The organism is Mucilaginibacter sp. (assembly GCF_039925265.1).
Lineage (GTDB): Bacteria > Bacteroidota > Bacteroidia > Sphingobacteriales > Sphingobacteriaceae > Mucilaginibacter.
Window position 1 is genome coordinate 1 of the sequence record NZ_JBDSZG010000017.1, and the last position, 57,671, is coordinate 57,671.

Consider the following 57,671-nt stretch of genomic DNA (forward strand, 5'->3'; position numbering starts at 1 on the left):
CCCGAGCGAAGCTGCTCCAGGGCTTTCTTTTTCATTTGCTCGTACTCGAGCGACTCTTCTTGTTTCATCTTAAACTATGTTAAAGGTAATTAATTACACTTTGACACAGTTTATTTTACACCCTCAAGTCTCTTGCGGATTGTAATTCCGGCACGGTTACTATATCTTTTGCTAACACTTCATTCACCCACTTTGGTCCATGAACTCCACCAATGGTTTTATCAAATGCTTCTATTTCACCAACATCTAGAATGTGTATACCTTTTAACTTTAGAAATTTTTGTGCTTTTTCGAATGAGGTGGTGGGATCACCCGAAGATAAATAAGCACGACCCGATGATTTCGCTTGCCCCCATGGCGAGGATTTTTTTAATTCTTTTTCAATTTTCTTTATTATAGCTTCAGGCATAATCCTTTCTGTTACCCCAGCGAATAAGTTATCAATAGATTGCTTTAAATCAGTCGTTTCCAATTCGGGTCTTTTTTGGTCCACAGATTGTTTCACAATTTTAACATCGGTTTTAATATCATTCCATTCGCCACCCATTTCTTCGTAAATCGTCTTAAGGGGTTCCTCGTTGTTGTACAAATCAAAATCACCAATTATAATAAGAGGAACTTCTAATTTGTTCAAAGCTTTTATAACAACTGGGAATCTGTGCTTTCCGCCGGATTGAACAAACAGAATATCCTTTGCAGACAAGTTTTCTTTCTCTACAATGCTCGCTGCTATAGCCGAAAAGAATCTATTATCAGAGTCGCTTTCACATAAAACAACTTTATTGTGGAATAGTCCATCTAGTATATTGGAATGCCTTAACAAAGAATCGCTCCAAATAGATTGTATTTCTGTGTTATTTAATACATTAATTTTATTTGATGTACCATCGCGCTGAATCCTTACGATCACCAACCGATCACCCGCATGGTCTAATAAACCTTTAAGAAAGTGTTCACTATGCGTTGCGATGAATATCTGTTTGTCATTTTCAAGATTTTTCGCAATCATTTGACCGAGTAGTGACGCTTGAGGAGGATGGAGGAATGCCTCTGGTTCGTCTATTAAGTTAATTGAATTATCTTCGATAAATAGTCCAAGAAACACACCTGCAAAGCTCTTCATTCCATCTCCTTGTTCGTGTAACATTCCTAATGTCGCGAGTTCCTGTTGATATTTCATTGATACACGATCATGTTCGACTGTATAAGAAGGCTTATGTCCAACATGAAGAGTAACAATCGAGCCGGCAAGACGATTGGCAATTACATCTTCGCCGAACGCACGTTTAAAATTATCAGAGAATAGGGTTTCTTTATTATCATTGATTGCGAGTTGATGAATGGGATGCTTTGGAAATTCGGTCAAATAATTTATACTTTTGGGTGGATTAACTAGTGATAGCCTTTCATTCGTCGTCAAATAGTTTACAAGATATCGATTGATTCTTGCCCTACTCCCAGGAGATTGTGGGGAGTCAAAGTTAGCCCAATATTGCCTAAGACTCTGTTCCGAGTCGGAGGATACGCTATATTCGTTTTCTATGAAATGGTAGGCGTCGTTTTTTCTATGAACTTCAATCCTTGCCAAGAACTCATCTTCGGTTCCTTGTCGAATAAAAGTTAATCCATTTACTATTAGACAATTTCTCTGGTTTGGTACTTTAGCGATGTCATTTATTTCTCTCAATGTTTGGCTTTTACCAGCATTATTCGACCCAACAAATACCACAATGGCATTTGAGGCTAATGGCAATCTCTTACCATTTTTGAATTCAATTTCTTTAACATATACTTCTGCTTTCATATAATTAGGTGTTATGAAGGTAATCTACATAATTATACGTCATTAACAATTTCTTTTATTGCTTAGAAGTTGCATTGATAAACTCTTATGGCTTCTCCACCGTTGTTGGTGTTGTCACCAACAATTACCGGATTTGCTCAATTTAATGAAAACCCGCTACCCCGGTTAGCGCATATTTACAACTATTGCATTTGTTGGATAAACGCATTATCTACAATCATCGTGGTTCGTTGGTGTCAATACCAACGAAAGCAAAAAATATTATTACCAAAAAGTACTCTTCAATTATGTAGATTGTGCTTCTGCTTAAGACGGCAAATTGGATGAGGATGAGATCAGCATAACAACCAACAAATTATGACAAAAGAAATCAGGATCAGGTACATGCACTCTGATGAGGACTATCAACATAAAGTTGATCATGCCATCGCCTTTCTCAAAAAGAAGGAACAGGTTAAGATAATTGTAGTGCTCAAAGGGAAGGAAATCACCCACCCGGAGATTGGCGAAAAACTGTTGCTTCGTATCGCCAAAAGTTTGGAGGACGAAGGCAACGCCGTATTCCCTTCGGTTATAGACTACAGAGAAGTATATTTGCTTTTTACGCCAAAAATTGCCGGGTAACAGGGCGGGGATCTTCAGCCAAGTTATATAAATAAAAAGCCTCAAACGTTTTGTTTGAAGCTTGGTGATCCCATTGGGTTATTTTCGAATCAGATTGTGCGCTTAAATAAACCCCGCAGGCTTGCCGGGGCAAGGCGCTGCGGGGTGGTAACCGCTACGTTACAGTTCTTTATCCTCAAACATTTTTGCGTCGCGGGTATTTTTTTGTACGGCAATGGCCGAGAACATACTCAGGCAGAATGCCATGGCGTAAAAACCTTTTTCACTTCGGGCGAGATCGGCATTCCACAAGCCGATGGTTAATAATACCATTGCCGCAATAGTGGCAAACCAACTAATGCCGTAGTAAAGATCAGTCACGGCAAGTCCTTCAGACCTGTCCCTTACGCTTTTTTGTACGGAGATCACCGCGAATAAGCCAAATAATAAGATGGTGAAATAATAGCCTTTTTCGTTCAGATCCATAGTTGCATTCCATAAGCCAATGAGGTACCCTGTTACCCCTGTTAACAGGCCAGCCAGGAGGCGCCGATAAATGCACCTGTAGGTTTAAATGGGTTTCTAACGTTCTCGCCATATTTTACGGCGGTTCAATTTCCTTCTGTTCTGTTTTGTAGCGGTTCCATGTTGTTTTGTTTTAGTTGTTAATATGGAAGCAAATGTGCGGTGTAAAGCAGGCCTAAAAAAGTTAGAATGCGAAAAATACTGACGATATATTTCAAAAATTATAGTATCTTTAAGTACAATAATATATCCAAATGGACCCAATTCAGGAGTTACTCCACCTGCTTAACACTACCGATAAAAAGCTATTTAGGCAGTTTTTACAGCGGAAAAACAAACGGGGCGATGTAAAAAATTTACAATTACTCGATTTGATAGAAACTGACGATATAAGCGGATTAAGTCAGCTCTACGATTCGAAGAAAAATAATGATGCATACCATGCTTTACGTAAGCGGCTGCAGGATAACTTACTGTTATTCCTATCGCAAAAAACCTTTGAGAGTAACCATTCCGACACTTACGATGCATTGCGCCTGCTGGTGGCGGGCCGTTTTCTGTTAGAAAACGACGTGGCTAAAATAGCATTCAAATGCCTGGATAAGGCTGAACGACTGGCCGAACATTTGGAACAGTTTAATTTATTGAATGAGCTTTTGCTGCTAAAGCTACAGTATGCCCATCTGCCGGGAGCTGAAGACCTGGAAGCTTTGACCGCGCGCTTCCTGCAGAACCAGGCGGATATGCAACGCGAGGCCAGGCTAAATATGGCCTACGCCTTTTTGAGACAGGAACTACAGCAGATACACCTGGAAGGAAAGATCGTTAATCTGACGACCCTGATGTTGACAACGATACGGAAATACAAAATTTCCGAAGAAGACCTGATGTCCTATAAATCCATTTACCAAATTCTTTTCATAGCGAATGAATACGCTGCTATACAGCAGAATTATGGGTTGATAGAGCGTTATATCAGCAGAACGAATGAATTTATAAACCAGGCGGATAAAAGATCATCATACCTTTTTTACCATATATCCATCCTGTATTTCCTGGCAAACTTTCACCTGAGGCAAAAGGATTTTGCAAGAAGTGCATCATATCTGAAGCAAATGATGGATCTGATGCTGACCGATACCCCTTATTATACGCTGTTTTATTTGCGCTATCAGTTACTCTCCGCGCTCAACCTATTCTACACGGGTTTTGCCGACGATGCTATCGCTTTATTGCAGCAATCGCTATCCAATACAAAACATCGGTCTAAACCGGAAGATATCGAGGATGTGCGAATATGCCTGACCATGTTTCTGGCGCTGTGCAATAATCGCGGAAGTTTGAAACAACTGACTTTACTAACTCGTTCCGATGCCTGGTATGAAAAGAAAATGGGCATGTTATGGACCATCAGAAAATACCTGATGGAAATTTTGGTACATGCACAGTTCTCTAACGTCGAGCTTGCCATGTCCCGGCTAACCAGCTTCAGGCGGCGATATAAGAAGTACCTGCTGAAAACTTCGGAAGAGCGCGTGTTATTGTTTTTGAAGCTGGTTGAAAAGCACCTGTTAAAACCCGATGTGACCTTTGAAATATCATATAGAAAGGAGGTTTTGAACCTGGTTGAGAGCGAAGAAAATAACGATATCTTCACGTTGAGCTTTATTGCCTGGCTGATAGCACGCTGGGAGAAAAAGACCGCTTACCAAGTGGTGCTGACATTGATACAGAATGACAACCAAGCGTAAACTATTTTTTCGCCGTTGTTGGTGTTGTCACCAACAATTCTACGCCCTGTATTCAATTACTCAGCTTCCATTGCGCTATTGCAATTTTCGCTTAAACTGTCGACATTGTTCCAATGGCTGACATCAATTTCGACTACCATGCCCAATTTTTTACTGCAACTATTTTGGAATGGAAACCCTTACTCCGTGATGATGCTTATAAGGACATCATTATCAGGAGTCTTCAATTCTTATCAAAAGAAAAGAGCATTGTGGTTTATGGGTTCGTGATAATGCCGAACCATATCCATTTGATATGGCAAATACAAGACGGACATAAACAATCTGCCGTTCAACAACGGTTCATGAAATTTACCGCGCAACAGATGAAATTCAAGCTGCTGGATAATAAGGATAGCCGCCTGGCTCAATTTATAGTGAACGCAAAAGACAGGCAATACCAGTTTTGGGAACGAAACCCGTTAAGTATCGACCTATGGAGTCCGGACGTTTTTATGCAAAAGCTGGATTATATCCATAACAATCCATTACAAGACAACTGGCGTTTAGTTGAGTTTCCGGAGGATTATAAATATTCCTCCGGAAGTTACTACGAAACGGGAATAGATATATTCGGTTTCTTAAAGCACTATAGCGATTAGCAAATTATCTACAAGCATGGCGGGTTGTTGGTGACAACACCAACAACGGCAAAAAAGCGTAACAGCAAAAAGCCTTTAATTTCTCAACTAAAGGCTTTTTACAAACAATATTTTAGGCCATTACAGCATACCGTTTTGTTTAAATGTCGGAAACTAAAAAGCTTGCAGCAACTGATGCCGGGAATTGGGTGCTGACACTCACATCTTCGTCAGATACCAGCGGATTTGTAAAATCAACTTGTTGACCAAAGTTGTCTTTTCCTTGAAAGACCACAACCCACTGGCGATTTCCGGTAACCGTGTAGGTGCTTTTAAGCTGCCACCACATAAAAGACGCCCGAACAACCTCTGTTTTGGCATTGAAGATCTTCTTTTTAGTAACGGCTGCTGCAAGCGATACCTCAGCAGAGAGTGACAGGCTTAATTTTGCACCTATATCAATAAACGATCCCACCTTTAACCCAAGCGAGGCGGAAAATTCCTCACGGAGCCCAACACTCATCGCCACGCCGATAGTTACCGAATCTTCCTGTGTAAATGGCGTATCAGGCGTAATGGTGCAACTGTTTACACGCACCCATTGTTGCTTGAATTCTAATTGCTGATTGGTAATCCGTTTTTCAAGTCTAACATTCATTGGATATTCCTTTTCAATAATGGTTTGATTGGGCAGGGGTATCGTTAGTATTACCTTTGCCGGTGGCGGAAATGGGAAATCGTTAATGCCGTTAGGAGCTGGTGGATCTGGTAGTAATTTAATTGCTGGTATTGTCATAATAAGAGTTTAAAGTTTCTGCAAGGTAGCCTCATGTCGTCTCAACCTATAGGGTGAATAGCGCTTTATTAGGACAGAAGAATAGGTTGTAAAAAGGTGCTGTACAACCTGCGGCATGTAAATAAACGTTTCTGTCTTTGGTCAGTTGACACCGCCACGCCGGTAGCACTCCTAAAAGCACGATACATAAAGCTCTCCTCTACGGGGTAAAGTTTACAACTTCCGCCTAAAAAACATTCAGTTTTCAGCAGAAATCCCCAATTACAATACAACCCCTTGAATGTTATTTTAATTAAGAACCTCATTCAATTACCCCCGGGAACCGCGTAAAAGTAAAAAGCCTTTAATTTTTCAACTAAAGGCTTTCCATTTTTTGCAAATGCTATCGTACGCATAACCAACTTGCAATTTCCCGTAACCGCGCAGCTGCTTTTGAGCTGCCACCGCAGCAATATTTCTTTAAGTTTAACCGGCAGTATCTTTAACCCGCCTCATTTCACTTTACTTGTTGATTTATATATTTTAGTTAGCATTTCCCGGCGGGTGGTTATACCCGGGTTAAATTTTGTTTTTAAACCTGATAACTTACACCATAATGCTGCCTGTTGGTTATCAACCGGGGCATCTAAACGCGCTTCCCAATCGGGCAGGTAACCTTTTAAACCCATCAATTGCACCATTTTAAAATCTGGACTGGATGGGTCGATATCTTTGTAGTATATTAAAGTTGCTTTTTGATCGATCAATGTATTCTGTAACAGATCATTGTTTACACTTTTTATACTGCTATGGTTATCAATTGCTAACGATGCGGCTATCCCGGCGGCCTGCCCAAGGGCCATCCAGCAGGGCTCCATCCGGATAGTAGAAAACCCTATATGACTGCCTGATACCGGCACCGGGAGAATTAAATTATCTACCTGTTTTGGAACCATTACGCCCAGTGGTACCGTGTAAACTGATGTGGGATAGCTAATGAACCCATCAAGATGAATTTTGCCCGGTTCGCGTTTCCTTACGGCGTGCGAATCCAGCGCGTAATGGCTTGCGGTTACGCTGGAAGGATGCACAGGCGGCCGTTTACCGGGCGATACCGCTATCGCGTCTTTTGCCGTAAAAAAATACGTTGCTTCAAAGCGGCGCCCTTCGCGGATATAAACCTGTCGAGGGAAATTGCCGTTATCGGTATACTCATCCTTAGCCAGGCCCCATTCCTTTGTTGCTTTGCGAAAACTCTCCGGGAGTTCTTTATCATTTTGGGCAAAATAAATAAGGCCGAGGGTGTATTCTTTTAAGCGTTGTGCGAAAGTATCGCGCCAAGCCCAGTCGGACGTGGGCCAGGGCCAGTTTTCTTCCGGCAGATCGGTAGATATAAAGGCCATATGCTGGTTATTGCCGTCGGTTTTATGGTTGGGAAGGGGCACCATATTGGTGATCTTGCCTATCCCCCACCTATCGCCCGGTATTTTTGTTATGCCTCCACCAGCAAGTGTTTTACGGTTATCTTCCATCATTGCGGCGCTAACCTCCTGCATTTGCACGCCGGTGTTTTTACCTGTCCAAACATCTTCAATCATAGACACATATTCGTCCCGGTTGTATTTAGCGGGCTTTTCAACAGCTATGCTATTGGATGCATCATTGGTGAGGCAGATCCTGTAATTATAAGATTGTACCGCATTATCTGCCTGGTTGGTGGTACCCGGCCCTTCGGCCCCTCCCCAATATTTATAAACACGACCAGCGCCCGGCTCATTAAATTCATCTTTGCCCTCGCGGCCAACCCTAAACGGTATTTTGGCAGCCGCCCCAAGGTCTCCTTCATACGTGGCATCTATAAAAACAGAACCGGCAAATGCTTCCATTTCCTTCGTCTCCCGGTTCAGTACGGTTACGCGGGTTATTTTGCCGCTTATCAGCTCAATGCTTTGAGGTTCAGCATCAAACTGGCGCATTTTAAGCACGGTTATTTTACCGCTGCCTTCTTTTAACATCGCCCCAAATATTTGTTCGGCAACCGATGGTTCAAAATGATAACCGTCGCTGCAGGCTTTTACCTGTTCGGATGCCGCGCCATACTTATCCGTATAATACCTTTTTACACGGGCAACAAACTCCGTGAACAAACCCGTGGTTGCGCCACGTGTAGCTATGTCGGTTGCTCCCAGTCCGTTAGCAGGCAAACCACCAACATGCGCGGTGCGCTCCAAAATAACGGATGTTTTGCCCAGCCTTGCAGCTGCAATAGCAGCCATGATCCCTGCCGGCGTCCCTCCTACAATTACGAGGTCGTACTTTTGAACTTTTAGGCCCGATGCGGCTGGCTGTGCATGAGCCGCCAGGGTAAACCACATACAGATAGCCAACAGCAGTTTTATTTTAAATTGAGTTTTGTGCATAGCGGCTAATGTTATAAAGTAGCTTTTTTAACAGGGATAAACAGAACAGCGTCGGCGATGATGGCCCCATCCGAGCTTTGATTGGAAACCTGCACATAAGCTTTATTCCCGCTCGAAAGATCATACTCGCCCAGCGACACCCATTCGCCGGATGTTTGGCCCTGCACCTGTATATCCGACTGGTTTATTGTTTTTTCGGTAGCCTTTCGCCCGTCATAAACAACGATGGTAGTTTTCGCCGCGGCGTTTTTCACTTTGGGAAAATAGGAATACACATGGTATACGCCATCTTTAACCACTGCCGGCATAAACCGGACAGAAGCAAACGACGACGCTTTGGAAGTATCTGACAAAAATGACGGACCATAACCGCCACTTTTTTCCATTTTCCAGTTGCCTGTTATTTGTACATGAGTACTGTCGCTATTATCAACCAACAATTCCGGTATACTTTTATCTGCAAGCGGATCGGCCCTTAACGCCATTTGTACTGCCGCCACATTTACCCGCTGAACGGAGATCTTTTTGTCGATAGCCTGGCAGGCGGCTACGGCTGCAGACTGGCCCAAAACCATAAATACCGGTTCCATTCTGATAGAGCCATAGGCAATATGGGTGGCCGATAAACATACCGGTACAAATAAATTATCAGCCTCTTTTTCTTTTGGGATTATTGCACGGTAGGAAATTGGGTAAGGCCCAAAACCACCAACTTCCACATTACCCTCGTTTTTTACCTGCCCGTTTACAACAAGGCGGTCGCAATTATGCGAATCCATGGTATAAGCGGCCATTCCAACCCCGTCGGTAACTACTTCCTTTCCCTGGCAATGATGCTGGGTCATCACCAGTTCGCCAATCATGCGGCGCGCTTCGCGGATATAGAGCTGCGGTGTCCAGTTATGGCTGTCGGTAAACTCATCTTTTGGGTATCCCCATTTCTTCATTTCCTCCCTAATATTATCGGGTATGCGGGGGTCGTTTCCAACAAAATATAAAAGGCCCTTTGTGTAATCTTCATGTGCTTTCCACAGCACTGCCCTTTTGCTGTAATCGGCATCCGGGTATTCCCAGTTCATCCCGATCATATCGGTAGAAAAACCACCTTTATTATTGATATCTGTTTTACCGTTTGGCATCAAGCTCCATATAAACACATCGCTCAGCGCTTTCCATGGCTTCTTCTCCTTCAGGCGGATCAACAATTCATATTTCTTAGGGTCGTAATTTTCGGGTTTGGTAATGGTAATGCGATTTTCGGGAACGTTGGTTAGCGTGATGCGGAAGTTATAAGCCTGTACCTTTTTATCCCCGGCCCCTGTAGCCAGCAGCTGCTGGCCGCCAACACCCCATAAAAGTCCACTTTGGGGCTGTCCGGGCACAATATACGGATCGATGCCTCCGGGGAACTGGTGCCCTTCCATCAGTTCAACACCGTTAATGGTCTCGTTATAGGCACTGTTAGCCTCCCTTCCAACGCTGTAGGCAACGCCGGCCATGGCCATCAGGTCACCTTCGTAGGTACAATCGATAAATACCTTTGCCCTGATTGAACTGTGGTTAGCTTTAGCCAGCGGGGCGGTGTTTTCCACTACAATCTCCTGCAGCTTATTCCCTGCTTTATTTACCTTGATAATGCGATTATTGTACATTACGCTAAAACTCGCCCGTTTTACATAATCGTTAAATATGCCCTCGGCAACTTTGGGTTCAAACACCCATTGCTCAAATTTTTTATAATGATCGCCAACGCGGCGGTAAAAATCGCGGGCGAGGCCGGTAACAACGTACTTATTACCAATATCAGTGTAGCCCAAACCGCCTGACGTCATCCCGCCTAAATGTTTACCGGGCTCTATCAGCAGAACGGTTTTACCCATTTTTTTTGCTGTATACGCCGCAATTACGCCTGCGGATGTGCCGCCATATATGCACACGTCTACCGCTATTTTATTTCCTTTTTGAGCCCGCGCATCTGCTGCAATAAAAAAGCTTAGTGCAAGCATGAGCAGGGCTATGTTACTTTGACGTTTTTTCATCACTAATTGTTTGTTATAGGGATAACATGAAATTTATTCTGAAAGATGGCCCGCTGCTGTAAACAGCAGGCCCTTTAAAATTCATTAAACAATACCGCCGGCTTAGTAGCCAGGGTTTTGTACCAGCTTTGGATTGGTAACGATCTCGATATTTGGAATAGGCCAAAGGTAATCGCGACTTGCATTGAACAGCCGGGTTTCTATTACACGCATATCTCCCTTATTGGGTACACTTGCATAATTTGCTATCCCGTTTGCATCTATAACCGGGGCAGTGGCTAATAACCCTTTAGGGATACGGCCATAAAAAGGCCCCGCCATTACCTGTTCGGCTATTTTCCATCGCCTTATGTCGAATAAGCGCAGCCCCTCCATCGCAAATTCGTACATCCGTTCTTTGTGTACTATAGACCGGAGTTCAGTCGCCGATAAGCCTGATGGAATTGCCGGCATGTTTACGCCCGGCCTTTGCCTCACACTGTTAATAGCAGCGTAAACGCTCGCATCTATCGAACCGCTTTCTATTTTAGCCTCGGCATAGGTTAGCAATACTTCTGCATACCTTACCAAAATAATGTTCATCTCCGAATTGGCCACATCTACCTTATCCGTCAGGTCCACGTATTTGCGCCAGCAATATCCGGTAAACGTAGCAAAAGCGTTTAGAGCATCCTGGTTGTCTATTCTTGTAGCCGGGCTGGTATTATAATTCCAGCACTTCAAGCTGTCCTTATGCGTTTCAAATTGAAAATTGAAATAAGTAGAACCCGGTAAAGCCACTGTAAAGCCAAGCCTTGGGTCGCGGTTTAAAAATGGTTTTGCGGGGTTGTACAGCGGCGATTGATCAATTGTCAATCCATCGGTACATTCGTAGGAATCCACAAGTGATTGTGAAGGTACTTTGTTAGATGTGCCCTGTCCGTTCCTGGATAACAGGTTGCGGGGTACCGAGTGTGTTTTCTTGGCAGTTTTTAAATACTGCAGAGAAAAAATGATCTCTTTTGAGTTTTGACCGTTATAAGTGAACAGGTCGCTAAAACTGGAATTCAGGGTATAAGTATTTAAATCCATCACCGCTTTAGCTGCCGTGGCGGCAATATCCCATTTACCATTAAACAACGCCGCACGGGCCTTTAAAGCAAGTGCAGCACCTTTGGTTGCGCGGCCTACATCAGCTGCGCCGTAAGTTACCGGCAAATCTTTTGACGCTTCTTCCAACTCGGTAAGCACAAAAGTCAATACTTCGTCCTTAGTATTTCTGGGTACCTGGGCCTCGCTTAAAGCCAGCACTTTTGTTACCAGCGGAACGCCACCGTAAAGCTCTATCAGGTTCTGGTAAGCGTAAGCTCTTCCAAAACGGGCTTCGGCAACAGACCGGGCAAAAATAGCCGGCGTAACTACACTTTTTACTTTCTCTGCATTATCCAATATAAAATTGCAACGTGCAATAAGCTTGTAAAACGAACTCCAAAGGTTCAACGCATAGTCGCTATTGCTATCCTGGATCCCTTTGCCTATAGCCTGCAGGCCGCTGGTGTTACGGTCCCAATTAATATCGGTTGCGGCATCTATGGTGGTATTGTAAGGCATATTATCGCTCGGGCTGATGGCCATTGAACTGTATATGCCATTCACAGCCAGCACCAGTTCGTCCTGGCTGGTGAAGAATGATTGGTTTGAGGGGCCGGATAAGGGCACTTTGTCCAGGTAATCTTTTTTACAAGCAGTGCTTGCAAACACCAGTATCGTGATCAATAAAAAATATTTTATATTCTTTTTCATCTTTAAAAAATTAAAAATTAGCGCTTAAACCAAAACTGTAAACTTTAACCTGCGGATAAACGCTTACCGTTCCAACAGGAGATTCTACATCAAAACCATCCCAGAACTTGTCAATGGTGAACAGGTTTGATCCGTTTACATACAGCCGCAGTTTTTTGATCCCGGCCAAACCGGATATGGAGGCAGGAAAAGTGTACCCTAACTGGACATTTTTAAGCCTCATGTAAGAGGCATCCTTCATCCAAAAACTTGAGTTTTGCTCGTTATTGGATTCACCGAACGCAAGCCTTGGATATTTGGCGTTAGGTGTGGCAGGTGTCCACCTGTCTTTGTTGGGTTCCAGTATGGTACCGCCTAAATTACCTACGCTAAATGGCATAATGCCGGGCCCATACAGGTACGAATTCCCCTTACCCACTCCCTGCAAAAGGAAGCTCAGGTCGACCCCTTTGTACGAACCGTTGAAGTTAACCCCGAAGGTATAACGCGGAATAGTGCTGCCTAAAACTACCTTATCATTATCGTTAATAATGCCGTCGTTGTTCTGATCTTTATACTTAAGATCGCCCGGAGCAACCGTGCCGAATTGTTTTGCGTGGCCTGCTACATCCTGTGCGTCTTTAAAGAAACCTTCTGCCTGTAGGCCATATACAGAGTTATACGCGTATCCTTCCCTGCTAACCAACAGGCCGGTTTGGTTTATTCCGCGCAGATCAACTACTTTATTAATAACATCCGAAAGGTTAACGTTTATATTATACTTAAAGTCGCTTACGTTCCCCCTATAACCTATACCAACTTCCCAACCTTTGTTACTTACTACCCCTGCGTTTTGAGCCGGAGCATTTAAGCCAATAATTAATGGAATATTCAGATTTAACAATATGTCTTTTGTTTTCCTGACGTAGTAGTCGGCTGTAATGGTTAAGTTGGAGAATAAAACCGCTTCGATACCGATATCAGACATTTCCGTGGTTTCCCAGCTGATATCCCCGTTAGCCAGATTATTCAACGCAGCTACGCCTACAACTTGTTTTCCCAGCACACCCGACCCCAGATCCACCGATGTGGTAGATGGATAATTACCTATATTTTGGTTACCTAAGCGCCCCCATGATGCCCTTAACTTTAATTCATCAACTACCCTTTTTAGAGGCTCCATGAACTTTTCCTGCGATATCCGCCATCCTGCGGATGCCGAAGGAAAAAAAGCGTATTTTTTTCCTGATAAAAAACGGGAAGAGCCATCATAACGTCCACTCACTTCTAATAAGTATTTTTGCTTGTAATCATAGTTTATCCGGCCGAAAAACGATCTTAACGCCCATTCTTCGGAGGAGCCTGATGTCTGCTGGTTTACGGCTGAACCTGCATTGATCACCGGATAATTCGGCAAGATATAGGTATCGCGGAACGCGCTTATAAAATCATTATGGTAATCTTCCTGCGAAGCACCCAAAAGCATTTTAAACGTATGGAAACCAACACCTTTATCCGCTGTTAGCGTGGCTCTGAAATTATTGTAAATAGAGCGGCTGTTACTCTCGGTTAGGGAGGTTAACGCAGGCGACTTATAACCTATGGAACCATCGGGATAATAGGTTTGGATCGACTTGTTGAAATTTTTTCCTATCGCCTCGCCCAGTTTTGGCGCGATGGTGAACTCCGCTGTTAACCATTCTACCGGGCGGTAATTTAGGGAAGCATTAATAATTCCGGATGGGCTGGTGGTTTGGTTTGTACCACCATCTATACTGGCAGCAACGGGGTTTAACCCGTTCCAGCCTATGCCCCAGGTGCCGTTAGAATTTCGGTCTAACTGGTTGGCGGGGATCCCATCCATATAGTTAAATACATTGCCTGTACCTATGGCCGGCTCTTTGGTGATGCCGTTAACAAACTGCAGATCGAACTTCATGCTTAACTTTTTCGAAAAAGTAATATCTGTATTGTTACGCACCGTGTAACGGCGGTAGCTCGAATTCTCAATAATACCTTTCTGATCAAAATAGCCCACTGAGGTAAACACCCTGATGTTCTCCGTACCCCCATCGATGGTTAAAAAATGACTTTGCTGAAAGCCGGAACCCGTTAATACCTTTTTCTGCCAGTCGGTATTTGGGTATTTATCTGAACTCACGCCGTTTTGCGCGCGGTATTGCTCTATCAGGTCATTGGGATACAACTGGGTTCTGCCTACATTGGTGTATGCCTCATTCAGCAGCAGCATATGGTCAAGTCCGCTTACCACATCGGGCATATTAGTTGGCCTTTGCCAGCCTGCATAACTATTATAAGTAATGCCATTTACACCCGCTTTTTTGCCTGATCCACGCTTGGTGGTAATTAAAATAACGCCGTTTGCCGCACGCGAACCATAAATTGACGCCGATGCAGCATCTTTTAAAATGGATATAGATTCAATGATATTAGCGTCAATGTTATTCATGGTGCCCTCTATCCCGTCAATCAGTACCAAAGGGTCAGAATTGCCGGTTGTCCCTACCCCACGTACCCGAATGATTGCCGCGTCGCCGCCGGGCCTGCCCGAGTTTTGAATAACGGTTACACCGGGCGCAATACCCGCTAAAGCGGCCGATGTTTGGCCAACCGGGCGGGTGGCGAGGTCCTTGCCGGGTATTACCGAAACGGAACCCGTTAAATTCACTTTCTTTTGCGTGCCGTAACCTACAACAACTACCTCATTTAGTGCCGATGACCGTTCTTTAAGCCGCACGTTGATGGTGCTTTTGCCATTCACTTGTATTTCCTGTGTGGTAAACCCCAAATAGCTAAAGATCAGGATGCCGTTACTCTCCGGAATAGTTAATGAATACTGCCCATCGTTACCCGTAGTTGTACCTAAGGTGGAGCCTTTAAGCTTTACGTTAACACCCGGGAGCGATCTCCCAAGCGTATCGGTTACGCTGCCGTTAATTAAAAGCGGTGGCAACGGTACCTCCAAAACCTGCCCTGTAGATTTAGGCAGGCGCCGGATGACAACCGTTTGCTGGCTGATGGAATACGTTAATGGCTGACCGGAAAAGCTATATGTAAGGGCCTCCTCAAGCGATGCATCCTTAAATTGTACATCCACCTTCCTGGTACCCTTCATCATCTCATCGGTGTACAAAAAGTTGTAATTGGTTTGCTTTCGAATCTCTTTTAAAACATCCTCCAGCGAGGCATTTTCTTTTTTTAATGTTACTTTTTGTGCATCCGCAGCAAGGCTCAGCTGCAGAAGAATGGTAATCAAAAAAGCAAATGTTAAATTTATTCGCATAATGATCTTTCTTTTATTTGCAGAATTGCAGCTAAAGAGCTTCAAATTTGCAACGTTAGGCATTTTGTAAAGGCCATAAGCAGAGAGCTTATACCCGGTTTGAGTAAAAAAATTCATACATTTGAATGTTTGGTTTTAATTGGTTAATAGGTTGTTAGTCGACGATTTATATGCTAATTCCAGACACTTTGAGGTTCCGCCGGCCAGCGGAACCTTCATATTTTCCAGAGTGCATTGCTGTGTTGTTTATGGCATAATTATTATCCTCTTCTTCCCGGCCACTCCCGGGTCATTTTCGGTTTTAAAGTGTACAGATCCTGTTAATTGCAGCATGTCCAATACCTGTGCTACATCTTTAAATTTGGATATGGTTCCCACAAATCCTTCCTGTGTAACCTCCCCTTCGTATTGGATATTGACATCGTACCAGCGCGATACCTGGCGCATAATACTTCCGATATTTTCATGAGAGAAATTGAAATAGCCATTCTTCCACGCTATTGCTTCCGAGGCATCCACGTTTAAAACGCGGATATTGTCGCGCAGCTTTGCTTGTTGGCCCGGTTTTAAAAGTTGTGAGTTATTGGTTTCGGCCTGGATCACTTTTACACTACCTTCCAATAAGGTAGTGTTGATGGTTGATTCATCAGCATAGGCGTTGATATTAAAGTGAGTACCCAACACTTCAACGGTTTGGCGGGCCGTAATTACTCTGAATGGAATGCGGCCGCCACTATGCCCGGCAATTGAAGGACCGGCAAGCTTTGCCACTTCAAAATAAGCCTCACCTGTTAGTTCCACTACGCGCTCGTTAGCTGAAAATACCGCCGGGAATTTTAACGACGAAGCCGCATTAAGCCAAACTTTAGTACCATCAGATAGCGTGACCTGGTATTGCCCGCCGCGCGGGGTAGTAATAGTATTATATAATACAGGCGCACCGGGCTTTAAGGTGTTTGAAGCATCGTATATAATATTACCTGCTGTAGCTTTACGGATATCAATATTAGCCTGCTTGGCCAATACACCGTTAGGTGCCGATCCAAGTAAGATGCTCGAGCCATCGGCAAGGGTGAGCATGGCCTTGTTGCCGCCGGGAAGCACTTTATGATTTACAGGCTTAGTTTTAACAACAAGTGGTTTTTCCTGATTTGGTGAAGTGAGGAAATAGATGAGGGCGAAAGCGCATAAGATAACAACAGCGGCAACTGATGCTATCTTTTTAACAGACGTCCATAATTTTATAACGCGCCCGCTTTGCTGAACCTCATTATGCAATCCGTCTATACTTTCTTCTATCCGGCGGGACAGATCTGCGTACTGGCCCGGTTCAGGTTCCTGCCTTTTTTGAGTAGCAGCCTGATATTTTTCAATCATCGGCTGTACTTCTTTTAATGGCGCGGCATTAAGCCACTCCATAAATAATTCATGCTCCTGCTCGGTATGCTGGTTAGCTAAATACTTTTCCAGGAACTCATTGCGCGATTTTTCGTCCATCATTATTGTAGAGACGAACGAACCCGGCAAAAGAACCCCCCGGAAAAAATATTTTTTTTTCCGGGATACGCTGTTTTAAAATGGAAACTATTTTTTGAGCAATGAATTGATGCTACAGATCAAAAGAGGCGAGAAACAAGGCCAGGAACAAGGTAAATTCCGCATGTTTTTGCAGGTGGGCTTTTATAAAGTGCAGGCCACTATACAGCTGTTTTTTAACAACAAACTTAGATATATGTAATTTTTGAGCGATCTCATCCAAACTAAGATCTTCTTTGGTGCGCATTTCTACTATCAATTTCCTTCTTTCGGGCAAAAGATTTATAGCATCCTGGGCTATTTGGTAATACTCCCCGTAAATAATATTTGCTTCCAGCTCCTCCCCTGTTTTTTCGTCAGTATCTGTGATCAATAACAGTACTCTCTCCCTGGTTTGATTCCTCCGTATCTCATCAAGCAGCAGGTTTTTAGCGCAATGGTACAGGTAAGCCTTAAAACAATTTATACTGTTTAACGATGCACGATGCTCCCAAATTTTTATAAAGACGTTGTGCACGATATCCTCGCTTGTTTCCTTTGATTTGGTAAACAAGTACACATACCGGTAAAGCATAGGCAAATACCGGGAATAAAGGGCACTAAAGGCCGAGCGGTCACCTTCAATAATACGTAGTATTAGTGCCCGTTCATCGTCATGTTCGGTCATTAAAAATTCAGGTTTTATAATAATTGGTAAACAAATGTAATAATAAATATCACGTACTTATTTTAAAATTAAAATATCCAATTAATAAAAAGCCGGGTTATAAGGCCGTATTGCGCGGGTTAAAAAGGAGCGTTGATTTTCACTATTCTTGCAATAATGGTTTGCCGAAAGGAAGTGTGAACGCGGGCGGCTGACACGCTGCCATCAGCTTTGCCGGCATCCTCATCCTATTTTTCCACAACCGTTGCACAAAAAAATACCATTGGTTATGTTTGAGGGCGTCATTTAATTTCTATGCCCCACAACCTGAACCTCGTTGAGATCGCCTCTGAACATATTCTGCTCCGGGCGAGCCGAAAAGCGCTGAAAGGCCGCTGTCCGTTCCACCACGATGAAACAACTTCCCTCATGGTAAACCCGCAAAACAATGTATTTAAATGTTTTGGTTGCGGCGCGGAAGGTGGCCCGGTGGAATTTCTGATGCGGATCAAAGGCCAGAGCCGCAACCAGGTCATCAGCCAGCTGGCTAACCACAACTTCCCGGAAGAAGAGCGTTCCATAGCCTAAGCGGCATAGTTTCATTTAAACTGACAGCTTAGTGCCCCCGTTATTTGATAGAAACCAGTTTAAAATTTCTGAAGTACCCGAAGCCGGGTCGGGGGCCATAGGTACATTGGTACAAGCCAACCTGTACGGCCTTTTTGTTCATATCTGCGCGTAAAACCGGGCTCCCGGGAAGATCGGTCCAGTTAGTATTATCTTTACTGGTACGCAGATAAAATAGGTCTCCGCTGCGCTGGATCTGCACGTAACGGTCAAAGTTCCACGAGGATTGGTTATTGGTTTGCCGGCGGTCACCGTCAACCAGGTTAGTAAGCATATTGCCTACGCTCCAGGCCGGGAAAACACCATTCTGTAAAAGCTGCTCGTGTTGATTGTCACCAACTCCCTCCCCCGCTAACCGCACCATCAGCCCCGCCTCATGATTTCCTACTACTTTCTTTTCCTCAAGGCCGGTTACATCACTTATCTCCACCTCTGCCACAAAATCTCCTTCAACTTTTTTATATAAAAAGGGGCCGTATGGCAGGTTACCATCCCAATTGGTGCCAACAGAGCTCATTCGCAGCGTGTGGTCGTTTGCTATTGCCTCTACCTTGGTAATGGCTGCGCCTTTACCCATCATCGCGTCCCATATTGTACCAGTTACATCGCCGTTAGTAAAGTCTTTATTGGTCGAAAAGGCATCGGCGGCTATCGCAAACTGCGATAGATCGGTGCTTGTTGTAGCCAAAGCGGAAGGGCCGGCAACATTGCCAAAGTAATCCTTTACCTTGTATGTATACTCGTAAGTTTTATCCGGAGAAAGCCCGTAATTGATATAATAGGGGTTATCGGTCCAGTTACGGGGAGTAGACTCTTCCCCACCCGAAAAATAGTATTGCAAGTCGGCAGACTGATCAGCCGAACCCGCCTCCAAGGCTATCATTTTGGGTGATAAGGCATGGGGGAGTTTTTTATATACCAGGGTGGCCCCTGCCGGCGGGTGCATATTTTGACGCCAGGTAGCAACCAGGGCACCTATCTCTGTACCCGTGAGCGCGTGTTTATAAACCCCAAGGCTGGCTACCGACCCGGTAAAACCATATAGGTCTTCGGCCCCCAGGGTAAACGCACCCTTTGTTTGTGCGGTTACCGCTTGCCGTTTTGTCCCTGTCAAACGGCCGTCCAGGTAATCACTCACCACGTTACCTTTAAACGTTTTAATAAGCAGGTGCCATTTTCCTGCACCGGCATTAAATTTTAAACCATCGCTATTCTTTATTTGGGTGGGTTTAAAGCCACTCACAAACACATCCTGCTGAGCTGTACTGCTGTATACCATTGCTGCTACGCTGTAGTTGTTCCCAATGGAGAAGCGTTTATCCAATACCAGGGAATGTTTAGGATCTATAAAAACGGCGATCCTTCCGGCTGCGTCCTTCACCTCGGGTGGAGTACCGGTTGGCACAAAACGGGTCTTTTCGTCGCCGTCATTATCCCAGCTTTTCAATTGGCCGTACGGCAATTTAGCGGCATCAAAATAAATGGCAACGTCTGGTTGTGCGGCACGGTTAAAAATCGCTTTTATCCCGGCGTGCGATAAAGCCCTGTCATAAACCTGCAGAGAAGCTATCGCTCCGGAAAAACGGGCAGGGCCCTCGTGCTGACCACCGATCAGAAATTTAGCCGCCGGTTTTACAAAAAGCATTTTATTCTCCTGGTTATTTAACCTGCCATCAATATATACGTTCTCAAAAGTGCCATCGAAACTGATCGCCACGTAATGCCACTTGCCGGCAAGGTCAGCATCTTTTTTATATGGAAGGTCGGCCCATCCCCTATGCAAAGCAGCCCCCATATCGGGGTTGCTCCCATAACCAAAAGCAGCACCTGATAGGTCATCGCCTCCTCCGCCCCAGTCGAGCACCGGGTTTTCTTTTTTCACCTCGCCTGTGTAAGCCCAAAAGCAAACGGTGTAGCTGTTGTTACCGGCCAGCGAGGGTGGCACCTTAAAGTTGGAACTCAAAGTTTGTCCGGCTTTAAAAATGACTGTTTTTTTGCCCGCAACAAAGTCTACATAGGGCGACTTGCCGTCCGTTTTAAAAGAACCGCCGAGGCTGCCTTTATTGGCCCATTGCTTTATTATGGTTCCCGGCTGCAGGCTCTCCGCATCAACATCAACAACCAAACCCTGCTGGGTAAATTTAGGCCGCTCTGCCGGCGGATTTATATTAGCCGGAACAACCTCATGATCTCCGCCGCCGAACACTTTTAAATTCCAAACCGCTTTATACAAGCCGGGATACCCGGTCCCGGTTATGGTAAGCCTGATGTACCTTGCCTTTACCTCCTTTTCGTCGATCGCGGGGCTACCATGCCAGCGGCTATTCCTTTTATCAGCAAAAATTTGCCAATCCTTTCCATTGATGGAGTATTCAATAAAATATTGGTAATACCAGGTGGCGTATTCAAACTGCGTAAGCACTTTCTTTACAGTAGTTACAGCGCCAAGGTCAACCTGCAACCATGCCGGTGCGGTACTGTTATTTTTAGGTTTCCACAAAGTGCCGTTGTTATCATCTGCCGCGAACTGCGGTTTATAATCGTCGTTATAAAAAGAAGAAGCGGTTACCTTTTTTTGGTACGCCAGGTTTGGATAAGGGTTGGTGGTTTTAGCCAGCAGGCCTATCCCGGTATGCGTTGGGATCACCTTTTCAATATTGCCATCGGCATCAAAAACCAGCTTATCTGCACTGATCTGCCGGTGATACCCACCACCCGAATGCGGGTTATTATGGCGGTGATATACAATGTAATAATCATCCCCAACCCGTAATACTGAGTTGTGGCCGGGCCCGTGAACCGTTCCATCGGCATTAGTGGTGAGTATCGGGCTGTTCTTTCCATACACATAGCCGTCCATCGGGCCGGTTTTACTTGTGGCATACTGCACGCGGTAGGTTTCATTTTCGCAAAAACCGGATGAATACATCAGGTAATAAATACCTTTCCGCTTAAACATGAAAGCGCCTTCAAAAAAATCTTTTGCATCGGTATTGGGGATCTTCGCCGTTTTAGCAAACGTTTTCATATCGGGGTTTAAAAGCCCCACCCCGCAACCGTAGCCAGGGTATATACCCCAGGTACCCCATACCATGTAAAATTTACCGTCGTCGTCCCTAAAAGTTTGCCCATCCAGCGTTATTACGCCCGGTACGTATAAATTGGTTAGCACGGGTTTATTATCGGCATACAAAGGCGTCCAGGGCCCAATTGGCGTTGAAGCCGATGCACCATATATTTCAACGGTTGGCTGGCAATAATACAGGTAATACTTCCCGTCGTTACCCAGCGTTGCATCCGGTGCCCAATAGTTATGGGTGGTGGGCCAGTTCATGTCCTGCATGGTCCAGTTCACAAAATCTTTAGAGGTCCATACCTGCGATGGCCCCAGGCCTCCACCGTTACCATCGGTTGTTGCATACAGGTAAAAGGTATCTCCAAACTTCTTTATCGTTGGGTCGGCAAAATAGCCGGGAATTATTGGATTGCCATTACCGGCCGCTAAGGCCTGGTTTTGCCCGGAAGCCTTTATGGCGATAAAGAATGTAAAAAGAATTACAGGCAGTAAAACACAACGTTGTAAACTCATGCAGGAAAGTATAAGTAACCCTTTTTTTATCATTTCTATTGCGCCAAAGAGGCCGCGTGCAATTGCATTACGGCCGTCTTTGGTTCAACTAAATTAACAAGGATCAAACTATTATATTATTTATTTTTTTGTAATAGTGGGCAGGGTAATGGTAAGCGTATAGGTACCCGGAGAAAACACTTTAAACGCATCGAACGCCAGGTTAATATTTTTGTTTAATGTGTTGAAAGCTCCCGGTATGCGATAATAACACAATGTACCGTTAGCGCCCTGCTTAATGGGAAAACCGTTTGGTAAAACAGGGAAACCCCACTCCATGCCGGTAGCTGTTTTCACAACCGGGTAGTAGGGATTCATTTGGGCGTAATTACCCCTGTCGCCACGGTTGATCACCTGGCCCGCCGAAGGATCAAACTCCACCCCGTTACGGTCTACCACTTTAATGATCACTTTATTAGGCCCGGATGCAACACGGGTAACAGTTGTTAAGGGGTTGGGCAATGATATAAAGTTGGTTTCTGCCCCAACATCTGAATAAGAAGAAAATGTGCCGCCGATAGAGGAGTTTATTTTGGCAACCAGCTGTATCTGGCAAGCGTTAATTAATGTTTTAGTACCGCGTTGATTACTTACCTCCACATCGATATCATAAAACCCAGAATCGACATTGATCGTTGCCGTGCTAAATTCGAGCCGGCCACCCAAAGGGTTTATATTAAACGGTGGCTTCAGGCTTTTGCTGATCTTTGCATTTAATAATGCCAGTGTAGAATCGGCATCCGTTATTTGCCCGGAGAATGTGGTTATCGTATCTAATTTTAGCATATCAGTCGCTTCTTTACCGGTAAGCCGATTCCTTATCGACAGTAATTTTACGGTTAAAGGCTGTGTGGACTGATCAGAATTAATAGCGTTGGAATACATGGTAATACCTTGCGGTACTATCAGCAATTGCGGGCTATAGTTGAGGTTATTGCTTATATAACCAACCTCCGGCTTTTTACATCCCCAAAATGCGGCTAAAAGTATAAAAGCGAAATATGATAAATATATAAAGTTCTTTTTCATCATGTTATAGGTTAAAAGGTCACAAAAGTATGGGTGTTGGATAACACATGCAGAACTCCACCGGACGATGTTTCGATACCCTGTGTTTGGCAGGAAACGGTTACATCGACCGGGTTTGCCGGTGTAGGCAATTGCCCGGGCACATCAACTGCCCCATTTATTTTTACGTAATACAAAAAGTAAACCGGCGCGGATGAATACTGATAGTAAGCACCATCCGTACTCTTGATCCTTCGGATACCGCAGGATATTTTAGCCAGGTTGACATTTTCGTGTATCAGTTCGTCGGTAAAATCGGTGAGCTTTATTTGCTTTGTAAACAGGTATTGCCTGAGCGAATCGGGCGTGAGCCGGGCGTACAGGCTATCCATAGTAAATTTGGCATTTTCATCAATCATTTGCACCCGCCTGTTTTGTAAAGACAAATACCGGTTGATGGAATAATCGGTAGCCGCGAAAAAAGTACCGGCTTTGTTTACCTCATCCTGCATGTTATAATGCTTAATGATAGTGGTGAGCGTATCAAAAATATGATAAGGGTGATTTTGAAGGTAATCAAACGTGCTTAATGATGTTTTGGCACTATGAACGCCTTCGTCGGTAATGTATGTTTTTTTACAGCCTGTGCTTATGGCTAATATGGCCAGCGCGAGCGTAAAAATGCAATATGTTAGTTTGATAGTTTTCATGTTATTACAATTTTGATGACCAGTAAGGTGTTTGTTTTAAACTGTTATCAAGTGTTATCAGGATAGGGTCTATTGGCCAATAATATTTGCCTCTCGTAAATTCAGACAGGCTCATTTTCGCATCGCCAAACTGTACTATACTTCTTTGGCGCGCCAAACGTACCAGGTCGTAAAACCGATGTCCTTCTAAAAACAATTCCCTGCCACGTTCATCTATTATGGCTTCAAACAGCTCTCCGTCGCTCAGGGTGTAAGGTTCTATCCCGGCAGCTGTACGGATCTGGTTTAGCAGGCCAATGGCTACAGTAGCCTGGCCTGTTGCCGCCAAAGCTTCGGCCCGTAGTAAAATGATATCTGAAAGGCGGAAGACGATGAGGTTGTTATAAGCTACAGCTATTTGGTTGGTGTTTTGCTGGGTATACTGAAAGTTGGAATATTTGATACAAATAGGATCAGTAGTGCCCCGGAAAGCGAATGCATGTTGTAGCCTCAAATCGGCAGTATCTGCAAAAAGGTTATCCAGGTGATCGGAGTTGATGGTAAATACCGAATTACCGTTAATGAGCGTATTGTAAGGCGCTTTTGTTGTAAAAAACGGGATGCCCGAAGTAGAACCCTCGTTTGCGGCATTTTGGCTTATTTCAAAGATGCCCTCTGTAGACTGGCCTTTAAAAATACTTAAATAACCCACGCTGCCCCTGTCAACCAATTGGTAGTTACCCTTGGTGATGACCGAATCTGCCGCCTCGGCACACTTCTGATAATCTTGCTGCCACGCGTAAATATGGGCAAGCAAGGCAAATGCGCTGCCGCGGTTTGCCCGTATGGCCCGGTTATTTGAATTTACATAACCATACTGCATCAACGGTATAGCCGTTTTTAAATCACTGATGCATTGCGCTAAAACAGTTGCCTGCGGTGCCCTGGCGGTACTAACGGCATCGCCGGCGTTTACGCTTTTAATAACCAGCGGCACATCGCCCCAAACCCGCGACATATAGAAGTAGGTAAAGGCCCGCATAAAATAAGCCTCGCCCAGCAAGTTGTTTTTGGTAACAACCGGATCATTGCCTGAATTATCGGTTGAAAAGTCAATTGTTGGGATATTTTGTATACACAAGTTGGCGTTATCAACCACCCTGTAAAAATTATCCCACCTGCGCAGGTTGATCATGGTGCGATAATCAGCTGTAGCCGGCACCGGTAATGACCAGTTCACATTGCCAACGTCTGTCATATCTTCAACTCCGCCAAAGGCGCTATATTCATCTGAGGGGATATCGCCATAGGCATAAAAGGTTACCGTCTTATTGTTCAGTGCATTACGCAGCAGCGAATAACAACCTGCAACGGCGCTGTTTGCCTCATTGGCCGTTTTAAAAAAATCGTTAGTGATGGGCGTGCTTATCGGCTTCAGGTCAAGAAATTTCTTGCAGGAAAAAGTTAATATGCTTATACTAAAAAGTATCGCTATGCTATATATCCTTTTCATTTTTTTAGTTTTTTAGTAATTTAATTTGTAAAAATGTTCGGTCCGCTACCGGTTAAAATACAAGGTCGAGCCCCAGGGTTATCTTTTTGGGTTGCGGATAAGAGGTACCATTAGCATAGCCATCCACACCTACCAGTTCAGGATCGGGTATGTTGGCATATTTTTTAAGGTAAATGTTATCGATAATTGAATAAACCCGGATGGATTGCAGCTTGTAACGGCTGGCCAGTTTAGCCGGCAGCGAATAGCTTAACCTGGCGCTTCTTACCCGGATAAAACTCCCGTTTTGCACATAGGTTGACTGTGCTATATTCCATTTATCTACCCTATTCCCTATCAAACCCGGGAACGTGGCTACATCGCCCGGCTTTTGCCAAAACGTTTGCCCATTGTTCAACTTTAATGCGACGGCCGCATTTGTACCATACAAATTATAGGGATCGTTAGGGCCTGCAACCTGGAGCAGATCTGACAGGTAACCGTTCCTTATCTCTCTGCCGAACATAAAAGTGGTGAGGATGCTTAACGAAAAGTTTTTATAGCTGAACGTATTGGTAAAGCCGCCGGTAAATTTGGGGTTAGGGCTACCATTTTCAACCCGGTCCTTGTCATCAATAATGTAGTCACCGTTTACGTCCTTCCTGATAGGATCTCCGGCGGAGTAAAAAGGGCCGTTGCTACCATCATGGCGAAGGCGAAGGCCTGTAAGCGGATCTACCGGCACATCTGCATCTGTTTTGTATACACCGGTCACTATCCATGAATTGTAATAGAACAGTGGTTTACCAACAGTTAGGTTCTCTGATAAATACGGAGGGCCGTAGGTGATATCCCTGTTGCCGTTTGGCAATTTGGTTACGTAATTTTGGTTATGGGCAATATTGAAATTGGTTGACCATTGAAAAGCTGATTTGCTGCTCATATTACGGGTGTTGAGACTAAGCTCCACACCCGTATTACGGGTACCAACAAAATTGCTGCTGATAGAAGTATAACCTGTTACAATGGGTACCGGGATAGAAAACACCTGGTTGTTGGTGTTCCTGATATAATAATCAGCGGTAAAATTTATCCTGTCGTTAAAAAAGTTGATATCCGCGCCGATGTTAAACTGCGGGCTGCTCTCCCATTTAATGGTGGGCGATGCCGCCGGGATATAATAATTTGGATAGGCTACCTGCGTGCCGCCATACGTAGGGATGTTGGCCAGGCCTCTGTCTCCCCCTGCACCGTTCGCCAGTGCCGATCCATCATACGAAGCATCAGATATCAGCGTAGTATATTGCGCGTAATAATTGGATGGGTCCTGCCCGGTGATACCAAAGCTTCCCCGGATTTTAAAGAAGGACATGATATTGCTTAGCGGCTTGAAAAACGGCTCATCAGAAACAATCCAGCCGGCAGAGACCGACGGAAAGTTACCCCAGCGGTTGTCATTGCTATACTTGGAGGAAGCATCCCGCCGGTAATTAGCCTGGAAGAGGTACTTGCCTTTATAATCGTAACTAAAGCGGGCAAAGTAGGACAATTTCCTGTTTTGCTCCGAATAGGAGTTACCTATTAAATTAGCGCCGGGCGCAACCCCCTGTACGGTTTTTACGCCATTTATGGCCAGGTTCAATCCCCTTAAAAAAGAATTGTCGCGCGTGAGGTCATAAGCCCCCTGCCCTATCAGGGCCGAAAAGGTGTGGTTTTCCTTTACTTTCCAGTCATACGACAAATAGTTATTTATCTCCCAGATGCGTTCTTGTAAAACGGTAGTTGAGGCACTGCTTACGCCGTTATTCAGTTCGGCAGGTAAAAAATAATTCCTTGTATTGTTATCCGCGTTAAACGAAAAGCTGCTGTTAAATACCAAGCCCTTGGTTAATGTGGCAATCAACTGAGAATTTGCCAGGAGCGACGTTTTGCGGTCATCATCCCTTAAGTCATCATATCGCCCCTGGTATAAAGCCTGCTCGGCCGGCCTTACCTGGAAAAAGGAGGACGGGAAGCTTTGAATATTAAAAGGATAAGTGGCATAAGGGTCCCCGGAACCTATACCATGTTTTGATTTGGTAGTACCGTAAATTACATTGGTACTAAACTGAATGGCCTTTGTGGGGTTAACCTGGAAAAATAAGCTTGGGGTTAAGCGGTTAAAGTCATATCCCCTCAATACCCCCTGCTCATAATATTTATTCATGGAGAATTTGTAGGAATATTTCTCTTCGGCACCGCTGATGCTGGCATCAATGCTGGATAATGTTGCAGCTTGCGTCAGCAAGCCCTGCCAGTCGGTATTATTATTGAAAGCAACATTTAAACTATCTGTTAACGCGGGGCTTATCCCGTTTTGGATCCCTGTATAGGTTCCCTGGTTATATAATATCCCTAACTTTAGACGCCGCTCTGCCGCGCCGGTCACAACCGGGATAAGGGACGGCTTATCAGACAAGCCGTAATAAGTGGAAACCCTGATTTGCGGGATGCCCAACTTTGGCCGTTTGGTTTTAACGATGATAACGCCGTTTGAACCCCGCGACCCGTATATAGCGGCTGAGGAGGCATCCTTTAATACGTCGATGGATTCAATGTCATTTGGATTGATAATAGCCAGGGGGTTGCTGCCATAGCTGGATTGTTTATCATTTACATCATAAATTATATTATCAATTACATATAAAGGTGCGCTACTAACGCCCTGGTTAATATTGCTGCTTCCCCGAATGTTTACCAGGGTACTTGCACCAGGTTCGCCGGAGGTGCTTAATACAGACAAGCCCGCCACCCGGCCCTGCAAGGCCTGGTCGAAGGATGCATAAGGCGTATTTTCTATATCCTTTCCTTTTACGGTGGCTATTGCACCCGTGGTTTTTCGGCGCTGAACTCCCTGATAGCCTATCAGTACAACCTCCTGTAAAGATTTCAGGTCGTCTTCCAGCAATACCCGTAATTTAGTTCGCGACCCAACCGGGTACTCATTGGTTTTAAACCCCACCATGCGAAACAGCAACACTGCGTTTTGCCCTTTAACGGCGATGGTAAAATTACCATCCTTATCCGTGATCGTTCCGTTGGTTGTGCCTTTCTGAATAACACTTACGCCGGGTAACCCAACGTTTGTTTTATCAAATACAATACCGCCAATCGTTTTTTGCCCCTCATTTTGCGCCATGGCGCTCCAGGGTATCAGCAGGCAAAAAAAGGCAAAGACATTTAAAAATTTTCGGTAGTAAGTAAAGGTTCTTGTCATAAACAGGTGTATTAAATCTATAGGTTAATAAATATTTAATTATGTTAAATTTAAGTGTTTAGCTAAGGGGTTTAACTGGTTATATTAACACATAACAGCTGAATATTACCCTGTTTTAATAATTCAATCAACTGATTAACAAATAGATATGTAAAATACGTTCAAAAAAAATACGGACATACAAATACAGGCGCGATAAGGGATATCGCGCCTGTATGATCATAGTATTTTAATAAGGCTACTTGCTGGTTTAAACATCCGGGAAGCTCCTCCGGGATAGTTTAAAAATTCCTATTCCGTTGGCGTTGCCATACTTAGTTCGTCAACATTTCGAGCCGGAGGTTCGGCGTTTAGCAAATGCTTCACAAAAAAATCGCGTTTCTTTTTGCGACCGTAGGGGCCGCCATCACTATGCCCCATTCCGGGTACCACCAGCAAATCGAACATCTTGTTGCTTTTGATCAGTGCATCCGCAAAACGGAAAGTAGATTCGGGCGGAACGTTGTTATCGGCCTCGCCTACTATCAGTAACAAATCGCCTTTCAGCTTCCCCGCGTTGGTTATGTTTGATTGTTGGTCGTAGTGCAAACCAACCGGGTAACCCATCCATTGTTCGTTCCACCATTGTTTGTCAATCCGGTTATCATGGCAGCCGCAGGCAGATACCGCCGTTTTATAAAATTCGGGGTGAAATAATAATGCACCCGCAGAATTTTGCCCACCTGCAGAGGTGCCGTAAGCGCCTACCCGGCTAATATCAGCCTGCGGGTATTTAGCAGCCAGGGCCTGCATCCACAAAATCCGATCGGCAAAACCGGCATCGGCCAGGTTATGCCAGCACACATCATGAAATGCTTTTGAACGATTAGCTGTACCCATGCCATCAATCTGCACTACAATAAAACCCAGTTGGGCTATACTCTGCATTTCGCTAACAACAGAAAAGCTTTTAGGTACAAATGAATCCTGCGGGCCGGCATAAATGTTCTCAATCACAGGGTAGCTTTTGTTAGGATCCATGTTAGCGGGGCGATAAATAACTCCCCATATATCTGTTTTACCATCGCGTGCCCTGGCAACAAATACTTCGGGTAACTTAACGCCGGTGGCTAAAAGGGTGGTCAGATCAGCATGCTCCAGTTCCATTACCGTTTTTAGGTCGGCAGCGGTTTTAAGCACCACTTTTGGCGCAGTATTAACTTCCGAATAAGTGTCGATATAATATTTTCTGTCGGGCGAGAACGTTACGCTGTGATTGCCTTTTTCGGGTGTAAGGTCGGTTAGGTTTTTACCATCAAAACCTATGCGGTAGTAGTGCATAAAGTATGGGTCTTCCCCGGCATTTTTACCGCTCCCTTTAAACCAGATCTGCCTTTTTTTTACATCTACGCTGTCGATATCGCGCACCACCCATTCGCCTTTGGATACCCGTTTTTCTTTACCGGTAAGTTCATCAACCAGGTAAATATGGCGCCATCCGTCTTTTTCGGTAACCCAAACTATCTCGTGAGTTTTTGGGCAATAGTAGGTGTAGATCCTTTGCTCGTAAATGAAAGTGTTTGTTTTTTCGTCGATGATGTTGCGGGTTTTGCCGTTGGTGACATCCACCTCAATAACCCTGAAACGCTGGTGACCGCGGTCGGCCTTTTCATACGTAAAATACCGGCTGTCGCCATCGCGCCAGTGCAGTTGAGGGGCACCAAAAAAGTCTATCTTTTCGGCATCGGTTTTTATAGCGCTTTTATCAGTAATGTTAAATATAAACTGCTGGTACGAGGTAAACTCATCGCCGGGCTGGTCATACTCATGCGATTTTAGTACGGCACGGGTGGTGCCGGGTACCGAGCTGAGGAGATAATAAACTTCCTTTGTTTTCTTAGGGTCTATACGGTAACCAACCAGGTGCTTACTATCCGGCGACCAGGTAAGTTCGCCGTAAGGCTTATCTAAATTACCATCGGTGGTTAATATGATCTCTGTTGAGTTTTTTAACGATTTCACAACAATGTTGCCCCCTTTAATGATGGCTGCCCATTGCTTATCCGGCGATACGGAATCGGTGTTTATGCCCTCCCAACGATAATGACGCGCTTGCAATGGTTTATCGGCATCATAACGCTGATGTAAGGTATCGGTGGTTTTGCTGCATTCAAGCGTAGCCAGGTTACACTTAAACCAGGTGTTGCCTGTTTTAAAAGTGGCCTGTTTTTTATCGGTACTCAAAAACATATCTTCAATTTTGAAGCTACCCTCTTTTACCGGTTTGCCTGTTGCTTTGCTTACTTCAACAGCCAGTTGGCTGCTTTCAAAGATCGTTTTCTTAACCCCCTTTTCAGGGTCGACCATAATATAGGCTGTTTGATTATTGTCTGCCTTTTTACCATACCAGAATTGATTGCTGCCCGGTTGCCAGTTGGGTTTAACATTGGTAACAACCGGGATCTTTTTCAACGCTGAATCAAGTGCATCGGCCGTTTTATAGGTTTGCAGCACCTGGGCATGCGAAGGATAATAAGGAGCAGCTTTAGCCTGTTGGGCATCGGCTGAGTGGCCTGCGGTTGCTAAAAAAACCGTTAACAGTAAATATTGGTGGTACCTTGCCATAAGTTATAGTGTTGGGTAAAGTTACCTAACACGCCCCAATTTATGTTTCCATAAATTAACACATCATAGCACGCATTTAGCATATACCTTTGGTTTTAACCAAAGGTATATGAATAACCTCCGGCAGGGTGGTTTACAAAGCACGATGTCCTACGCTCTTAAATCTTCAATTTCCTGGCGTGTTTTGGGCAGGTATTTGCCTAATACCTGGCTGCCTGTATCTGAAATTAAAAAGTTATCCTCAATGCGGATTCCGCCAAAGTTGCGGTAAGTATTCAGCACATCGTAGTTGATGAACTCGGCGAATTTTTTTTCAGCCTGCCAGCGGTCTATCAGTTCGGGGATGATGTAGATGCCCGGCTCTACGGTAAGTACATACCCGGCTTCCAGTTCGCGGCCCAGTCTTAACGATTTTAAGCCAAAAACAGTTTCTTTTTTCAGGGTATCGGTATAGCCTACGTATTGCTCACCCAGGTCTTCCATGTCATGAGTATCCATACCCAGCATATGGCCCAAACCACATTGAAAGAACATGGCGTGCGCGCCAGCCGCAACGGCTTCGGCAGGATCACCTTTCATCAGGTTTACTTGTTTAAGGCCTTCGGCCAGTTTCTGGCAGGCTTGTATATGTATGTCTTTATACCTCACCCCCGGTTTCAGCATGCTGATGGCGTGATCCATGGAGCTAAGCACCACATCATAAAGTTCGCGTTGGCGGGTAGTGAATTGTTTGCCTACCGGGAAGGTACGGGTAAGGTCGCCGCCATAATGCATGGCATTTTCTGCACCGATATCGCTCAGTACCATATCTCCATCCTCCAGCACATTGCCGTAATAATGGGTATGCAGGGTTTGCCCATGTTTGGTGATGATGGCCGGGTAACCTAAGCGCGCGTCATTCGCTATGGCCACCTCATGCGCTTTGGCAACCAGTTCATATTCCCTGATGCCGGGGCGGGCGTATTTCATTACAGCCAGTTCCATATCAACGCTAATGGATACGGCTTTTTCTATTCCGGCAACCTCCAGCGGCGTTTTGATCACCCTTTGGGCAATAACCGCTTTTACCAACTGCAGCGAAACATGATCTGCCACATCTGCTAAAGTAGTGTTTAACCAACCGGCAAGTTTGATCTTGTTTTCGGGGCGATAAGGTGGCAGAATATGCACCGGGCGACCGCCCGTAACCGCCTTGTGGATAAAATGCTTCACATCGGCATAGGGCCGGGTTTGCGTAACGCCAACCAGCGCGGCCATTTCACCAACGGATGGTAGCGTGCCTGTCCAGATGATGTCATCGATGGTCAGATCGTTACCAAAGATCAATCCCTCTCCCGTATCCGTATCAATGATAGCAGCCAGGCCGGCCACGTCCAGCCCGAAGTAATATAAAAAGCTGCTATCCTGCCTAAACAGGTAGGTATTGTCTTTATAGTTCATGCTGCTCTCCTCGTTCCCCAATAAAACGATGATCCCATTAGCGCCTATGTTTTGCTTTAAAACGTTCCGGCGCTCTATGTAAACCTGCCGATCAAAAAGTTGAAGTTTCATAACGTAAAATTAAACATGCCGGCACCTTTAGGCTGCCGGCATGTGCAAGTATAATTTAAATTTGACTTTCCGTTGATTTTTTAACGCGTTGTTATTTCTTCCATTCGCCATCAAACAAACGCCAGATGCCGGTTGGGTTAGCCTGTTGTAAAGCCAGTGGCAATATGCTATCCGGGCAGTTTTGGAAACAAACCGGGCGCACCCATCTTTTAGCCGCGTTTATGCCCACAGCTGTAAAACGGCTATCGGTGGTGGCCGGGAACGGGCCGCCGTGCACCATACTGGCACAAACTTCAACCCCGGTTGGTGCGCCGTTAAACAACACCCTGCCCGCTATTGACGGCAGCAGTTGCAGCAGATCAGCGTGACCTGCAAAATCGTCATCGGTACCCATTACCGATGTAGTAAGCTGGCCGGATACTGATTTTAATACTTTTATCATTTCCTGCTCGTCGTTACAGCTTACCATTAACGAATACGGGCCAAAAACCTCTTCGTGTAATAAGTGATTTTTAAGGAAGGTTTCTGCACTTACCAGCGCGATGGTTGGCTGGCCTTCAATATCAACAGCCTCCGTAGCTGATTTTTTCACTTCCTTAATACCGTCCTGTTCTAAAGCGGCACAGCTCTTTTTTTCATAAGCGGAATGGATACCAGCATGCAGCATTTTTGCAGGTTTTGCGGTTTCAATACCGTTACCCAGCAGCTTAAAAAAGTTATCCAGCCCTTTGCCCTTAATAGCAATCAACAGGCCGGGATTTGTACAAAACTGCCCCACCCCTAAGGTGATGGAAGCCGTGTACTGCGCGGCCAGTTCGGCGGCGTTTTTGTTTAAGGTATCCGGTAAAAATACAACCGGGTTTATACTGCCCATTTCCGAAAACACAGGGATGGGCTTTTTGCGTTTGGATGAATAATCTAACAAAGCCAAACCACCTACGGTTGAACCTGTAAAGCCAACAGCAGCAGTATCATCGGCCTGTACCAAAGCTTTACCGCTTTCAAACGATGTACCGTGCACATGTTGAAAAACATGCTCAGGCATATTGCTGCTAACTATCGCTTTTTTTATGGCCTGGTAAACCATTTCAGAAGTTTCGGCATGGGCGGGGTGTGCTTTTACCACTACCGAACAGCCCGCACCAAGCGCGCTTGCCGTATCGCCACCTGCGGTTGAATAGGCAAATGGGAAATTACTTGCACCAAAAACCACAACAGGGCCAAGAGGGACCAGCATTTTGCGCAGATCGGGGCGGGGCAGCGGGCTTCTGTTTGGCAAAGCCGTATCAATGGAGGCTTCCACCCAGCTTCCCTCGCGCAGCATCCCGGCAAACATGCGCAGCTGGCCTGTAGTACGGGCGCGCTCGCCGTTTAGGCGTGGTAACGGAAGGTTAGTTTCTTCGGATGCTTTTTGCACCAGGGCATCGCCCAGTGCTTCTATTTCATCAGCAATAGCTTCTAAAAACAGTGCTTTTTGTTCGGCAGTTGTTTTTTGATAAGCCTCAAACGCGGTTTGCGATTGCTGCATGATGATATTTATTTCTTCAACGCTTGCGTCTTTAAAGTTGTTGGCCATGGTAGATATTTTAATGAAAAACGAACGGCTTACGCCGTTAATATGCGAGAGCAAATATATTTAACCTTTAGGATATGAGCTGAAGATTCCTAACCAGTTACAGCAGGATATTATCTTATTTCAAAGCCAAAGCCTGAAAATAGATTAAAAAACGGTTAACCCGATCAATTATCAATAACCAAACAATCAACCGTTTACATTAATTTATAAAGCCTCACCCCATGCGGTGGGATATTACAGGAAATAGCTGTAACATTTTTGGCGAGATCTTTCTGTTGCCAAACATCCCTCACCACTTTCGCCTTGCCCATTTTTATACTGTTAAAACGAAGGTCGTACTTCGTATATTTTTCACCAAGATTGAAGATGCCTACCGCTTTGCTCCCATCGGCCAGTTGTTTAACCCAAACTTGTATGTGTTTGTCGTTAATTAATCTAACGGCCTGGTGGCCTGCAACATCCTGATCCATGGCTATTACCTCGCTGTTTTTCAGCAGGTTGAGGGTAAATCCATCCAGCTTATCCATATCGCAGCCAATAAGCAACGGGGCCGATAAAAGGCTCCATAAACTCATGTGCGTATACTGCTCATAAGGCGTCAGATTGGTTTGATGCAGATTTTCACCCCAGCCTACCCGGCCCAAAATGAGCATATCCGGATCATTCCAGCCACCCGGACCAGCATAGGCCGCGTTATTGGTTTGGCTAAAGCCGATGCCATAAAGGCTTTCCCAGGTATCGGTAATATCTTCGGTAGTGCGCCAAAGGTTGCCATTCATTTTGGCGCCCCATTTCCAAACATCTTTTATACCGTACTGGCAAATACTGTAAACAATATCGCGCTGTTGTTTTGCCAGCGCATCGCGCATCCCCATGTAGGGTTTTTGCTGGGCCAATAGCGTGGTATCGCCTGCTGTTTGGTCCGTATAACTGCAGAGGTCATATTTTAAATAATCAACCCCCCAGTTAAAATAGGTGCCTGCATCCTGCTGCTCATGACCAAGCGAGCCCAGATATCCGCCACAGGTTTTAGCACCCGGCGATGAATAAATTCCAAACTTTAATCCCTGCTTATGCAAGTGCGTTCCCAACGCTTTCATATCCGGAAACTTTTCGTTGGGTGCTATTTCGCCATCTTTTTTCCTTTGGGCTGCCTGCCAGCCATCATCAACGTTGATATAATTCCATCCGTAATCACTCAGGCCCTTCTCAACCATAGCCCTGGCCGAAAGCCTTACCTTTTCATCGCTTACGTTTAATCCCCAGCAGTTCCAGCTATTCCAACCCATGGGCGGGGTAAGCGCCAGCAAACTGCCCGACTTAATAGTAAACATCTTTCCATCTTTCCCTAAGGCATTAACCACGGAAATTAATACGCGGTAATCCCCTGCTTTAGGTGCAGTCCCGGTTATAATACCCGTTTTAGGATTTACAACTAAGCCTGCCGGCAGATTTTTAAGCACATATTTTAGAGGCTTTTGCCCGCTTACCGGGATCTTGTAAAGCACCTGCGAACCCGGATGCACACCTAAAACATCTGCCCCGTTAATCAGTGGTTTTGCAGATGCTTTTGGGGTAAGCAGGTAAGGTGCAACCTCGGCAAATGTTTTCACCTTGCCCGATGCGTTTTCGGTAAAATCATAAAACAGCTTAATGCCTTCGCGGTGAGGAAAGGTAATCGTATAAGTTTTCTTTCCGAAGGGCACCAAGTTTGAATTAACCGTTTTCTCGGCAATAATTTTTTGGGTAACCTCGTCAATGATGCGGTAATGAAACTTACCCGTAATATTGGTTTTAAAGCTATTACCTAATGTTAATTTACGCGCTGCTTGTGCGTTGGGTAAAAAGTTGATAGCGGTTTGGGTGAAAACGATGCCGTCGAATTTTTCCAGCATATCAATATAGGGCGCGCCCATAAATATCCCCCCGGAGCCACCGCCATCGTAAACTTTAATAGCTATGATATTTTCGTCATCCCATTTAATAATGGGGTTGTTAGCCGCAACGCAATAGTTGCGCACAGCTGGCCATTTACTTACGTAACCGCCTTTATCGCCAGGGAATGCCCCTGTTTTGCCAATGAGTTCGCCGTTAAAATAAGTTTCATCAGCATCGTTAACATGGGCAAGAAACACGCGGAGGCTATCGCCCCAAACTGATCGTTTTTTTAATAACGAGGGGATATGCACATGAATGCGGTACCAGGCAAAACCATGATAATCCGGGTAGCCCAGCTCCTGCCATACCTCTCCCACTTTAATGTTTTTCCACTTGGTGTCATTAAAGCCGGCCTCTTTCCAGGCCGCATCATTCCCCGTAGAAAACTGAGCAGTGCTTAACTTAATAAAACCGCTGTTTTGCGCATGCGCCGCCACAAACAGGCAGATAAACCACAGCAGCGATATTATCTTTTTCATGAATTGATATATGGGATATTCCTCATCTACAAACTTTCAACCGGGAGTTCCGTGGCTTTCCGCTTACTGCCGCCTATGAGGTAATAAACAGGGATGCCTGTTAAAGTGATGATCAATCCCGGGTACGTATAAGTAGGTTTATATTTGATGAGCAACAGGCAAAAAGCCACCCCCATAATGATATAAATAACAGGCAGCACCGGGTAACCAAAGGCCTTGTAAGGCCTTTCAGCATCGGGCATTTTTTTGCGGAGGATAAAAATACCGATGATGGTGAGTACATAAAAAACCACCACCACAAACGAGATCATATCGAGCAGATCGCCATATTTACCACTGAGGCTCCACAAACAGGCAAAAACACATTGCAACCACAGGCCAAAGGCCGGGACGGAGTTTTTATTGAGCGTACCCACTTTTTTAAAGAAAAGCCTGTCCTTAGCCATAGAATAATAAACCCTTGCGCCCGACATAATGAGCCCGTTGTTACAGCCAAATGTTGATACCATGATAAGCAGCGCGATGATCACCGTACCCGAACTGCCAAAGATATGCCGCGATGCTGCCACCCCAACCCTGTCCTTATCGGCAACGGCAATATCATGCAGGGAAAGCACCCCCGTGTACATCACATTGGTTAAAATATAGATCACTGTTACAATTAAGGTGCCCAGCGCCAGGCTCAGGCCAATGTTCCTTTTGGGGTTTTTGATCTCGCCGGCTATAAAAGTTACGTTATTCCATGAGTCGCTGCTGAATATGGAGCCAACCATAGCCGAGGCGATAGCACCTAAAGCCGCAATGGTGGTGTATGAGGCAATGGAACCGTTGGCATTGAGGCTATGCATGCTCCAGGCGTTCTTCCAGTTCTCGTTCCATACCGAAGTTTTTACCGCAAACAAGCCAAAAACAATTAAACCTAAAAGGCTGAGTAATTTGGCCATGGTAAAAATGGTTTGCACAATTTTACCGCTGTTTACGCCGCGGGTATTGATATAAGTTAACAGCACTATCACCAAAATGGAAAGCAACTGAGCTGGCGATATGGTCATAAAACCCAAATTTAAAGCCACGAGGTCTTCGCTCAATTGCGGGATGAGGTAAGCGGTAAACTTGGCGAAGGCCACACCCACAGCTGCTATGGTAGCCGTTTGGATCACCGTAAAAAAGCTCCAGCCATATAAAAAGCCAACTAAAGGACTGTAAGCTTCCTTCAGATAAACGTACTGCCCGCCCGCCCTCGGGAACATGGCACTCAGTTCGCCGTAGCTTAGGGCTGCTGTAAGCGTCATAAAACCGGTAATGAGCCAAACAAAGAGCAGCCAGCCTGCGCTGCCCACGTTGCGGGTAATATCGGCGCTCACAATAAAAATACCGGAGCCGATCATACTGCCTGCAACCAGCATGGTAGCATCCATTAATCGTAATGAGGGCTTAAAAGAAGTGCTGTTATCCATAAAAACGAATGATGAAAAAATGTATACTTAAAAAAGATCCGCTTTCGGCTTAATTACTTGCTCCCAAAATCATAAAACTTCCAGCTGGTAGTAAAGTCTTTGGTTAATGCCTGGTTGGTTAATGTGGCCCTCAGCATTTCAACCGGGATCAGGTTTTCTTTAATGGCGGCATCGTGAAATTGCTTATAGCTCATTTTACCACTATCAACCAGTTCTTTTTTCAGCTCCATTAACTGTAAACCACCCAGCAGGTATGCTACCTGGTAAAGCGGACTGTAGCCACCTTCAAATGAACGCCTCACTTCACCTTCGGCATTGGCCTTTTCATGGCCAACCCGGTCAACCAAAAAGTCGATACTTTGTTGCGGTGTCCAGTTGCCTAAATGATAATTAAGCGAGAAGATGATCCTGGCACAGCGGTGCATCCGCCAAAACAGCATCCCTACACGTTCTTCGGGCGTTTTAGCAAAGCCTTTATCGTACAGCAATAGCTCCCAGTACAAAGCCCAGCCTTCAGTGGCGAAAGGGGTCCCGAAATCCTGGCGGTAGGATTTGTAGCGGCTGTTCATAAAATATTGCAAATTATGCCCGGGGATAAGCTCGTGCTGTACAGTTCCTCTTGAAAAGTATGGGTTATTACCGCGCATGCTCATCAGCCTGTCGTCGTACTGCATGGTGTTGGTTGGGTATGATATACTGATCTCTTTACCGCCGGTAAAAAAAGGGTTAACCAGCTGCCTTTGCGGCGACATCATCACCATTCCCCAGGTTTCTTCCGCCAAAGGCGGGATTGTTATTAGGTCGCGTTCTTTGATAAAGCTCAGCGCATCGTTGTATAACTTAACTATCAGTTCGGGCTGATGGCCTACCGGTACATAGCTGTTCTTTACTTTTTCGAGGGCCTTTTTCCAATCGTTGCCAAAGCCCATTTCCTGCGATGCTTTCAGCATTTCCTTATCGCACCAGGCAAACTCCTTATTGGCAAGTTTTATAAGCTCCTCGGGCGTGTAAGGGATCATCTCGGCCTGTAGCTGGCTAATCAATTCCTGCCTGCCAATTGGCATCTCTTTTATGCCGCTGCTATCACTTTTTTGGGTGGTATTGATCTTGCCTTTGCTTATAGCCAGTTCGCTGTACTTGCCAAGCGCGTTATCAAGCGCTTTGTATGGCTCAGGCACCCACCAGGTAAACGACGGATCGTAGTTATTATAAAAGCCGTAAAAGTCTTTCAAACGGCCTTTCAGGCTTATTAAAGCGGCTTTAGTTATTTTGGCTACCGGCATATCTACCGAAACAAGCTTGCGAAAAGCACTCGTGTCGGCTTTAAGCTCTTTCAATATCTTGTTCAAATCGCCTGCCACTTTTTCACCATCTACAAAGGTGCCGCGGCGGCGTTTTTGCTCCAGCGCGAAGATCTCATCGGCGAATGAAATATATTTAGCGGCCTGGCTGTACAGGTCCTCTTCTTTCTTCAGATCTTTCAAATCAAAGTTGATCCGTTTTTTCAACAGGATATAGTCAACCTTGCCATAAATGCTCAGGGCGTTAAAATTGGTTTGCTCCAGCTGTTTCAGGTAATCATTATCAACCTCAACGAGTCTTTTTCGCTGCTCGGGCGAATTTAGCACATACTGTTTGTACTGGTCTTCGCTACGCTCATTAACATTGTATGGTGTATAAAAATCATGGATGGCGGTCATATCCTGCCCGTACCTGATAATGGTACCGGCCATTTCGCTGGTTTGCTCGTACAAATTGCCGGGCTGGGCCGTTTGCGCATTTGCACTCACGGCACCAATAGTAAGGGCACAGAATATTAGTCCTTGTACCGTTTTTTTAAGGAGAGGTATAAACACGATGGTATGGTTTTATTAAATATTAAACGCGCTGTATTTAGCTTGCTGCCCTGCTAAGGCTGATCAAATTATTGTTATAGGTATCGAGATAACCGCGCGGCGAATTGCCTATTACGCATTTAAACACCCGGTTAAAATTGGTGATGCTTTTAAAGCCGCACTTATAGGCCACCGTGTTTATGCTTTCAAATTTATGGGCGATGAGCTTTTTACAGGCCTCGTTAATGCGGATCTCGTTGAGGAACGAAATGAAAGTATGCCCTGTGTGCTTTTTAAAGTACCTGCAAAAGGATTCAGGCGTCATGTACGCTACCTTGGCCACATCCTCCAGCGTGATAGGCTCGCTGTAGTGTTGCATAATGTAGTTATAGATATTACCGATCCTGATCCCCTCATTTTCGGTAATGCCCGGCAGGTTGCCATAGGTTGACAGAGGATCAAGCTTGCTTTTGATATTGGTAAGCCCCTTAAGCAGGTGGAAAAACTGGATAAGCTGATCCGGGCCGGATGCCTTTTGCAGGGCAATCATGATCTGCGACACCTTATCCACCACGTGATGCGGCAATTTAAACCCCTGCTGATGCTGCTGCATAAAAATGAGGCTGGGTTTTATCTCGGGCATATTAAACAACGGTGCCAGCGCCCCTTCCGGATTAAAAAATATAGTGAGTGCTTCTATTTGTTTGTTAGCATTGGGTGCAAAATATTCGGGGTTACTTTTAAACACATGCGGCAGGTTGGCGCCTATTAAAAACAGATCGCCGGCAGAATAATCGTGCATGTTATTGCCGGCTATCAACGTGCCCTCGCCCTGCTGGATCCAGGTAAGCTGAATTTCTTTGTGGCGGTGCAGATAGGGATAATGATAAGGCAAACAAACCTTTTCTGCGATCACACTTTTATCGTGCGGAACCGGGATGGTGAATTGTAAAACTTTCATCTGCTACGTTGTTTAATACTTGTTGAATTTACAATTACTTAACTTAATTTTCCAACAAATGCCGGTAAAAGGATAAAATATGGTCAATATTTGATAATTTATGGTTGATACAAGGCCCAAAATTGGCCTAAAAAAGCAGTTTTTATCCGATAAACAGGAACTCTATTAAATGTTATACAAACACTTAATAGCCGAACTATAGTTGATTTACGCTCAATTTACCCGAATAAAGTATTTTTAATTGTTCAATAAACAATTATTAAACACTTCATGTAAATCGCCTTATTTACGCCGAAAACCTATTTAAAATAGCTTTTTCAAAGAAACAGGCCATAAAACACGCTGAGTTAAAGCAATAAAACCGCTCATCGTGGTTGATGAGCGGTTTTATTTTCCCGGCAAGCCGGGAGTATAATTAAGAATTTAATTAAGATCTTTCGGGAGCAAATTCTTTGATATCGATGGTAGTCGGTTTGCCCGATATAATTTCACTTGCCAGCAAGCCCGTTGCCGCGCCAAGGCTTAAGCCCATCATCCCATGCCCGGTTGCAATAGTAAGGTTGCCGTACTGTTTGCTCCTGCCAATATAAGGCAGCCCATCGGCAGATGAGGGGCGGAAACCAAACCAAATGTCCTTTTGTTCGGGCACAGCGGGTTTTAATTCCGGAAAATATTTCGGTATCGATTCAACAATACCTTTTACCCGGTTCATGCTGATCCTGTCGTTGATCTTATCAAGTTCCATGGTGCCGCCATAGCGTAAGCCGCCATTCATCGGGGTTATGGCAACCCGGGCTTCGGCCAGTAATGCAGGGATGTGCATTGCTTCGGTGTCATCCTTCACATTAAAGGAATACCCTTTGCCAGGCATCAGCAGAATTTTAACACCCAGCAGCCTGCCAATAGCCGGCGACCATGAGCCGCCTGCAATGATGTATTCGTCCGCAGTAAACTCTTCGTTAAATGACAGCACCCTGCTTACCTTACCACCCGTGGCCTCCATTTTGGTAACCTCTTTATTGGTAACCAGCTTTACGCCGGCGGCTTTCAGATACTTTATTAACGCAGCCATCAATTTATTTGGCGACAAATGAGCATCGCAACGATAATGAACCGCCCCCAATACATCAAGCTCGAGCTTTGGCTGCAGTTTCTTACAGTCTGCAACGCTAAGCACGGCCATATCTAAACCCAATTCCCTGCCCTTTTCGGCCATGTGAGCTTCTTCTTCTCCGGCCTTTTCGGTTTTATAAAACATCAGGATGCCTTTTTCAACCAGATCAAAATCAAAACCGGGCTCCCTGCTCAGGTCCTCATAAAGCTTTTTGCTAAGTAAGGAGAGTTCTGTTAAAGGAACAGCCGATTTTTCGACATGCGCGGCATTGGCTTTCTTTAAGAATTTCAACCCCCATTTTACCAGTTCGGGGTTTAAGGATGGCTTTACATAAAAAGGGCTTTTGCTGTTAAACATCCACTTAATACCCTGCGAAACCATGCCCGGGGTTGCCAGCGGGATAAAATGGCTTGGCACTATCATCCCCGCGTTTCCGTATGAACAGTTGTCGGCCATGTCGCCTTTATCAAGCACAGTAACCTCATGCCCCGCTTTTTGTAAATAATAAGCCGAACTAAGGCCTACTATCCCACCTCCTATGATCAACACTTTTGCCATTTTTTTGAAGCTTAAGCTTAAGGCGGAAAGCCGAAAGCTTTTAATTAGATACTAAATTAAAAAAGTCATTCCTGTAGGGCAAAAAGATCTGCGCCTTACCGGAATGACCACTCATTTTTTTGTTAGATCACCTGGAAACCGTGAGCATAGGGATCATCGTCGTCGATCTTGATGGTGTTGTAGCCGTAAACTTTGGCCCAGCCTTCTACACTTGGTATAATGGCATCAAACTCATTTATCTTAACAACCTCTTCAACCCTGCCGGTAAATTTACTGCCTATAATGCTTTCATGCACAAAGGGCTCACCAACCTGCAACTTCCCTTTGGCAAACCATTGCGCCATACGGGCAGATGTACCCGTGCCGCAAGGCGACCTATCGATAGCTTTATCGCCATAGAACACCGCATTGCGGGCAGTAGCATCAGCTGATAATGTAGCACCGGCCCAAAGGATATGCGTACAGGTGTTTATGGTAGGGTCCTGCGGATGTACGAACTGGTAGTTTTCGTTAATGCGCTTGCGCAACACCTGGCTCCAGGCAATCAGTTGCCCGGCAGTATAATCTTCAATGCCCTTAAAATTTAGCTGAGGATCAACTATGGCATAGTAATTTCCACCATAGGCTACATCAATGGTAAGCATCCCCAGATCCGGGCATTCCACCTGCAAATCGGTAGCGGCCAGGTAAGCGGCCACATTCCGGAGCTTTACAGAAGTTACTTTTTTACCTTCCTGCTTATACTCGATCAGTACAAGGCCGGCGGGTGCTTCCATACGTACAAAGCCGGGAACTTTAGGCTGGATCAGCCCTTCTTCAATGGCAATGGTAATGGTACCAATAGTTCCGTGACCGCACATGGGCAGGCAACCGCTGGTTTCAATAAACAAAACCGCTACATCATTTGCCGGGTCATGAGGTGGATACAGAATACTGCCCGACATCATATCATGGCCCCTCGGTTCAAACATCAGGCCTGTTCTTATCCAGTCGTACTCTTTTAAAAAGTGCTGGCGTTTCTGGCTCATGTTATCGCCTTTAAGCGTAGGGCCGCCACCGGCAACCAACCTTACCGGGTTACCGCAGGTATGAGCATCAACACAAAAGAAAGTTTTACTTGCCATAGGTTATTATAACGCAACTTCGGTTAATTTGCCCCAGCTGCCAATCGGCAATTCGGGCCTTACAGCAAGTGCATCGTTGATGATTTTTTGAACTTTTTCGCGCTCGGCACCAATCAATGGCAAACGTGGCGCACGTACGTTTTCGGTACCTATACCGGTAGCAACTTCGGCCAGTTTAATGTATTGTACCAGCTTAGGATGAATATCCAACTCAAGCACAGGTAAAAACCAACGGTAAATGGCTAAAGCCTCGTCATACCTTTTGGCTTTTACAAGGCGGTAAATAGCAACCGTTTCCTTAGGGAACGCGTCAACCAAACCGGCAACCCAGCCATGGGCACCCATTACCAGGCTTTCCATAGCAAGCGGGTCAACCCCGGTAAAGATCTTGAACCTATCGCCAAAACGGTTGATCATACGGGTTACGTTTGATACATCGCGGGTAGATTCTTTTACAGCCTGGATGTTATCATAAGCGGCAAGTTGTTCAAACATATCTAAAGTTACCTCCACCTTATAATCCACAGGGTTATTGTAGATCATGATCGGCAATTTGGTGCTTTTTGCAATAGTAGCAAAGTAGGTAACCGTTTCGCGGGCCTCGCTATTGTAACGCATGGGCGGCAATAACATTAAGCCATCGGCACCCTTATCAAGTGCTTTTTGGGCGTAAGCAACAGCCGCTTTTGTTGTTTGCTCAGCAATGTTCAATATAACAGGCACTGTTCCATTAACAAACTCAACTGTGTGAGCAAGCAGCGCGAATTTTTCGTCATCGCTTAAAACGCTTGCCTCACCCAACGATCCGCCTAATATAAACCCGTCAACACCGGCTTCAAGCTGGGCATTTAAGTTTATATCAAAAGCATCAAAGTCCAGTTCGTCATTATCTGTAAATTTAGTAGTTACTGCCGGGAGTACGCCTTTCCAATCAAAAGTTATCATTGTATATTATTTTTCACAAAATTAAGATAGTACCAATTAAGTTTATTTAACAATTTAGCAGACATTGACCGTATTTTAACCAATAACATCGCTTAAAGGCAAGTAGCCTGCTAAATACCGCCTATTGCGCATCCCACCAAACTCTATCGGTAAGTTTTGCGCTTTGCTGCGGCTGCGGATTTGCAGTCATTTCCGACTGCGGGTACAACACTCTGCGCGGGATCTCCGACAAAGCGTTCTTCACCTTGGTTAAAGCCGGGAAGCCTGTACGCCTCCAATCGGTATAGTTCTCCATCGACAGGAAGTTAGCTATAGCTTTCTCCTCAATGATCAGTTGTATGGCGTTAGCCGCAGTAAGTGTTCCTCTCGACGAAAGATAAGTATTTACAGCAGCATCGGCAATACCCAATTTTGACATGTGCGATTTTACAGCCGATACATAAACCGGCTGTGCCGTTGCAGCGCCTGAGGTGAGGAATGTAGCCTCAGCCTTTAAAAACAAAGCTTCAGAATAAGTAACGAAGTAATTATTTGAGTTTGTGCTTGCATAAAAATCGCCACCCAGTGAGTATGATTCTAAACTGCCTATGTCCTCCATGCCAATTAGCCTGCCGGTATACAAACCGGTTTCAATTGCAGGGGCTACCATTTTTGTTAAACGCGGATCGTTCCTGGTTTTAAAGCCATCAACAAATGTTGATGCCAGTATCAGCGTTGAACCTGGTAAAAAGTTTTGTTGCCAAGGGTTTTCGGCACCGGCCGCACCGCTGAAAGGCATCTTCAAGTCATCATCATTACCGGCCATACCGCTTTGCAGGGCAGTTAAAGCCAGTTGGGCCTGTGCGGCGGCAGTGTGCCCCGGTGCTTTAGTAAGGTGCATGTAGTAGCGCGCTTTTAGGGTATACGCCAGCTTTTTCCATTTAGTCATATCACCGTTATAGTAATAATCGTCGCCGCCCGGTACAACAATACTATTTTTTGCTATATCGGCTATCCCGTTATCAAGCAGGGTTTGGATCTGCGTATAAACAGATTCCTGGGTATCATAAGTTGGAGTAAGGTTAGTTACGCCGCCAAAACCTTTTGAGTAGGGCACATCGCCCCAGGCATCGGTAGCCGTGCCAAGGGTATAAGCAAGCAGTATTTTTGATATAGCCGCATAGTTGGCATTACCACTGGTTTCGGCCTTTTTGTTAAGCATTACCAGGTTATTCATTACCTGTACATAAAAGTTATACCAGTCGCCATCCATATCCTGGTGGTACATAAGGTAGGTACCAAAGTTTGGCGGTACCTGGTTTAAAGCGATTACCTGCACATATTGCTGCAATACTACCGCAAGGTTCCCCCCGCCGGCAGCGTTTATATTTTGTGATATGGCGGCTTCAACCGGGGCAAGGATGAGCGATTCCTTAACATCTATTGGCCTGTTGGGGTCCTGGTTTACGTCAATGTATTTTTTACAACCCGTAAAGCTTACCAAGGCGCATATTATTAACGTGATATATTTATTTTTCATGACAATTTCTTATTAATGATTTTAAATTATAGGGTAACTTTCAGGCTAAAATCAACTGATTTGGAAGTTGGGGTTGAGAATGAATAGATACCTTGTGCCCCGTTTGATGAACCAAACGAGCTAACTTCCGGGTCGCCGCCGGTAAAGTGCGGAGCGTGGATCCAAAGGTTACGGCCGGTTACACCAAACGTTGCCGATTTAAACGGGCCTTTGCTTAACCATGACGGTTTTAACGTATAGGCCAAACTAACATTACGCAATTTTATATAGCTGCCATCCTGAATTACAGATTCCAGCACACCGTTTGCACGCTGATAGTATGCCTGGCCGTTAACAGCCACTGTGTTTGGCTGGCCGGTAGTTGCGTTTACACCATCAACCACTCTTAAGCCACGATCTTCGGTAACTTTTGGTGTACCGTAGAAGTAACCGTATCCGTCAACGTTGTTTTGGATATCGCCGCCGCGTTTAACATCAAAAAAGAAACTAAAGTTAAATTGTTTGTACCTGATGCTGTTGTTGATACCGCCAAGCCAGTTAGGGTTTATGTTACCCACTATACCCTGCGTGTCATCGGCAAACGGGAGGCCTGCATCATCTGTGAGTAGTTTACCTGCCGCGTTTCGCGCGTAGCGGGTACCAAAGATAACGCCGTAGGGCTGGCCCACAATAATATTGGTAAAGCCATTACCCAATTGCTTCTGGTCCTGGTAAATAGATATTACCTTGTTCCTGTTACGGGTAAAATTGAGGGTAAGGTCCCAGGCAAAATCACGACTTTTTATCGGAGTTGCATTTAACAAAACCTCAATACCCCTGTTTTGCATCACAGCGGAGTTTACACTGGTATAAGCATAACCTGTTGATGGCGCAAGAGACACCGATGGAATGATACCATCAATTGTTTTTTTGCTGTAGAATGAAGCTTCCAGACTGATACGGTTGTTAAAGAACCCCGCTTCAAAACCAGCTTCAAATTCGTTGATCCTTTCGCTTTTCAAATTAGCGTTGCCCAATACATCGGATATTAAAAAACCCGACTGGCCTGCATAAGGGAATGTTAGATTACGTATAGTGGCGCTATTATAGGCGGTTAGCAAACTGTATGGGCTGATGCTGCCATCGTTACCAACGGTGCCGTATGAGAACCTTAGCTTGCCCAGGTTCATTACCTTTGAAAACTCGGGGCTAAAGAACTCAGAAAATATAAAGCTGGTGGCAGCCGATCCGTAAGGATAAAAATTATTTTCTGTTGATAATACCGAGTTACCATCGTACCTGCCTGTTAATGACAGCACCAGGAAACGTTTGTACTCGATGTTTGACTGCAGGTAAAAACCAACCTTGCGTTGCAGGTAGGAATTTTCCCTATAGGTAACTGTTGAGGCTGATGCCATGTTGTACAAGCCCGGTATGGTTAAACCTACACCGTTGGCGTATGTGTTTTCTGAATAGCTGGAGAAAATGTTGTTACCCAACAAAACATCGATATTAAAATCGCCAAATTGTTTATTGGCGCTTACCATAAAATCGTTATTAAACTGGCGGAAGGTAGTATTGTTATCCACCAGCCTGCCATTGGGGTTTGATACCGATTGCGTTGATTCACGGTACCTGTCCATTTCGGTGTAAACGTCGGCACCAAATCTTTCGGTAACGGTTAACCACGATAGTGGTTTATAGTCAGTGGTAAAGGTTGGCAGGAACCTGTTAACGCCTGAGTGGTTTTTGATGTTATCCAACACCCAATAAGGGTTATTACGCGAAAAACGGTACAAACGCTGGGTACCGGCCTCTGTTAAAGACGGTTGCAGATCATACGAAACCGGTGCTGTAAAAATTGTCCAAACCGGGCTTTCCAAAGCGTATCCTTCTGGCAACCTGTCGTTTTGCGAGTTACTGTAGTTTAACTGAAAGGTAGTGGTTAGGTTTGGTAATATCTGTGCGCTGTATTTTGCAAAAAAAGTATTGCGTAAAAACTTAGTGGTAGGAACTGTACCCTCCTGGTTTAAATTTGAATAGGAAATAAGGTAAGTAGAACTGGCACCGCCACCACCAATGTTAATGGTATTGTTATACGTGTGGCCGGTTTTAAAGAACAGATCAGACTGGTTATAAACTTTCGCAAGCTGCCCGTTTATTTTCAGCGTATCCATTCGCGCGCCCCATGAGGTACTTTTTTTTTGCGTAACGCCATCAAAGTAATTACCATTGGTACCCTGCGAGTATTTATTTTGAATTTGTGGCAGCAGAGGCTTTTCAAAAGAGAAATCGGAGGAGAACGTGATCAATGGCTTTTTATTTAACGAGCCATTTTTTGTGGTGATAATAATAACGCCGTTTGCACCTTTTGACCCGTAAAGCGCTGTAGCGGCAGCACCTTTCAATATGTTGATATTAGCAATAATAGATGGGTCGATATCCGCGATACGGTTGGTTCCGGGGCCCGAATTAAGGTTACCTGTTTCAGAGTTATCTACCGGCACACCATCAACAACCATTAACGCCTGGTTATCACCAAAAAATGATGAACCTCCACGCACCACAATACGCGATGAACTCCCGGGCGTACCCGATGAACTGGTTACCTGCACACCGGCTGCTTTACCTGCAATGGCATTTACCAGGTTGGCCTCCTTTGATTGCGTAAGCGACTCACCTTTAATTTGCTGGGTGCTGTAGGTCAGGATCCGTTTGTCGCGTTTTACACCAAGTGCGGTAACTACCACCTCGTTCAGCTGTTTGCTATCTTCGGTTAAAACTACGTTCACCTGTGCCTGTCCGGTTAGTTTAACCTCCTGCGCGGTTAAACCTATAGCTGTTACAACCAGCGTACCCTGCCCTGTATAATTAAGGCTGAACACACCAATACCGTTGGTGATAGCACCGGTATTTGTATTTTTTATTCTCACAGAAGCGCCGGCTACGGGCTCGCCCTTCTCATCGGTTACCTTTCCTGTTAAGGTTACTGTTTGTGAGTAAGTGTTATAACAAAACACAAACACACTCAGTAAAGGCAAAATAAACCTTTTTAGTAATTGTTTAAACTTCATAAATTAATTTTTGGGGTTAAAAACTATGTATTACACACTGTATTTCATGCATGTAAAACTATTCGCAGGCCGCCCCTTATTTTTTAATGAAATTTGCCAATACTGCCCATATATTAACATTACTATTACAATAGCGTTAATTTGTTATTATATTTATGTAAACCCTGCGAATGTGTTAATATTTTGCAGGTTAGCCCTTCTTGCTATAGCTCTATCGCATTAAAAAAAACCGGATAAAATCCTGCTATCAACTGCAAAATATCATTTAGAATAATTGTTAAAACAACACTAATTTAGTTGTCAGTTTTCTCACCAGTTATACAACTATATCATGCTAATAAAAAAGTGGTTTAAATTAACCTTATGCCTCGTTGCCTGCTTAGCAGGGGCACAAACAATACAGGCGCAATCCTACGTACCCGAATGGAATGATACCCGGATAAAAATAAAACCGGTGGTTCCTGTTAAAGCCTATGCTTTTGATTTAAAAGATGTGCGGTTATTAGAGAGCCCTTTTAAGAAAGCGATGAATGCTGATGTTGCTTATTTATTACCTATAGACCCTAACAGGCTGCTTTCGGCCTTCCGCTCGCACTCGGGGCTGCAACCTAAAGGAAAGATGTACCAAGGATGGGAATCATCGGGTTTGGCAGGCCACACGCTGGGCCACTACCTGTCGGCAATTTCCCTGCACTATGCCTCCACCCGCGATCCTGAGTTTTTAAAACGCGTAAATTATATAGTTAACGAACTTAATGAATGCCAGGTTGCCCGTAAAACGGGCTATGTTGGCGCTATCCCAAAAGAAGATACTATTTGGGCCGAAGTGGCAAAAGGAGACATCCGTTCGCGCGGGTTCGATTTAAATGGGGGCTGGTCGCCTTGGTATACCGTGCACAAGGTTATGGCCGGTTTATTAGACGCCTATTTATATTGTAATAACGCCCAGGCGCTAAAAGTTTGTAAAGGCATGGCCGACTGGACAGGCGAAACCATTAAAAACCTGGATGACGAAAAGCTTCAAAAAATGCTGTTTTGCGAATACGGCGGCATGGCCGAAACCATGGTTAATCTATACTCCATAACCGGTGACAAAAAATACCTTGATCTGTCCTACAAATTTTACGACAAGGCCATTTTAGATCCGCTTGCGGATAAAAAGGATATCCTGCCGGGCAAACACTCCAATACGCAGATCCCGAAGGTAATTGCAAGCGCGCGGCGTTTTGAGCTCAACGGCGATAAAAAAGACAAAGTCATTGCCGATTTTTTTTGGGAAACCGTTGTGAACAACCACTCCTACGCTACCGGCGGTAATAGCAATTATGAGTATTTAGGCGAACCAAAAAAGCTAAACGATAAGCTTACAGAAAACACCACTGAAACCTGTAATACTTATAACATGCTAAAACTTACCCGGCACTTGTTCGCGCTCGAGCCATCTGCCAAGTTAATGGACTATTACGAAAAAGCCCTGTATAACCATATCCTGGCATCACAAAACCATAGCGATGGTATGATGTGTTATTTTGTACCGCTTAGAATGGGCGGGACAAAACATTACAGTACCCCCTTTGATGATTTTACCTGCTGTGTTGGCTCGGGTATGGAGAACCATGTTAAATACAATGAAAGCATTTATTTTAAAGGAGCCGATGGCAGTTTATATGTAAACCTGTTTATTCCATCAGTGCTTAGCTGGGCGAAAAAAGGCTTAACGGTAACGCAGGCAAGCAGTTTCCCTAATACCGATCATATTGCGTTTACCATTGGCACCAAAAAGCCGGTTACCATGCCTATCCGCATTCGCAAACCAAAGTGGACCAGCAATGCCTCCATCAGTATCAACGGAAAAGTACAGGCAGCTACTACCGATGATGAGGGCTACATTGTAATAAAGCGCAAATGGAACAATAACGACAAAATTGAATTTACCACACCCGAAACGCTGTACACCGAAGCTATGCCTGATAATGCCAACAGGCGAGCAGTTTTTTACGGCCCGGTGCTACTTGCAGGTGTGTTAGGTAATACCGAACCCGATCCGCTTAAAGGTGTACCCGTTTTTGTAACCAGCGAAACCGACCCAAACAAATGGCTGCAAATGGTTGATAAAAAACAATTGAGCTTTAATGCCACTGATGTTGCCAAACCAATTGAAGTAAAGCTGATCCCCTTTAATCAAACCCAAAATGAATACTATACGGTTTACTGGGATGTGTTTACCCCTGCATCATGGGCAGTACAGCAAAAAGCTTACGATGAGCAACGGAAAAACCAACAGGAGCTGGAAGCGCGCACTACCGACGTCTTACGTATAGGCGAAATGCAGCCGGAGCGCGATCATAACTTTACCGGCGAAAGCGCCATTACGGGCGAAGATCACCAGAAAAAATGGCGCTCTACCGAGAACGGAGGGTATTTGCAGTACGAAATGAAGGTTGACGCCAACGGCCAAAACACGCTTATAAACAGCTACTGGGGTATGGATAACCGCGGCCGCTCATTCGATATTATTATAGACGGCATTAAAATAGCAACCGAGAATTTAAACCCGTACAAGGAAAGCCGTTTTTACGATATCAGCTACATTATCCCCATAGAGCTGACCAAGGGAAAACAAAAAGTTACCGTTAAACTATTACCCAAAAAAGACAACAGCGCAGGCCCGGTATACGGTAGCCGCATGGTAAAAAACTAATTCACAAGAAACTATATACGATGATAAAAACAAGCAAAGCCGCTGGTTTGCTGCTATCTATGATAGGTATAAGCAGTATGGTGTTAGGGCAACAAAAAGACTACCCTATACAACCCGTGGCATTTACCAGTGTACATGTTAACGATAAGTTTTGGGAACCCAAAATGGAAGTTAACGCAAATGTAACCATCCCCTATGTACTGGCGCAGTGCAAAAAAAATGGCCGTATGGATAACTTTTTGCGCGCCGCCAAACAGCTGGATGGCGATAAGCTAAGCGAATTTCCGTTTGATGATACGGATGTTTATAAGGCAATTGAGGGTGCATCGTACTCCATGCAAAATAAAAAGAACCCTAAGCTGGATAGGTACATAGATACCCTTATCCGCATTATCGGTGCCGCGCAGGAACCGGATGGTTATTTGTATACCTTCCGTACGGTGCATGCTAAAAAACCTCATGAGTGGATTGGCGATAAACGCTGGGTGAATGAAGAGATCTTAAGCCACGAATTATACAATTGCGGGCACTTATATGAGGCCGCCGTGGCGCATTACCAGGCCACCGGCAAGCGTACCCTGCTCAACATCGCCATAAAAAACGCCAACCTGCTGGTAAAAACCTTCGGGCCGGGTAAAATACAAGAATACCCTGGCCACCAGATAGTGGAGATAGGCCTGTCCAAAATGTACCGGGTTACCGGCAATAAACAATACCTCGACCTGGCAAAATTCTTTTTAGATATCCGCGGACCAAAAGGCGACGCCTACAACCAGGCCAATAAAAAAGTAGTTGACCAGCACGAAGCCGAGGGCCACGCCGTACGTGCAGCGTATATGTATACCGGCATGGCCGATATTGCCGCTTTAACCGGCGATACAAAATATTTAAACGCCATCGACGATATCTGGAGCGATGTAGTTACCAAAAAGCTCTACATAACAGGCGGTATAGGTGCAACCGGGGCCGGCGAAGCTTTTGGCGAGGCTTACCAACTGCCCAACATGTCGGCCTATGCAGAAACCTGCGCGGCTATTGGTAATGTGTATTGGAACAACCGGATGTTTTTGCTTCACGGCGATGCTAAATATATCGACGTTTTGGAGAGGACGCTTTATAACGGCCTGCTATCTGGCGTTTCCTTAACCGGAGACCGATTCTTTTATCCCAACCCGCTGGCGTCCATGTTTCAGCATCAGCGCAGCGCCTGGATAAGCTGTGCCTGCTGTATTAGCAACATGACGCGCTTTTTACCATCGCTGCCGGGCTATGTTTATGCCAAAAACAAAAACGACCTGTATGTGAACTTGTTTATGAGTAATTCCAGCAATATTAAACTGGCATCGGGCAATGTAAACATTGTACAGCAAACAGATTATCCGTGGAAAGGCCAGGTTAACATTACCGTTAACCCTGTAAAAACAACAAACTTTACCTTAAGGGTGCGGATACCGGGCTGGGCTAATCAACAACCCGTACCGGGCGATCTGTATAGCTTTATGGACCATACACCGCTGCCGGTGGTACTATACATCAACGGAAAAGCAACTTCATTTGTAACCGAAAAAGGCTATGCTGTTTTAAAACGCAGCTGGAAAAAAGGCGACAAAGTTTCCCTGGCGTTGCCTTTAGAAACTGAAAAGGTTGTGGCTAACGCTAATGTAAAAGACGACAGAGGCCGTTTTGCATTTGAGCGCGGTCCCATAGTGTATTGCCTGGAAGGGCCGGATAACCGCGACAGCCTTGTACAGAACATTTTAATTGATAAGAACGCGGTTGCCCGGGCAAGTTACAAAGCCGACCTGTTGAACGGTGTAGATGTAATAACTATTGAAGGTAAAAGCACCAAAAGGCAGTTAAACAGCGATAAACTGATAGAAACCGACCAAAAGGTAAAGGCCATACCCTATTACGCATGGGCAAACCGTGGCCCAAGCGAGATGACCGTTTGGGTACCTTACGAAGCATCGGCAGCAAGCCCTAAACCGGCGCCAACCGTTGCCAGTACAAGTACAGTAACGTCATCATTAAAAAATGCACGCATGTACAGTGCCATTAAAGACCAATACGAACCCAACAGCTCAAACGACACCAACTACCCCTACCTGCACTGGTGGCCCGCGCACAACACCAGCGAGTTTGTTCAGTACAACTTTAATGCAGAACATACGGTAAGTGAATCGAAAGTTTATTGGTACGATGACGGCCCCTGGGGTGGCTGCCGCATACCTGTATCCTACAAAATACTTTACCTTAAAAACGGGCAATGGGTACCGGTAAAAAACACAACACCCTACACGGTGAGCAAAGACAGCTACAATGCGGTAACTTTTGAGCCGGTTAATACCACCGCATTAAAAATGATCATTCAGCTTCCGGCAGATAATTCTACCGGCATTCATGAATGGGAAGTTAAGTAATATCTCTGCAGGCATCCTGCAGAGCTTCCTTACAATATGGCCATCATGCACTTGCATGATGGCCATATTAGTAAAGTTTCCATTTTATTCATTACCAATAGCTTTATAAACTGCTGGCTAAGGTTTTATCAACCTTGCAGCAGCTCCTATTATTTAATAACCGTTTTGTGTAATGTAGTGCCGGATAGTTTGATTTGGTAAGGCCATTGCTCGTCGTTACTTATATTCCCGTCAGTTAGGTGTTCCCAATGCCCGGTTGGCGCACCACTTACTACTAACCATAAATAAGTGCTATTAGCCGGCACGTCGAAATTTGCAACGCCTTCTTTATTTGAATAAACCTTGCCATAAACCCTGCTGCCGTCGTCTTTTACAGCCAAAAAACCATATCGCCAGCCGGCCTTATCAACATTAATGGCCCGGTAGCCTGTATTGCCGGCAACGCCTTTAAAATTCAGGGTAACTTTGGTACCGGCCGCCGGTACATTTAGCTTAATGCCATTATAGCCATAGTTTTGAGGGCAGCTACTTTCGGCAATACGATACCAGCCATCACCAACGCTGTTTAACGTACTGGTGTGCTCATTCACGTAGGGTTTTGCGGCCTGGGTTATACGTGATAAATCCCATGTTATAAATTTCCTGTAAGCATCAAACATCTCGTCGTTAAACTTAGCCTGGCTAAGCCCTGTTAATCGTTTATAAGCCATTACCGGGTCCTCTCCCTTTACGGCATTGCGCCAAAGTTTCCCTACAAAGCCGCGCCCGCGTTTACCGGACCAATATTCCAATACGTATGGCGAATGGTACTGGTTATCCTCATGCAAAAATGCCAGGTGTGTTTGCTTCATAAAACTCACCAGGTGGTAGTTCTCAAAAGTCATCCAGTTGGGGTAATTCTGAAAAAGCATGTATTGAGATGTCATTTCAAATATACTTTGCCCCCGGCTGCCGGCAGCTGCCGAAGTAAAGCCCCATGCACCATCGCTATGTACCATATATTGAAATGAATGGGCAAGCTCATGCGCAAGCGCTCCGTATGGATGCGCGCTTATCCTTGCAGCGGGCGTCCACAATATGCCAACCTTGTCCTCTTCGCCGCCGCCATATGCCGTACCGTCTGTGTCACTGTAAAAAACGTAGGTAAGCATTTTGTATCTGTCGGTTAACGATTTACCTTTTATAACAAACTTCAGGGTATCTCTGTAGCAGGTATAAAAACGCTCTAATTCTTTTATGGCTATTGCAGGGTCAAACCGCTTAACGGGTTCAGAATAAGTTGTTGGCGTATCGCTGTATTCCTTTGACCAAAACATTGCTATATCTGCCGACTGAACCATTCTTTGCCTGCTGAACGTGCTATTATTACTGGAATAATCATTTCCGGCGGGCACCATCCATACACTATAGGGATAATAGATGGTTTTCTCCGTTGTATCTGATCGATGGCTAACAGGCGATATTTTGGAGGGCCGACTTATTTCTTTTTTTATAGCCGGATGCTGGAAGGCAAACAATCCGTTGACAAGAAAAAAGAAAGGTATAGAGGCAGGTCGCATCATGGTATAGGACTTTATATTGTGATTGAATAAGGCCGATTTGCGATGGGTTAATTTATCGACTACCAAAATTACCATGTATAAGCAACTGGCAGATCTGAATATTGATAACTTGTGTTTATATATTACCCTTCTGTAAGAACTAATCGGAATAATTTCGGAAGTGGGAGTAGGTTGCCGATTAGCCTGGATTGTATTAGGATTATCTGGTTTTTTCGGGCAAGCACGAAAAAAGGCGCCATTCAGCGCCTTTTCAACTTCAAATCTGGAATGTAATGTGGTTTGTTTTCACATTCAGTGATCCCAATAGGATTTTTTTCGAATCGGATTATTAAAGGGCAGAGAGCGATTACAGAGTTAAAAACAGCTTGGCTACGATAAAAAATCGATGTCAGTTAAGTGCATTAATAGTTAAAGTTTTTCAGTTTGGTTGTTTAGCTTTGTTCATCAAAACGAAACATAATATCTGTTCGCAAAACATATTTTGTACCTTGTTTCACTGAGCGGCCTTCATGTTCCACGTTATGTAGGAAAACAAGTGCCGAGCCTTGCTTGGGCTGAACAGTCAGTTTATTGAAAGTCGTCTGTCCGCCCTCAAAATTTTCATTCAAATAAATCATAAAGGTGAAATAGCTCGCTTCAACATCGTTTCTTATATAACTTTGATCTGTATGCTGTTTAAATTCTTGTCCCTGTTGATATTTATAAAATCTAAAAAGTTCATTTAATCCAACAGCTTTACTGTAGCCAATTTGCAATGGTACAAATGGCTTTAATTTCTGCCAAAGCACATCGGCAAGCTGATAGTCCTTATAAATAACTCTATTGTTATTACGAACTGTTGTAATAACTTTCTGCCCGTTTTCTGTTTCAACGGTCGCGGGTTCATAACCCATAGCTTCACTTTTAAAAATGAAATCTTCACATTCTTTTGGTGTCCAAAAATCGTCGATTGTGAAGATATTATTAGTAAGGATATGCTGTTGCATAATGATGAGTTTTAAATGGCGACCGGGAGTTTAACATTTTCTGCAACTCGAAATTGCGCCACAACAAAAATATAAAGAAAAGCAAGCCATCACTGACTTGCTTTTCTTTTCGCGGTGATCCCTATGGTGCAACATTCGAACCTTTTATTTGATGATTTAAGATTGTTATCCGAAATTTTGGCAGCCTAATATTTGAAAACCTGCATTTGTAAGAGCGGTTGCAGACGAAGAGGGATTCGAACTTTATACCTCTAACCGCCCCAATTCTCCTTTTTTCAGTTTAAAATCAAATGCGTCACAAATGATGTTACAAGCCAATTATGTAAATAAAATCGTTAACAACTGTAAGTTTTTAGTTTATCCGGCAACTAACTCCTGAAAAACAATATGAAACTTATTTTAACCGTCTTCATTTTCCTGTCTTTCTCATGTAATCAGGCATCCTCACCGGATGGCCGTTCGCGGCAAAGGGATCAGGTATTACAGGCAGAGGTTAACAGCCTGAAAATCAAAACAAAGCCATTCTCGACAGTATTGCTCATATTAACAAAATTATAAACATAAAAAAGCAGCAATAACATGAGAAAACTTATAAAGAATATTGGTCTGGCGATAATACTTACCTGCATGGCAGCTACCGCTTTCGCGCAACAGGAAAGTCCGGGCAGTAATAAAGTGATCTCTAAATTTAAAAATGATTTTAATGCGGGTAGATTTGACAGCATTTATAGTACGTTTTCCGGCGAAGCCAAAAGCAATTTGCCGCATGAGAAAACCACGGCATTTCTAACTCAGCTCAAAAGC

The 57,671-nt window shown here is 44.6% G+C and carries 34 protein-coding genes and 1 pseudogene (1 of these 35 running past the window's edge); 6 read left to right on the plus strand and 29 right to left on the minus strand.

Features of this window, described 5'->3' with window-relative positions; all coding sequences use genetic code 11:
* Positions 1-115 precede the first annotated feature (115 nt).
* The gene (locus tag ABIX36_RS08875; protein ID WP_348081808.1) at positions 116-1,804 is read right to left on the minus strand and encodes an AAA family ATPase; all 1,689 of its coding nucleotides are present in this window, start codon (positions 1,802-1,804) and stop codon (positions 116-118) included.
* A gap of 351 nt (positions 1,805-2,155) precedes the next feature.
* On the opposite strand from ABIX36_RS08875, the pseudogene infC reads away from it, so the two are divergent.
* Positions 2,156-2,428: pseudogene (gene infC, locus ABIX36_RS08880) on the plus strand (translation initiation factor IF-3); the annotation flags it as partial.
* Positions 2,429-2,587: 159 nt separating this feature from the next.
* On the opposite strand, the gene yiaA reads toward infC, so the two are convergent.
* On the minus strand, positions 2,588-2,893 hold the full coding sequence (gene yiaA, locus ABIX36_RS08885; protein ID WP_348081809.1) for an inner membrane protein YiaA: 306 nt from the start codon (positions 2,891-2,893) through the stop codon (positions 2,588-2,590).
* Between the two features lie 293 nt (positions 2,894-3,186).
* Between yiaA and ABIX36_RS08890 the strand changes: the two genes are divergently transcribed.
* Both ABIX36_RS08890 and ABIX36_RS08895 read left to right on the plus strand, forming a co-directional pair.
* Positions 3,187-4,683: a hypothetical protein gene (locus ABIX36_RS08890; RefSeq protein WP_348081810.1), complete on the plus strand. Its 1,497-nt coding sequence runs from the start codon at positions 3,187-3,189 to the stop codon at positions 4,681-4,683.
* Positions 4,684-4,796: 113 nt separating this feature from the next.
* Positions 4,797-5,324, plus strand: coding sequence for a transposase (locus tag ABIX36_RS08895; protein ID WP_348081811.1), 528 nt, complete (start codon positions 4,797-4,799; stop codon positions 5,322-5,324).
* 139 nt (positions 5,325-5,463) lie between these two features.
* On the opposite strand, the gene ABIX36_RS08900 is transcribed toward ABIX36_RS08895, so the two are convergent.
* The 25 genes from ABIX36_RS08900 to ABIX36_RS09020 form a co-directional block, all read right to left on the minus strand.
* Positions 5,464-6,099, minus strand: a complete 636-nt coding sequence (locus ABIX36_RS08900) for a hypothetical protein (RefSeq protein WP_348081812.1) — start codon at positions 6,097-6,099, stop codon at positions 5,464-5,466.
* Positions 6,100-6,590: 491 nt separating this feature from the next.
* Entirely contained in the window at positions 6,591-8,498 is a 1,908-nt protein-coding gene (locus tag ABIX36_RS08905) for an FAD-dependent oxidoreductase (RefSeq protein WP_348081813.1), read from the minus strand.
* Between the two features lie 11 nt (positions 8,499-8,509).
* Positions 8,510-10,537 (minus strand): FAD-dependent oxidoreductase, encoded by a 2,028-nt coding sequence (locus tag ABIX36_RS08910; RefSeq protein WP_348081814.1) that lies wholly within the window; start codon positions 10,535-10,537, stop codon positions 8,510-8,512.
* Between the two features lie 102 nt (positions 10,538-10,639).
* The gene (locus ABIX36_RS08915; protein WP_348081815.1) at positions 10,640-12,319 is read right to left on the minus strand and encodes a RagB/SusD family nutrient uptake outer membrane protein; all 1,680 of its coding nucleotides are present in this window, start codon (positions 12,317-12,319) and stop codon (positions 10,640-10,642) included.
* 10 nt (positions 12,320-12,329) lie between these two features.
* Complete coding sequence (locus ABIX36_RS08920) at positions 12,330-15,575, minus strand: TonB-dependent receptor (protein WP_348081816.1); 3,246 nt, start codon at positions 15,573-15,575, stop codon at positions 12,330-12,332.
* Between the two features lie 273 nt (positions 15,576-15,848).
* Positions 15,849-17,102: a FecR family protein gene (locus ABIX36_RS08925; RefSeq protein WP_348081817.1), complete on the minus strand. Its 1,254-nt coding sequence runs from the start codon at positions 17,100-17,102 to the stop codon at positions 15,849-15,851.
* Positions 17,103-17,211: 109 nt separating this feature from the next.
* Positions 17,212-17,805, minus strand: a complete 594-nt coding sequence (locus tag ABIX36_RS08930; RefSeq protein WP_348081818.1) for an RNA polymerase sigma-70 factor — start codon at positions 17,803-17,805, stop codon at positions 17,212-17,214.
* Positions 17,806-18,090: 285 nt separating this feature from the next.
* Positions 18,091-18,387 (minus strand): hypothetical protein, encoded by a 297-nt coding sequence (locus ABIX36_RS08935; protein ID WP_348081819.1) that lies wholly within the window; start codon positions 18,385-18,387, stop codon positions 18,091-18,093.
* Between the two features lie 25 nt (positions 18,388-18,412).
* Positions 18,413-22,000 (minus strand): family 43 glycosylhydrolase, encoded by a 3,588-nt coding sequence (locus ABIX36_RS08940; protein ID WP_348081820.1) that lies wholly within the window; start codon positions 21,998-22,000, stop codon positions 18,413-18,415.
* A gap of 120 nt (positions 22,001-22,120) precedes the next feature.
* Entirely contained in the window at positions 22,121-23,071 is a 951-nt protein-coding gene (locus tag ABIX36_RS08945; protein ID WP_348081821.1) for a hypothetical protein, read from the minus strand.
* A gap of 8 nt (positions 23,072-23,079) precedes the next feature.
* The gene (locus tag ABIX36_RS08950) at positions 23,080-23,757 is read right to left on the minus strand and encodes a hypothetical protein (protein ID WP_348081822.1); all 678 of its coding nucleotides are present in this window, start codon (positions 23,755-23,757) and stop codon (positions 23,080-23,082) included.
* Positions 23,758-23,761: 4 nt separating this feature from the next.
* Positions 23,762-25,249, minus strand: coding sequence for a RagB/SusD family nutrient uptake outer membrane protein (locus ABIX36_RS08955; RefSeq protein ID WP_348081823.1), 1,488 nt, complete (start codon positions 25,247-25,249; stop codon positions 23,762-23,764).
* A 52-nt stretch (positions 25,250-25,301) separates the two neighbouring features.
* Positions 25,302-28,484, minus strand: a complete 3,183-nt coding sequence (locus ABIX36_RS08960) for a SusC/RagA family TonB-linked outer membrane protein (protein ID WP_348081824.1) — start codon at positions 28,482-28,484, stop codon at positions 25,302-25,304.
* Between the two features lie 291 nt (positions 28,485-28,775).
* Positions 28,776-31,088 (minus strand): prolyl oligopeptidase family serine peptidase, encoded by a 2,313-nt coding sequence (locus ABIX36_RS08965; protein WP_348081825.1) that lies wholly within the window; start codon positions 31,086-31,088, stop codon positions 28,776-28,778.
* Between the two features lie 150 nt (positions 31,089-31,238).
* Positions 31,239-32,639, minus strand: coding sequence for an aminopeptidase P family protein (locus ABIX36_RS08970; RefSeq protein WP_348081826.1), 1,401 nt, complete (start codon positions 32,637-32,639; stop codon positions 31,239-31,241).
* A gap of 91 nt (positions 32,640-32,730) precedes the next feature.
* Positions 32,731-34,215: an aldehyde dehydrogenase (NADP(+)) gene (locus tag ABIX36_RS08975; RefSeq protein WP_348081827.1), complete on the minus strand. Its 1,485-nt coding sequence runs from the start codon at positions 34,213-34,215 to the stop codon at positions 32,731-32,733.
* 194 nt (positions 34,216-34,409) lie between these two features.
* Positions 34,410-36,632 carry a putative Ig domain-containing protein gene (locus ABIX36_RS08980; protein ID WP_348081828.1) on the minus strand — a complete coding sequence of 741 codons (2,223 nt, stop codon included), beginning with the start codon at positions 36,630-36,632 and terminating at the stop codon, positions 34,410-34,412.
* A gap of 26 nt (positions 36,633-36,658) precedes the next feature.
* Complete coding sequence (locus tag ABIX36_RS08985; RefSeq protein WP_348081829.1) at positions 36,659-38,089, minus strand: amino acid permease; 1,431 nt, start codon at positions 38,087-38,089, stop codon at positions 36,659-36,661.
* A 53-nt stretch (positions 38,090-38,142) separates the two neighbouring features.
* Positions 38,143-39,945 carry a DUF885 family protein gene (locus ABIX36_RS08990; protein ID WP_348081830.1) on the minus strand — a complete coding sequence of 601 codons (1,803 nt, stop codon included), beginning with the start codon at positions 39,943-39,945 and terminating at the stop codon, positions 38,143-38,145.
* Positions 39,946-39,982: 37 nt separating this feature from the next.
* Positions 39,983-40,885, minus strand: coding sequence for an AraC family transcriptional regulator (locus tag ABIX36_RS08995; RefSeq protein ID WP_348081831.1), 903 nt, complete (start codon positions 40,883-40,885; stop codon positions 39,983-39,985).
* Positions 40,886-41,312: 427 nt separating this feature from the next.
* A complete protein-coding gene (locus tag ABIX36_RS09000) occupies positions 41,313-42,557 on the minus strand; it encodes an FAD-dependent oxidoreductase (protein ID WP_348081832.1) in 1,245 nt (414 codons plus the stop codon).
* Positions 42,558-42,679: 122 nt separating this feature from the next.
* Positions 42,680-43,681, minus strand: a complete 1,002-nt coding sequence (locus ABIX36_RS09005) for a 4-hydroxyproline epimerase (protein WP_348081833.1) — start codon at positions 43,679-43,681, stop codon at positions 42,680-42,682.
* A gap of 6 nt (positions 43,682-43,687) precedes the next feature.
* Positions 43,688-44,626 carry a dihydrodipicolinate synthase family protein gene (locus tag ABIX36_RS09010; RefSeq protein WP_348081834.1) on the minus strand — a complete coding sequence of 313 codons (939 nt, stop codon included), beginning with the start codon at positions 44,624-44,626 and terminating at the stop codon, positions 43,688-43,690.
* A gap of 121 nt (positions 44,627-44,747) precedes the next feature.
* Positions 44,748-46,145, minus strand: coding sequence for a SusD/RagB family nutrient-binding outer membrane lipoprotein (locus ABIX36_RS09015; protein ID WP_348081835.1), 1,398 nt, complete (start codon positions 46,143-46,145; stop codon positions 44,748-44,750).
* Positions 46,146-46,171: 26 nt separating this feature from the next.
* Positions 46,172-49,198, minus strand: a complete 3,027-nt coding sequence (locus ABIX36_RS09020; RefSeq protein ID WP_348081836.1) for a SusC/RagA family TonB-linked outer membrane protein — start codon at positions 49,196-49,198, stop codon at positions 46,172-46,174.
* 331 nt (positions 49,199-49,529) lie between these two features.
* Here ABIX36_RS09020 and ABIX36_RS09025 point away from each other — a divergent pair, with 331 nt between their 5' ends.
* Both ABIX36_RS09025 and ABIX36_RS09030 read left to right on the plus strand, forming a co-directional pair.
* Positions 49,530-51,899, plus strand: a complete 2,370-nt coding sequence (locus ABIX36_RS09025) for a beta-L-arabinofuranosidase domain-containing protein (RefSeq protein WP_348081837.1) — start codon at positions 49,530-49,532, stop codon at positions 51,897-51,899.
* A gap of 20 nt (positions 51,900-51,919) precedes the next feature.
* Entirely contained in the window at positions 51,920-54,319 is a 2,400-nt protein-coding gene (locus ABIX36_RS09030; protein WP_348081838.1) for a glycoside hydrolase family 127 protein, read from the plus strand.
* A gap of 149 nt (positions 54,320-54,468) precedes the next feature.
* Here the strand turns inward: ABIX36_RS09030 and ABIX36_RS09035 are convergent, their stop codons facing one another.
* Together ABIX36_RS09035 and ABIX36_RS09040 are read right to left on the minus strand one after the other, a co-directional pair.
* Entirely contained in the window at positions 54,469-55,881 is a 1,413-nt protein-coding gene (locus ABIX36_RS09035) for a DUF6055 domain-containing protein (protein WP_348081839.1), read from the minus strand.
* Positions 55,882-56,312: 431 nt separating this feature from the next.
* Entirely contained in the window at positions 56,313-56,867 is a 555-nt protein-coding gene (locus tag ABIX36_RS09040) for a 2OG-Fe(II) oxygenase (protein WP_348081840.1), read from the minus strand.
* Positions 56,868-57,446: 579 nt separating this feature from the next.
* Between ABIX36_RS09040 and ABIX36_RS09045 the strand changes: the two genes are divergently transcribed.
* Positions 57,447-57,671: the beginning of a peptidoglycan DD-metalloendopeptidase family protein gene (locus tag ABIX36_RS09045; RefSeq protein ID WP_348081841.1), read on the plus strand. 753 nt of this gene lie beyond the right edge of the window; 225 of the gene's 978 nt are visible here — the first part of the coding sequence; the start codon lies at positions 57,447-57,449; its stop codon lies beyond the right edge, outside the window.

Excerpts from the sequence above, each read along its gene's own strand:
- ABIX36_RS08900 (WP_348081812.1), bottom strand. The coding sequence starts at position 6,099 with ATGACAATACCAGCAATTAAATTACTACCAGATCCACCAGCTCCTAAC.
- ABIX36_RS09015 (WP_348081835.1), bottom strand. The coding sequence starts at position 46,145 with ATGAAAAATAAATATATCACGTTAATAATATGCGCCTTGGTAAGCTTT.
- ABIX36_RS08955 (WP_348081823.1), bottom strand. The coding sequence starts at position 25,249 with ATGAAAAGGATATATAGCATAGCGATACTTTTTAGTATAAGCATATTA.
- ABIX36_RS08935 (WP_348081819.1), bottom strand. The coding sequence starts at position 18,387 with ATGAAACTATGCCGCTTAGGCTATGGAACGCTCTTCTTCCGGGAAGTT.
- ABIX36_RS08945 (WP_348081821.1), bottom strand. The coding sequence starts at position 23,071 with ATGATGAAAAAGAACTTTATATATTTATCATATTTCGCTTTTATACTT.
- ABIX36_RS08895 (WP_348081811.1), top strand. The coding sequence starts at position 4,797 with ATGGCTGACATCAATTTCGACTACCATGCCCAATTTTTTACTGCAACT.
- yiaA (WP_348081809.1), bottom strand. The coding sequence starts at position 2,893 with ATGGATCTGAACGAAAAAGGCTATTATTTCACCATCTTATTATTTGGC.
- ABIX36_RS08890 (WP_348081810.1), top strand. The coding sequence starts at position 3,187 with ATGGACCCAATTCAGGAGTTACTCCACCTGCTTAACACTACCGATAAA.
- ABIX36_RS08980 (WP_348081828.1), bottom strand. The coding sequence starts at position 36,632 with ATGAAAAAGATAATATCGCTGCTGTGGTTTATCTGCCTGTTTGTGGCG.
- ABIX36_RS08940 (WP_348081820.1), bottom strand. The coding sequence starts at position 22,000 with ATGAGTTTACAACGTTGTGTTTTACTGCCTGTAATTCTTTTTACATTC.
- ABIX36_RS08950 (WP_348081822.1), bottom strand. The coding sequence starts at position 23,757 with ATGAAAACTATCAAACTAACATATTGCATTTTTACGCTCGCGCTGGCC.
- ABIX36_RS08960 (WP_348081824.1), bottom strand. The coding sequence starts at position 28,484 with ATGACAAGAACCTTTACTTACTACCGAAAATTTTTAAATGTCTTTGCC.
- ABIX36_RS09025 (WP_348081837.1), top strand. The coding sequence starts at position 49,530 with ATGCTAATAAAAAAGTGGTTTAAATTAACCTTATGCCTCGTTGCCTGC.
- ABIX36_RS08930 (WP_348081818.1), bottom strand. The coding sequence starts at position 17,805 with ATGACCGAACATGACGATGAACGGGCACTAATACTACGTATTATTGAA.
- ABIX36_RS08995 (WP_348081831.1), bottom strand. The coding sequence starts at position 40,885 with ATGAAAGTTTTACAATTCACCATCCCGGTTCCGCACGATAAAAGTGTG.
- ABIX36_RS09005 (WP_348081833.1), bottom strand. The coding sequence starts at position 43,681 with ATGGCAAGTAAAACTTTCTTTTGTGTTGATGCTCATACCTGCGGTAAC.
- ABIX36_RS09000 (WP_348081832.1), bottom strand. The coding sequence starts at position 42,557 with ATGGCAAAAGTGTTGATCATAGGAGGTGGGATAGTAGGCCTTAGTTCG.
- ABIX36_RS08965 (WP_348081825.1), bottom strand. The coding sequence starts at position 31,088 with ATGGCAAGGTACCACCAATATTTACTGTTAACGGTTTTTTTAGCAACC.
- ABIX36_RS08905 (WP_348081813.1), bottom strand. The coding sequence starts at position 8,498 with ATGCACAAAACTCAATTTAAAATAAAACTGCTGTTGGCTATCTGTATG.
- ABIX36_RS08985 (WP_348081829.1), bottom strand. The coding sequence starts at position 38,089 with ATGGATAACAGCACTTCTTTTAAGCCCTCATTACGATTAATGGATGCT.
- ABIX36_RS09040 (WP_348081840.1), bottom strand. The coding sequence starts at position 56,867 with ATGCAACAGCATATCCTTACTAATAATATCTTCACAATCGACGATTTT.
- ABIX36_RS08925 (WP_348081817.1), bottom strand. The coding sequence starts at position 17,102 with ATGATGGACGAAAAATCGCGCAATGAGTTCCTGGAAAAGTATTTAGCT.
- ABIX36_RS08970 (WP_348081826.1), bottom strand. The coding sequence starts at position 32,639 with ATGAAACTTCAACTTTTTGATCGGCAGGTTTACATAGAGCGCCGGAAC.
- ABIX36_RS08875 (WP_348081808.1), bottom strand. The coding sequence starts at position 1,804 with ATGAAAGCAGAAGTATATGTTAAAGAAATTGAATTCAAAAATGGTAAG.
- ABIX36_RS08910 (WP_348081814.1), bottom strand. The coding sequence starts at position 10,537 with ATGAAAAAACGTCAAAGTAACATAGCCCTGCTCATGCTTGCACTAAGC.
- ABIX36_RS09010 (WP_348081834.1), bottom strand. The coding sequence starts at position 44,626 with ATGATAACTTTTGATTGGAAAGGCGTACTCCCGGCAGTAACTACTAAA.
- ABIX36_RS09035 (WP_348081839.1), bottom strand. The coding sequence starts at position 55,881 with ATGATGCGACCTGCCTCTATACCTTTCTTTTTTCTTGTCAACGGATTG.
- ABIX36_RS08975 (WP_348081827.1), bottom strand. The coding sequence starts at position 34,215 with ATGGCCAACAACTTTAAAGACGCAAGCGTTGAAGAAATAAATATCATC.
- ABIX36_RS09020 (WP_348081836.1), bottom strand. The coding sequence starts at position 49,198 with ATGAAGTTTAAACAATTACTAAAAAGGTTTATTTTGCCTTTACTGAGT.
- ABIX36_RS09030 (WP_348081838.1), top strand. The coding sequence starts at position 51,920 with ATGATAAAAACAAGCAAAGCCGCTGGTTTGCTGCTATCTATGATAGGT.
- ABIX36_RS08915 (WP_348081815.1), bottom strand. The coding sequence starts at position 12,319 with ATGAAAAAGAATATAAAATATTTTTTATTGATCACGATACTGGTGTTT.